Here is a 57,299-nt window from a genome sequence, read left to right as displayed (position 1 = left end):
TGGTCGACCGCGACGGCCGGCCGGGGATCGAGGTGCCGTCGGGCCGGTATGCCTTCCGCAGCGGGATCGGGTGACGGGCGCGGCTCATCGATCAGCCGGCGAGCGGAAAGGCCAGCACCGCCATGCCGACCAGCGTCATCACCACGCACACCAGGGCCGCGGGCACCAGGGTGAAGCGCTGGTGATCGGCGAGCTCGACGCCGGCAAGGCTGACGAGCAGATAGGTCGAGGGGACGAGCGGGCTGAGCATGTGCACCGGCTGGCCCATCAGCGCCGCGCGGGCGATCGCCATCGGCGCGACGCCGTAATGCGCCCCCGCCTCGGCGAGGATCGGCAGCATGCCGAAATAGAAAGCGTCGTTCGAAATGAAGAAGGTGAAGGGCAGGCTGAGCGCCGCGGTGATCGGCGCCATATAGGGGCCGAGCGCCGACGGGATCAGCCCGACCACTGTCTTGCTCATCGCCGCGACCATCCCGGTCCCCGACAGGATGCCGGTGAAGATACCCGCCGCGAAGATCAGCGACACCACCGACAGGGCATTGCCGGCATGGGCGGTGATCCGCGCCTTCTGCTCGGCGACCTGGGGATAATTGACCAGCATCGCCACCGCGAAGGCGAGCATCATCAGCACCGACAGCGGCAACAGGCCGAGCACCAGCCCGGCGAGCAGCGCGATCGTCAGCGCGGCATTGAACCACCGGAGCCTGGGCCGGCGCGCCTCCGGCCATTGCGACACCGCCATCGCCGGCGCGTCGCCCGATTGGGGCTGGCGGACGATCCCGATCCGCGCGCGCTCGCGCCGCCCCAATATCAGCGCGAGCGCGACCAGCGCGGCGAGGCCGGCGATCATGCCGGGGATCAGCGGCAGGAACAGCGCCGCCGGGTCGAGCTTGAGCGCGCTCGCCGCGCGCGCGGTCGGGCCGCCCCAGGGCGTCAGGTTCATGATGCCGCTGGTCGTCATCAGCAGGCAGCACAGGTACAGACGGTTCATGCCATAGCGGCGGTAGAGCGGCAGCATGGCGGCGATGGTGATGATATAGGCGGTCGAGCCGTCGCCATCGAGGCTGACGAGCGCGCAGAGCAGCACCGATCCGACCAGGATCCTGAGCGGATCGCCATGGACGAGGCGGAGCAGCCGGTTGACCAGCGGATCGAACAGCCCGGTATCGGTCATCGTCGAGAAGAACAGGATGGCGAACAGCAGCATGACGCCGGTCGGCGCGAGCGCGGTGATGCCGTCGATCATCATCGCGCCGACGCCGCTGGCGAAGCCGGCGATCAGCGCGAAGACGGTCGGCACGACGATCAGCGCGACGAGCGGCGTCATCCGCTTGGTCATGATGAGCGTCATGAAGGTGGCGACCATCAGGAAGCCGAGCAGGGCGAGGTTCATCGCAGGAAGGTCCGTCTTGGTGGAAGATCAGCGGGGCGCGCTATCGCCGCCAGGCTTCGGGGGGAGAGCGCCGCATCGTCGGTGCTACAGATGGCGCGGGGGCGACGGCCCGACCTTCCACGACGGGATCGGATCGGTCGCTTGTGGAACCGGCTGCGTTGCGATCGGCCGTGGGCGCAGAGAAGCATCGTGACGGGATCGGCCATGGTTCGAGATGATGCTTACGGCCGATCGGATGGGTCGACACGATGGCGCCCCGGTCTCGGGCACATCGCTGACGGTGGAGACGATCTCTCCCTTATAGGACGCGCCGTGCTTGCGATGGTCTCGTCGGTGAGATTTCCGGCCTCGCGCGATTGACCATGCCGTGGGCCCGCAGTGCCGGACGAGGGGCACGGCCTATCCGAAGGCATACGGAAGCGGCTGGCCTCAGCGCGCGCGACGGACCGCCGGCAGCACCTCGCACACCGCCGCCCCGCCCAGGCCGACCGTCGGCGCATCGGGATGTTCGCGCTTGGCGACGGCGGCGGCGAAGCGCGGATTGTCGGCGCGGCGATATTGGAAATGCGGTCGGCCGGCGGCCGGCATATCGCTGGCGAGCCGCACCGACACGATGCCGGTGCGCTCGGCCGGATCGGCATAGACACCCATCGGTGCGTCGCTGCGCGGCAGGGCCGACAGATAGCCCATGCCGTCGACGATCCGCCCGACGACGGTGTAATTGCGATCGAGCCGCCGCGCCGATTGGCCGATCGGCGTGAACAGCTCGGCGCCCGAGCCGGTGCTGGGCAGGGCATCGCGCGCGACGCCGACCATGCCATAGCAATGCGTCAGCCACGCCTGCCGCCCGTTGGTCGCGACCGGCCAGCCATCGGCGGTGATCCCGCTCGCGCTCGAATAGCTGTCCGCCTTGGCGAGGCGTACGGCGGGCTGGAAGCCGGCGATCTCGAATTCGGCGGCGGGGTGATCGGTGATCCCGGCGGGCAGCGGCTTTTTCTCGGTCGCATCGCCCCATTGCGCGACCCAATTCTCCTGCACGCGATAGACGCTCGCATCGTCCCACCAGCGCGCCCGCGCCAGCGCACGGATGTTGGCGACATGGGCCGGTGCGAAGGCGGGGGCGAGGCGGATGACGACCTGCTTGCCCGAGGCGAGCGTCATCACCAGCAGCTCGTCATCGGGGACCGCCTGCCAGTCCGCGTCGATCGGATCGGCGGGCGTGGCGGCAGCGGCTTGCAGCGGCGCGGCGGCGAGGAGCAGGCTGATCATGGCCGCAAGATTGGCGCAAGGCGACGGATCACGCAATCACTTGCGAGCCGGCCCGGGAGCGGCTAGGCGCGCTGCTCCAGGACATGCGGAGCGGTGGCCGAGTGGTCGAAGGCGCTCGCCTGGAAAGTGAGTATACGTCAAAAGCGTATCGAGGGTTCGAATCCCTCCCGCTCCGCCAAAAACCGTTGTTTTACAATGGTTTAGCAACCATCACGGCAAGCTGTCCGCCATAATGTCCACCTTCATTGACGTGCCTGTTCAGGGCCGAAGCAAGCTGAAGCGCGGGATCGCTAGCGGTTTCCAGTTCGGGTTCATTAGGATCGCGGGCGGCGCTTTCGGCGGCATCATCGCTAGCAATTCGCCGGGCCGCGAAAAGCGACCGTGCGGTAGCTTGTCCTTTGGAAAGCCATAGACGTTAGGTTCGGCCATTGCGATCGTGAAGAAGTGAATATTCGAGTGGAAGTGCGTAAGTGCGGCGACGATGCTCTTGTCGTCGGAGTTGAAGCGGTAATCGAATTGGCCGCTCGCGCTCTTCCGGCGTCCTTGCTTCAATGTTGAATGAACCGGCAGTATTTGGAGGAAATGGCCTGCTGTTTCTCCCGACAATCCATTGTTGAGAAACCACATTGCATGGAGCCCGCCGGTCAGCGGCAAGGGGGAGCCCACATGTTCATTGTATAGGGACATGCCAAGCTTAGCCGCCCAAACGTCTAGCAGTGCTTTACCGATTGCGCCGACATGCGTTTCCGCGAGTGGGATTAGCAGCCCGCCGGGCGTTCGCATGATCGTGTCACGCGAGTTTCCGTCGTTGAAGAGTTCAGCGGAGAATCCCGGCGCGCCTTGTTCAGCCGCAGCAAGGTATTTAACGGCCTCTTGAACTTGCCACGTATCCGTGTCGTCTCCGAAGCGATCGATGCGCGCGAGAAATGCGACGGCGCTATCGGCCGCGTTAGTCCCGTTATTGCATTGTTTGCAGCTTGGGAATTCGAGTCCGCTTGGCCGATCCTTCGCTCGAAAGAGCGCCTTTGACGGCATATGCTCGACGGTTTTCGCAGGGTTCGCACAATAAATGCAGCGTGGGTTTCCAGCCAAAAATTTCGGCTGCGCGGCGGCTCTTCCCTCTACCCTTATTTCGGCTCATTCTATGGATGTAGGAAGCCGACGACGCTTCAACGATACCCTAGCTAGCGGCGATTGCGATCAATGAACTAGCCCCGGCGCGGAGGAAGGAAACGCCGGGGCTAGCATTCGCTCACGCTGGCACAGTGCGCGGCGAACCTTCGGTGGTGGCAGTCACCGAAGCTTGGGAAGACGACGCCCGATCTCGGCCCGGTAGAAGGGCGCTAGGGCATAGGTAGGAAGGGCTAGCAGGGGGAAGGTGGCAAGATCGGTGCCCGACGCTCCGGCGGCGCTGACAGCGGCTTCTAGGGGCTGCGCAGGATCGGTGATGGCGACCAGGGCGGCGGGCGGCAACGTGCCTTCCTCGACGCGCCACACGACGCTTTGCAGGCGAGCCCACATTGTGTCCTGACTGGGCGGCGCGGCGGTGACGATGGGGCCTGTATCGACGCCTTCGCATTGTTCAGCCGGGACGAAGATAGGCAACGCCTCTTCGGCAAAGCCGGTCAGCGGCGGTTCGGCGACGGGACTGGTGCTGGCTTGGGCATCTTCACGCGTGAGATCCTGCCGTTGGTCAAGGCCCTGCGAGCTGGCGACCGGTTCGCGACGGCTGCGATCATCCGCAAGACCTCGCCGCTGCTTGACCGCGACGCCCTGCGAGATGCCGGCGAGGCGCAGCAGGGTCGGCTCGATCGGGCGAAAGGAGCCTGTGCGGGGCTGCTGGCGCTGGTCGACGGGCAACCCCCGGCGAGCCTGCGCGACGTGCTGCGCTATGTTGCCGAGCACCGGTTGTTCACCGTGCCGGACGTGCTGCTACCCTTCGCCACCGCCGACCCCGATCCGGCAGACGAGGACGACGCGGACGAGAACGAAGAAGAAGTCGACAACAAGAGCGAGACCGCCGCCTGGCGGCAGGCGCTTGAGGCGCCGTTCGATCAGGTCGACAAATATGACCGCTATGTCCGCGGCGTTTCGCAGTTCGACACCCATCAGGGCGTGAAGGGCTTGGAGTTTCCACGAGTAATGGTCGTCATCAGCGACGAGGAGGCTCGCGGATTCTTGTTCAACTATGACAAGCTGTTCGGTGCCAAGGGTAAGAGCAAGACCGATCTCGACAACGAGGCGGCAGGCAAGGAGACGACAATCGATCGTACACGGCGACTTTTCTATGTGACGTGCAGCCGCGCCGAGCGGAGCTTGGCAGTCGTCTATTACGCGGAGAACCCCACAGCATCGCGCGACGCGCTGCTGCAGCAGGGTTGGTTCGCAGAAGATGAAATCGAGGTTGTGGGCTGAGGCCGAGTGTCACAACCGAGCGTTTGTGACACCCGCAAAACAGCAGCTTCCGCTGCCCATGTAAAAGGCTGCCGGTCCGCAATCGGCCCATTTGCTGCCCTGCCGCGCCACCTGAATGGACGTCCGCTTTCGGGAAGCGATAAAGCGGCTGTGAGCGTCCGCATGTGGGTCGTCGCGCTACACATACCGAACGGAAAAATCCGCCCCAACACCGGGCCGAGATCGTATCCGCAGGCATTCTTTTCGGAATTATTGCTTCAATCGCACCATGACGACACCATGAGGTGCGACCGACGCCTCGAAGCGGCCAGAGCGTTTGCCGAGGCTCTTGTGCGCCCAGAGGTCGCGCACCTCCATCCGTACTTTTCGTGGCAAGCCGAGCATTGTCCAGTCGGCGGCGATGGCCGCGGCGGCGTCGCCGCGATTGAACAGCAGCAGGGCACGCCCCCCGTCTGACAGAGGTTTGGACCAAATTTCGCGGTCACCGTCTTTCCACACCCGGTGGCCTTGTATGCCAAGCCGATCCTGATCGACGGCAATGACGTCCGTGTTGAGAAGGATCGCGCGGGTCGCATTGGTCATGCCGACGATATCGTTGCCGGCGATCAGCGGCGCGGCCATGATCGCCCAGAGCGAGAAATGCGAACGATATTCGGTGTCGGTCATGCCGCCGTTCCCTACCTCCAGCATATCGGGATCGTTCCAATGACCCGGTCCGGCGTAGGGCCATAGCGGCTCGTTCATGTCGGCGATCGACGCCACACCCCAGCTATAGCCATAACGGCCAGTCCATTTATCGGTGATGTCGCCGGTCGTGCGCCACATGTTGCCGATCTTGGACGCCCATAGCCACGGCCTCGAATTCCCCCATTCGCACATCGAAAACAGGATATCGCGACCCGACGCACGGAGCGCGTCCGACATGAGCGCATAGGCTTCTTCGGCGTTGCGAACGCCTGTCGAGCACCAGTCATACTTGAGGTAGTCCACGCCCCAGCGTGCATATTGCAGGGCATCTTGATATTCGTGTCCCTGGCTACCCGGACGCCCCCCGCACGTCTTCGTGCCGGCGTCTGAGTAGATGCCGAACTTGAGCCCCTTGGCGTGGATATAGTCCGACAGCGCCTTCATCCCGCTGGGGAAGCGCGTCTTGTCCGCGGTGATGAATCCGTTCGCGTCGCGGGCGCCGTGCCAGCAATCATCGATAACGACATAGTTATACCCGGCGCCCTTCATCCCGTTAGTGGCGATCGCGTCAGCGGCCGCACGGATAGTGGTCTCGTCCACCTTGCAGGCGAACTTGTTCCAGCTGTTCCAGCCCATCGGCGGCTGCTGCGCCAGGCCGTTCGCAGTACGCCTCGGGTCCTTGGACGGTGCCAGCGTATTCGGGTCGGGATCGAGCACCTCTTGTGCCCGAAGCGGAGTGGCCGTGTGAAGCAGCAGAACCGCAGTAATGACGCGGAGCAACACCTTGTTCAGCACGCCGAACCTCTTTCGTTTCCTATGGACTGCACGTGCAGCACCTTCGCACGCAATTCCAGCCTCAACTTTGCAGGCGGCTGCTATCGGAAGGCCGGAAGGAGCAGAAGGGGCTGCGACACCGAAGTGAACGAATGGCCGAAGTTGGGAGGGCTCGGCGTCACCGAGAACGGCCGGTCGTGGGTCTTGTCGCGGGCGACTGTACTGCACGCCGGCTCCTCGTTTACCGGCCAGAGATCGTTAGGGGATAAAGCGCCAACGTGGTAATGAAGGTCATCGTCGCTTCCGCCCTGGGCACCGCGACGGCTGAGAGACCGTCAGCGCTCCCGCTTACCAACGGGAGACGGCTATGCCGCTTATTCGCCGCAATCATCTCGCTCGCGCACGGTTCGAACGGAAGATGGCCGAACTCTCGGCTACCAACATGGCGCGCATCATCCATACCGAGCTTGCCGACCTGCACTGGGCGGCCGGCCACACTCGAACCGGTAGACCGTCGGCGGACGGCGGGTCGGCTTGAGCATGGACGCGCTGCTCGAACGCTCGCCCCTCGGGAACCCTCACACGGACATCCGCGCGGCAGAGGCGTCGCCGCTGTCGCCGGATTTGCTGCGGCGGATGCACGGCTACTGGCGGGCGGCGAACTACCTCTCGGTCGGCCAAATTTACCTGCGCGCCAATCCGTTGCTGGAACGTCCTCTGACGCTGGCCGACATCAAGCCGCGGCTGCTCGGCCATTGGGGCACCACGCCGGGGCTGAACCTCCTCTACGTCCACTTCAACCGCCTGATCGTCGAGCACGACCTCGACATGATCGCGATCATCGGGCCCGGCCATGGCGGCCCCGGCATCGTCGCGCAGACCTATCTCGAAGGCTCCTACACCGAGCGCTACCCCGCAATCGAGCGCAGTCGCGGCGGCATGGAGCGGCTGTTCCGGCAGTTCTCCTGGCCGGGCGGGATCCCGAGCCATGTCGCGCCGGAGACGCCGGGATCGATCCACGAAGGCGGTGAGCTCGGCTATTCGCTCGCCCACGCATACGGCGCCGCGTTCGACAATCCCGACCTGATCGTCGCCTGCGTCATCGGCGACGGCGAAGCAGAGACAGGCGCGCTCGCGGCAAGCTGGCACAGCAACAAGTTCCTCAATCCCGCGCGTGACGGCGCGGTGCTGCCGATCCTGCACCTCAACGGCTTCAAGATCGCCAACCCGACCGTGCTCGCCCGGATCGGCGACGAGGAGCTTGCCAGCCTGCTGCGCGGATACGGTCACGAGCCGTTCTTCGTCGAAGGTGACGACCCGATGTTCGTCCATCAGCAGCTGGCGGGGGCGCTCGACACGGTGCTCGACCATATCCGCACGATCCAGCGCGAGGCCCGGTCGGCCACGCCAAGCGGGTTGCGGCCACGCTGGCCGATGATCGTGCTCCGCACGCCGAAGGGCTGGACCGGGCCGAAAATTGTCGACGGCAAGCCGGTCGAGGGCACCTGGCGCGCACATCAGGTGCCGATCGCCGATTTCGACAATCCTGAGCATCTCGTCCTGCTAGAGGCGTGGATGCGGAGTTATCGCGCCGAAGAGCTGTTCGACGCCACCGGCAAGTTCCGCGAAGAGTTCGCTTCATTGGCGCCGACCGGTCACCGCCGGATGGGCTCCAACCCGCACGCCAATGGCGGGGAGCTGATGCGCTCGCTGGCGCTGCCCAATTTCCGGTCGCACGCCGTCGCGCTCACGGCGCCCGGGGGCGTCAGGGCGCCTGCCACGGCGACGCTCGGCAGCTACCTGAAGGAGGCGATGGCGCTCAACCTGGGCGCGTCGAACATGCGGCTGTTCGGCCCCGACGAGACCGCCTCGAACCGCTTGCAGGCGGTGTACGACGTTACAGGCAAGACGTGGATGGCGGAAACGGAGCCGAACGATACCGACCTTGCTCAGGACGGCCGCGTGATGGAGGTGCTGAGCGAGCATCTCTGCCAGGGCTGGCTGGAGGGCTATCTGTTGACAGGACGCCACGGCCTGTTCTCGTGCTACGAGGCATTCGTCCATATCGTCGACTCGATGGTGAACCAGCACGCGAAGTGGCTGACGACCACGCGCACGATCCCGTGGCGCAAACCGATCGCCTCGCTCAACTACCTGCTGACGTCGCATGTCTGGCGGCAGGATCACAACGGCTCGTCACACCAGGATCCGGGTTTCCTCGACCACGTGGCGAACAAGACGGCCGAGGTCACGCGCATCTACCTGCCGCCCGACGCCAATTGTCTGTTGTCGGTCGCCGATCACTGCCTGCGCAGCCGCAATTATGTAAATGTCATCGTCGCCGGCAAGCAGCCCGAATGGCAGTGGCTGACGATCGACGAGGCGGTGCGCCACTGCACGACCGGTGCCGGCATCTGGGACTGGGCGAGCGACGACGGCGACCCCGATGTGGTGCTTGCCTGTGCCGGCGACGTGCCGACGCTGGAGACGCTCGCGGCAACGACCTTATTGCGGGAGTATGTGCCCGACATCCGCATTCGGGTGGTGAACGTCGTCGACCTCATGGTGCTGCAACCGCAGTCGGAACATCCGCACGGGATGGACGATCGTGCGTTCGACGCGATGTTCACCACCGACCGGCCGGTGATCTTCGCCTTTCACGGCTATCCTTCGCTGGTGCACCGGCTGGCCTACGCCCGTCACGGTCACCACAACTTTCACGTCCGCGGCTACAAGGGCGAGGGTACCACGACGACGCCGTTCGACATGGTCGTCATGAACGACCTTGACCGATACCGGCTCGCACTCGACGCGATCGAGCGCGTGCCGCGCCTGAAGGATCGCGTGCCCGCGGAGACTGCCCGCTACTGGGGGATGATGGAGCGCCACAAGCTCTACGTCGCCGAACAGGGTGACGACCTGCCCGAGGTGCGGGACTGGCAGTGGACACGCTGATCCTGGCGATCAACGGCGGCTCCTCGTCACTGAAATACGGTGCATTCACCGTCGGGAACGACCGGATGGAGACGGTAGTCTCTGGTGCGATCGAGACTGCGCACGATCATAGCTTCGACGGGATCGCGGCGAAGCTAGACAGGTTGCCCGATGCGATCGGCCACCGCGTCGTCCACGGCGGCTCAAAGCTGTTCCGGCCGACGCTGATCGACGACGGTGTCATTGCCGACCTCAAGGCGGCATGCGCGTTTGCGCCCCTGCATGGGCCCGCCGCGCTGGACCTGATCGCGGCGGCGCGGCGCCGCTATCCGGGCACACCGCAGGTCGCCTGTTTCGATACAGGCTTCCACGAACACCTACCGGCGATCGCCGCCGTTCTGCCCGTTCCCAAAGCGCTCCGGACGGTCGGGGTCAGACGCTACGGCTTTCACGGCCTATCCTGTCAGTCGATCGTGCGCCAGCTCGGCGCCGACCTGCCCGAGCGGCTGGTGATCGCGCACCTCGGCAGCGGGGCAAGCGTCACGGCGATCCTGGACGGCGTCTCGGTCGATACCTCGATGGGACTAACTCCCTCGGGGGGCGTCGTGATGGCCACCCGGAGCGGCGATCTCGATCCCGGCCTGCTGATGTTCCTGCTGCGCAAACACGGAATGACGGCTGGTCGGCTCGAGGAGTTGCTCGATCGTGAATCCGGCCTCCTCGGCATCTCGGACCGGAGCGGCGACCTGCAGACACTCCGTCGGCTGGCACCCGCCGCTCCCGACGCCCGGCTTGCCATCGACATCTTCTGCCGATCGGTCGCCAAGCAGATCGCGGCGATGACCGCCAGCCTGGGCGGCATCGACCTGCTCGTCTTCAGCGGTGGCATCGGCGAGCATGATGCCGAGACGCGGAACGCGATATGCGCCGATCTCGCCTGGGCCGGAGTCGCAGAGGGTGCAGATGCGGGGAACGTCAGAGTCTGCTCGGCTGATGAGGAAGAGCAGATCGCGTGGGATGCGTCGAAGCTTATGCGGGCGGACGTCGCGCGTGACACGGCGGCGTGACATCGCCTGCCGGTGGCAGCGCGCCGATTAGCAAATGGCCGAAGTCGGGAAGCCGGCAAGTCGGTCTGAATGTCGTCTTCTGGGTCAAATTGCTGCGACGTGAATCAATCGGCTTGAGCAATTTGCCCTTTAATGAATCTGGCATCAGGGGCATGCTCACATCCCGAATATTGGGCGGGCGCGAGGGCCCGCCTCACATCCATCAAGACAGCGGCGGTTGCCCGTTTGAGGCAGTAAGGCCGCCATCGACTGGCAGGTTCACGCCCGTCACGAAATGCGCATCCTCACTCGCGAGGAACGCGATTACCCCCGCAATGTCGGCGGGCTCGGCACCGCGGCCCAATGGGATGCGTTCTTCGAACTTGGTGATCAACTCGGGCTGCTCCTTCATGCCCGCGGTCAGCGCGGTGTAGGTGAGCGACGGGTTGACCGCGTTGACGCGGACGCCGTGCTTCGCCTCGTCCATCGCCAGCGCACGGGTGAAGTTGCTCACTGCGCCCTTTGCCGCGCAGTAGAAGCTATGGTTCCAGTCGCCGCCCAGCCCGGACACCGACGACACATTGACGATGCAGCCTTTCGATTGGCGCAGATGGGGGATCGCCGCGCGGCTCATGTGAACGACGCCGTAGAGGTCGGTCTCAATCACCTTGGTGAATTCGGCGAAGTCGCCTTCATCGACTTTGCCGAGATGATCGACGCCCGCGTCGTTAACCAGCACGTCTATCCGACCGAAGCGATCGATCGCAGCCTGGACGAGCGTCTCGCATGCAGCGTGATCGGACACGTCGGTCTCGCGGGTTTCGACTGTGCCGTGCAGTTCGCCCGCCAGCTTGTCGAGCGCGGCCTTGTCGATGTCGCCCAATACCAGCGTTGCGCCTTCCTCAGCGAAGCGACGCGCGACCCCTTCACCGATCCCCGAGGCGGCACCCGTGATGACGATGACCTTGTTGGAAAAGCGCGCCATTATGCATTCCCCGCCTGAGCGTCGTGGTTGCCTTGCAGCTTCATGATTGTCCTCTCACTGTCATCAGGACTGGTGTTCAGCTCAGGCTGGAATGTCCTGGATGGTAGCGGTGTTGGCGGCGGCGATGCCGTTCTCACGGTGACGGAAGTCGCTGAGCGCCTGGTAGACCTGCATGCGCGCGCGCATCACGCCGCCCAGCGGGCGATGGACCTCAAGGCTATGGGCCGGGCGGAACGTCATCACTTCGTCGAAGTAGCGGACGCGGTCGGGGCCATAGGCCGACTGCCGCGGCAATCGGATCGTGGCGACGGTACGATATGGGCTTTCGCTTGTCGGCCAATCGACGGAGGTGTCCTCGATCGGCTGCGTCTCGGCATCGGTCCACAGCTGCGCCCGAAGCTCGAACACCGCATCCTTGCCCTCGAAGTACTCGACCGAGGCATGGCGGAAGCCATCCTCATCCTGATGCGGGTCGAGCTGCCAATCGGCGAGCGCATGTTGCTCGGCTGAAACGGGAAAGGCCCCGATCTTCGCGACATGGTCGCCGTAGCGCACCGGGCACTGGCTGAAATATTCCTCGACCAGCGGGTGGCTGAAGGGGTGGCCATAGAAGTCCAGCGTCGGGCTCGGACCCGCACCGACCGCATTCAGTACCTTGTTGATGTTGCGGGCGACGGAGGCGGCCGCACTCTTCACCCCTTCGGGCATGGGCACCGTCAGCCCAATCTTCTTGGCTTGCGAGAGGAAGCCCGCGGCGGTCCCCGCCGGGAAGGTCGTACCGCTGGCGAGGACGAAGTCCTGCGTCGGCGCGTCATGGCCAGGCAGCTTCGTGCCCTCGACACCGAATACCTTGATCGACATGCCGCGATGGGTTGAGACGCGGTCGCCGAGCTTCTCACCGGGGCCTTGCGCAAAACGGACGGCGACATCGAACGTGCCTGGATCTGCGAAGAGGCCCTGTGCCAGCTCGGGCGGCAACCCGGGCGCAACGATGAGCTTGCCGATCACACAGGCCGTGCTCTTGGCATGGCTCGCCCGTACCGCATGCCCGTCGCGCTTCTCGACGGTCTGGCTCTCCTGGGTCATGCCCTGGATGATGCCGTTGATGCTGTCCTGTTCGTCGGTCTCCGGTGTTTCGATGTCGGGCGAATAGCGTAGATAGGTCATGGGATGTCCGATCACTTGGCGGGCGCGAAGGAGAACAGCTGCGTCTTGATCGACGGGGGTGTGCCGGGCGTGAACCAGTTGGTGTCCTGGATATGGCTGGCGGTGACGTACATCGTCCCGTCACGCCCTTCGGAGAAGGTGTCGGGCCAGCGCAGCCGGCGGTCGGTCAGCACCGTCTCGACGGTCGCGCCGTTCAGCCGCTTGATCGCATAGTCGGTCGGCGAGGTCAGGTAGAGGACGCCCGCCTTGCTCATCCACAGGCCGTCGGCAACGTGGGTCTGCGCGACCGTCTTCACAGCAGCTGACCTGTCGGTCTCGCTGACGTCCGACCGCAGCTTGGCGGTGTCGATCGAATAGAGCGTCTTGCCGGTCAGCGCCTGATAGTAGAGCGTCTTGCCGTCCTTGGAGATCGCGATGCCATCGGCGGCGAAGGCAGGCTGGCGGCCATCGGGGCGGACGAGCGGCTTGCCGTCGAGCGTGACCTTCACCGTCTTGTCGATCTGCGTCGAGGGGTGCCCGTCAAGCGCACGGTGGCTCTTGCCGCTCTCCAGGTCGACCACGATGATCGCGCCCCGCGTGCCGCTGTCGGTGATGTAGCCGATCTTGCCGTCGGGCGAGAAGCGGATGTCGTTGAGGTAGGTGCCCTGCAACGCCACGTCGCCGGGAACCGGGATCGTCTTCGTCACCCTGTTCGACGCCAGATCGATGCGGACGAGTTTCGGGGCGCCTTCGAGGATCTTCTCGTTACCCGGCGCGCCGGGATCCAGCACCCAAAGGTTGCCATGGCCATCGGGGACGATCGACTGCACGCAGATGAAATAATCGCCGACCGGCAGTTCGTTGGCGCGAGCGTTGCGCCAGCTGTTCCACTTCGCGTCGGGATAGGGACGTAAGGATCCGTCCTTCATCACCTCGGCAACAGAGATGGGCGCGTCGTCCGTCCAGCGAGGAAAGTTGACGAAGCGACGGCCATCCTCGGTCACCGCGACGCCGGTCGCCTGATGATCGAATTGTGCCACCTGCGTCAGCTGCGCGCTGCGTCCCTGGGCATGGGCGACTCCGGCTGCGGCAGCGGCGACCAGGCCGATGGCGGCGATCCCGGCGGCATAGGGGGCGGCTTTCTTCATGGTCAGGCTCCTGTCGATCGTATCGGTGAGCACGGCGGGGTCGCCGGTAAAGAGGGTAAGAAGGTGGCGGACGACCGCCTCCGGGTTCTCGCGCTGCGGGAAGTGACCCACGCTTGCCAGCGTGACGGCCGCGAACGGGCCGGCGAACTTCGAGGGGACGTCCTCAGCTGTAGAGGGCGGATTTACACCATCCGCATCTCCATGGAGGTAAAGCGTTGGCAGCGACAGCGTCTGAGCCGCTTTCACCTTCTCCTCCAGCCATGCACTGCCCGGGTCGGGCGCCGCTTCATCCCACCGGGAACGATAGCTATGGAGCGTCACGTCGACCCAGTCGGGATTGTCGAACGACCGCGCGATACGAGCGAACGTTGCTTCGTCAAACCAGCCAGGCGGCGACCAATTGACCCAGTGGAGATGGGCGAAGCCGCGGCGGTCTGCACGGACCGCCTCCGCCCCGCGCGCGGTCGCCATAAACCAGTGATACCATTGCCGCTGGGTCTGCTCGAAGGGCGGATTCGCCATGCCGCCGAGCCGGGGCGGGGTCGACAGCATCGCCAGCCGTTCCACCCGCTCTGGCCAGCCTACCGCAAGCGCTTCAGCGATGTTCGATCCCCAATCGTGACCGGCCACCATGAACCGGTCGATCTCCAAGCCGTCAAGCAGCGCGACCACGTCCATTGCATGGATCGCGCTATTACCGGTCCGGGGCGATGCATCGTCCCGAAACCGCGTCGCCCCAAAGCCACGAAGCGTCGGGACGATCGTACGCAGGCCAGCCTCGTTCAGGCGTCCTTTGACATGCTCCCATGTCGAGGCATCGTCCGGCCAGCCATGGAGCAACACGACTACCGTACCGTCCCGCGGGCCCTGGTCGCGATAAACGATGTCGAGCGTGTCGGTCGCAAAGTATGCCAAACCTTGGTCACCGCTCACGATCGGTCCCCGGCCGCTTCCTCTCGGGCGTCGTCGCACAAGCCCTCCTCGCGGCCGGGCACGGACATGTCGTATGCGTTGAGCAGCAGCGACACGAGGCAATAACCCCCGACGAGGTAGATCAGCTCTGCGGTCTGATCTTCGCCGAACGCGCGAACGGCGCGACCATAAGTAGAGGCGGGTAACTGGCGTCCGCCGGCCAAGGTCACAGCCACGTCATAGGCGGCCTGTTCTTCTTCGGTGAGATCGGCGGGCCGCTGGCCTGCTGCGATCGTGGCAATCTTCTCGTTCGACAGCCCGGCGGCCTCGCCGACCCGTTCGTGCGCGTAAAGTTCATAACGGGAATTCATAGCCGCGCCGGTGGCGAGGATCGCGACCTCGTGCGCTGCCTTGGGAAGGTTCGCATTGTCGATCAGCGCCTTTGTGTAGATCCAGGCGGCGCGACCGAATGCCGGAAAACGGAGCATCGGTGCGAATGGTCCGATGAGCGCGCCATCGGTCCGACGGGACACGAACCCCTTGAGGTGCTCGGCGATGTATCCGCTCATCTCATCGTGCAGCGAGCGGAGATCCTCCGGCATGTCTGCCGGAGGAAATGGAGGCGCGCGCATCAGGCGGCCTCGTCCATCTCACGCTTCAAACTGGCCATGTCGATGACATAGCGGAACCGCACGTCCTCGTTTTTGACCTTCTTGTAGGCCGCATTGACGTCCTGGATGTCGATCAACTGGACGTCGGGCGCGACGCCCTTCTCGGCGCAGAAGTCGAGCACCTCCTGCGTCTCGGCGATCGACCCGATCAGCGAGCCCGCCAGCGTCCGGCGGTGCATGATGAGTTCCTGGTTATTGTAGCCGGGGATCTGATCGAGCGCACCGACCGCGCAATAGGTCGCATTGCGCTTCAGGAGCGTGATGAACGGGTCGACTTTGTGCTTTTCCGGGATGGTCGAAAGGATGAAGTCGAAGCTGAGCTCAAGTTCCTTGTAGGCGTCCTTGTCGCCCTCGATCACGACCCGGCTGGCGCCCAGCGCCTTGCCCGGCTCGACCTTGTCCTTGTCGGTCGTGAACACCGTGACATCGGCGCCCATCGCGACCGCAAGCTTCACCGCCATGTGGCCCAGCCCACCCAGGCCGACGATGCCGACCTTGTCGCCCGCCTTCACGCCCCAGTGCTTGAGCGGCGAATAGGTGGTGACGCCGGCGCACAGGATCGGCGCCGCCGCTTCGATCGGCAAGCTTTCGGGCACCTTCAGGACGAAATCCTCCGGAACCACGATGACGTTCGAATAGCCGCCATAGGTGTTGTCCTCGGCGTAGGTGTTGACCCCGTCCTCGGTCTGCGCGGCGGGCTTCATCGGGCCGTTGTAGGTCGCCAGCCAGCTGTTATGCCCTTCGCAATGATGCTCGTCGCCCTCGCGGCAGGGCTCGCACTGCCGGCAGCTGTCGATCATGCAGCCGACCCCGACGAGGTCGCCGACCTTGTGCCGCGAAACGCTCGCACCGGCAGCCGAGACGCGGCCAATGATCTCATGGCCCGGCATGCAGGGATAGACCGTATTGCCCCAGTCGTTCTCGACCTGGTGAATGTCGGAATGGCAGACGCCGCAATAGAGGACGTCTATCTGCACCTCGTTGGCCTTCGGCTCGGGGCGATCGAACTCGAGGGGCTTCAGGCGGCTGAACGAATGCTTGGCGGCGTAGCCGAGGGCCTTGGTCATCCTGCGTATTCCTTGTTTCGATTAATCAGGCGTTTGCGCTGGTCGGCTCGTGATAGGGGCAGCCGTTCACGCGCGCCCTGAAGTCCGCGGAGTGACGGTAGGTCTCGTTGCGCGCACGGTTGACGTTGCCGAGCGGCCGATGTGCCGCGAGCCCGGTCCAGATGCTGAAGCGTGTTTCCTCATCGATCTTGCGCACCTGGGCCGGATTCCAGCTATCCTGCGCCGGTACGCGCAACACGGCGACGCGCTGGAACGGCGAGACCTCCTCGTCCCATTCGACCGTGGGGTCTTCGATCGGCTGCTTTTCGAGGTCGTTGCAAAGCTGGACCTGGAATTCCCATTCCGCATCGAGCCGGGCCATCTCGACACGCACATCCTCACGGATCGCATCCGGGCGATCTGCCGCTTCGACGGTGCGCCCGGTGAGCGCGACCTGATCGGACGCGATCGGTACGAGGCGATACTTGGCGATGTAATCGCCCCAGCGATATGGCGTGACCGAATTGTAGGTTTCGCCCAGTGGATCGGCGTTGGGCGTACCCCCCAGCGTGTCGACAGTTGGACTGGAAAGCCCGACCGCTTCCAGCGCTTTGTGTACGCCCCGCAATGTGGTCGAGAGTACCTCCTTCACGCCCTCCATGCGGTCGGTTGTCTTGGCCAGCATCTTGACGTTGCCGAGGAAGGTTTTGGCGTCCTTCGCCACGAACACCTTGCCGTTATTGGTGACGAAATCCTGTGCCGTTCCATCGGCACCCGGAAGACGCTCGCCCTGGACATTGAGAACCTTGATCGCGAGACCCCGTGGCAGGCTGATGCCGTCGCGCAAGATGTCGCCGGCATTGGTCGAGATGCGGATGAGCGCCTCATGGGTGCCGGGAGAGGCGAACGCTCCCTGCGCCAGCTCATGCGGCAGGGCATCGTCGATGACGAGTTCGCCCTTCAAGACGCCATGCGCCTTGGCATGCACGGAGCGGACCGCATGGCCGTAATCCTCCGCCGTTCGCTCCAGGATGACGTCGAACGCCTCGTTGAGCTGCTGGATGGTGTCGGCCTCGTCGGACTGCCTCTGTTCGACGTCGGGTGAATAGCGGACGGGTGAACCGGTCATGGCACGGCCTCGTGTTTTGAAAGGGGAGAAGGGCGGCAGTCGCCGCCCTTCCATATCGATCAACGCGCCAGCGCTGCTTTGAGCCGCGCTACAGCGAGGTCGTTCGCCTGCTTGGCGCCGCCAACGACATTGGCCATGCCGAAGAACTCATGGGTGACGCCCGGGAAGGTCTTCTGCTCGACCTTGTCGCCGGCCGCCCGCATCGCGGCCGCCAGCGTTTCGCCATCCGAGCGGAGCGGATCGATCTGCGCGTTGATGATCGTCGTCGGCGGCAGACCACGCAGGTTCGAGGCGACCAGGTTGAGACGCGGATCCTGCGCATCGGCCTTGCTCGTCTGATAGTAATAGCCGAACCACGGCAGCATCGCAGTGTTGAGCGGCTTGGCGTTCGCCGAGTCCCGCCGCGAGGGAAGCGTCATACTGCTGTTCGCGATCGGATAGACCGACACGATGTGCCGCGGCACCGTCAGGCCGTTGTCCCGCGCGTAGATCGCGGTCGCGACCGCAAGATTGCCGCCGGCACTCTCGCCGACCGTCGCGATCCGTGCAGGGTCGCCACCCCAGCTTGCCGCATTCTGGAGCGTCCAGCGATAGGCAGCGGCCGCATCGTCATGCTGCGCCGGGAACTTGAACTCGGGCGCATGGCGGTATTCGACCGAGACGACGATGGCGCTCAGCGCCTTCGCCATGGCCCGCGGCGCAGCATCGTAGGTGTCGACGTCGGCGATGACCCAGCCGCCGCCATGGTAGTAAACGATGACCGGCATGGCCTTGCCACCGGCGGGTGCACCGGCCGGCTTGTAGATGCGCGCGAATTGCTTGGGGTCGCTGCCGTACGGCAGGTCCTTCGTCGTTACCGACGGATCAGGCGCCGTCGACATACCCTTCCTCTGCATCGCCGCTTTGGCTCCGTCCGCAGCCGAGGGCTGCATCCGGGCTTCGGCCGGCGTGAGCGTCTCGATCGGCTTCCCGCCGAGCGACGCAAGCGCGTCCAGGACCGACTGCATGTCGGGTGCGGCTTTCGGGGGCTGCACGGATGTCGGGGGCGGAGGTGGCGGAGGAGGGGCCGTGACCGAGCGGGCTGACTGGGCGAGAGCCGGAACGCCTGCGATCGCCGTCGACGCGGCGATCAGCATGGAAATGGTTTTGAGCAAAAATCCCTCCTGTAACTATCCGTTTCTCAACCATCGAGCGCGCTTCGGCGTTTCGGTACGAAAGTAGACGCAAGCGTTTGGGCAGCGAAATTCGGGAGTATGGGCGGCGGCATGGATGATCAGGCTTCGATCGTGGATGAGACGCGCAGGTCTAACGCGTTGCCCTGGGAGGCGAATGGGCTGCTGCGTCTCTTGAATGACGCTGACCGCGCCGCCCTTGCGCCGCATCTGGAACCGGTACCGTTTCGCAATGGCGACATGATCGCACGCGCTGGCGATGCGGCCGACAGCATCTGCTTCCCGTTGACCGGTATCGCTGCAATACTTGACTCGCTCGAGGGTGACCGCCGCTACGCAGTCGCGCTGGTCGGCAGCGAAGGGTTCATCGGTTGGCAGTTGCTGCTTGGCAACGAGCGTTGGTCGCATGACGTGGTGATGAGGGCCGAACACGGCACGGCGATGCGGCTGTCGGCTGCGGCGTTGAACGAGATACTGGCCGACCGTCCGGCGATCCGAACCGTTCTGCTCCGTTTCGTCGACGTGGTCATGATTCAAATGTCTAGGACGATCGTCTCGTCGCTCGCGCATTCGATCGAGCGGCGGATGGCGCGATGGATCCTGCTCTACCACGATCGTGTGCAGGAGGACGACATCTGCATGACGCACGAGGAGTTCAGGCTCATGCTCGGCGTCCGCCGTAGCAGCGTGACCGACGCACTGCACAAGCTCGAAGAGGATGAGGCTGTCCGGTCCGTGCGCGGGCGCGTGATCGTGCGTGATCGCGAGCGGCTGCTGAGGCTCGCCGGCGACACCTACGGGTTCGCCGAGGCGGAACATCGGCGCCTACTCGGCCTCTGATCAAATTGAATCTGCCGACTGCCGCCCCCGGATGACCCCATGAGTGGCTTGAGATACCCATATCTCGCCGACTTGCCCTCACCGGTGAGATTGGACGCTTACTCGAGATGAACAAATGGCCGAAGTTGGGGCGGGGCAAATACTTCGCCAACGACCGGATATGGGTCGAGCCGGGCATGGCCGCCACCCGATCAATTATACCTGAAAGCACCAATTTAGCCGGCCGGTGACATTCAAGGACCCCTTCCGAAAGCGACCATTCCAATCGCGCCCAACGCCTCACAGGCAATTGGCCAGCAAAGTCCTTGTGACCCGCAATCGCGACGTGAACGAATGGCAAAGAACGGGGGGCGGGCAGGGTACCTGGAATGACGGTTTCTGGGTCATCGCCGCGAAGGGGAGGGCGGCAGCTTTCGCTCAATAGCGCTCGCGCTCGGGGGAGACACCTTCGTCGAATGGGCCCATCGCGTCATTCGTTGAGCAAGCCTGAACCAGCCCCAAACCGCGGGCATGCCCATTTCCAGCTCGGCCCACCTTGCCTGCGACGGCGACGACGCTACTACAAAGGTCATTCAGAGGTGACCGACGCCTTGGAGTGAGCTGCTGCCGGTTTCGTGGACACGAGGTTAAGCTACCTGCGCTTGCCGCTCGAAGTCCATGGGGCTGAGATAGCCCAGGGTCGAGTGGCGTCGCATCGGATTATAGAAGCGCTCGATGTAGTCGAACACGTCTGCCTTTGCGTGATTGCGCGTGCGGTAGGTTTTACGTCCGACCCGCTCGGTCTTGAGCGAGGAGAAGAAGCTCTCCATCGCTGCGTTGTCCCAGACGTTGCCCGACCGGCTCATCGAGCAGGTCACGCCGTTTTCGGCCATCAGCCGCTGGAACTTCTCGCTCGTATATTGGCTGCCCTGGTCTGAGTGGTGCAGCAGGGCGTCGGGCTTTCCGCGCCGCCAGATCGCCATCATCAGCGCGTCGGTGACGAGCTGGGCGGCCATGGTGTCGCTCATTGACCAGCCAACGACCCGGCGCGAGAACAGGTCGATGACGACGGCGACGTATAGCCACCCTTCCGCGGTCCAGATGTAGGTGAAGTCGGCGATCCACTTCTGGTTTGGCGCCTCGGCCGTGAACTGGCGGTCGAGGAGGTTGCCGGCGATGATGGAGCGCAGGCCATCGTCTTTCGGCAGCCCACGGCGCCGCGGACGCGCCTTCAGGCCTTGAACACGCATCAGCCGCTCGATGCGATGAAGACCACATGACAGGCCTTCGGCCAGAAGATCGTGCCAGACCCGGCGCGCACCGTACGTCCGATAGCTGGAGATGAAACTGGCGCGCACCTTGGCGCCGAACTCCTCGTCGCTCCGGGCACGGGCACTGGGTGCCCGAACCAGCCAGGCGTGAAAGCCACTGCGCGAAACACCGAGCGCTTCGCAGATCCACGATACGGGCCAGGTCCCCCGCTGCTTCGCGATGAACTCGAACCTCATATCGAGTCCCTGGCGAAGTAGGCCGCCGCTTTTTTTAAGATGTCGCGCTCCGCCTTCATTCTGGCCAACTCGCGGCGCAGCCGCTCAATCTCCTGCTGCTCCGGTCTCATCACGCCATGCCCAGGAAACGCCGACCCCGGTTCCGCCGCCTGCTCCCGCACCCATTTGCGCAGCACGTTCTCGTGCAGGTCCAAATCGCGTGCGGCCTGCGATACAGATACCCCGCGTTCCCGAACCAGCTTCACCACCTCGAGCTTGAACTCACGGCTGAACTTTCGTCGTTGCATCTCCATCCTCCGGTTCCGAAAAACACCCTATCTCGGTGTCCACGAAACCGGCAGCAGCTCAGTCGACGCTGGTCGGAAGTAGGTGTCCCTTCAGGGTGGAGCTTGCGCCACGCTTCATCCGCCAGTGTTTGACTATCATTGAAGCGCAGCATCGTAACCACCCTGTGCTCCCGTGCGGCATGTAGAATTATGGGTTTCTGAAGATCAATGTCCGGGCGTTATGCCCTTTTAGAATGCAAAACAAAGAACCTCGGCAAGTGGCTTTGCGTTATGCCACATCGTCAGTACGAACCTATCGTCCGGTGTCATCGACGACTATGCTTGTTCCTCGTCCGGATCGAAGGCGTCGTGCGCAGCCTCATCGATACGGAAGGCCTTGTCATCGGTCTGATCTGCGCGGCCGGTATCACTCTGCCCCTTGCCGTTATCGTCGTTGGCGGCTGACGTGCTGCTTTCAGCTTGCGGCGCTGTCGTCTTGTCGATCGTTTCGCCGCGGCTGTCGGAGCTAGCGCCGCTAGCAATATGCTTTTCGTCGGGCATGACGTTCTCCTGTTCCACTGCTCAACGTCTCACGCAGAGTTTCGGCAGCCTTCATTCGCGCATGTCAGATGCAATGCCGTGATTCCGGTGGAACGGTGTATCAACGAAAAGGGCGTTTCGCCCTAAAGGATGATGACGATGGCCAAAAGCCAGCGCAAATCGAACAAGGAAGTTCGCAAGCCTAAGGCAGAGAAGGTGAAGACGATCGCAGCCAACGCATCGACCAAGGACAATCCAGTTGGGATGGTGACGATTCGGAAATAGCCGATCGATACCAACGGATCTTTGTCGATCCATGTCAAGCGGCCGAGGCTCCGGCTTACAAATCGGGTACTCGGCCCCTAAATAGAAGCCATCACTGGCATCCGATCGTAGGCGCCACTGGCTGAGAGACACATGCGCTCCCGCTTACAGCTGGAAGTATCCCCATGGATCTGAGCTATCTCTATCATCGGCATCAGGTTTCGCTGGCCGCCGCCTCGACCGCGCTATCGGTCGAAGCACGTGCTTCGCACCGTGGTCTTGCCGCAGCATATTCAGCCAGCATTGCTCAATCTCGAGCTGCCACCGGTGCGGTCACTCTGGTCGGTTCGCGCGTAAGTTGAGTGCGCCTATCACCCAGCAGGCCCGCAACGATGGCGCGAACAACCCCGATCAGAGGAAGACGCGAGTATTCCGGCCTGCACGGACGGCGATGTCACGAGAGGCAGCCGCACGGCAGCTACGGCTGACTGCAGTCGCTTGGAGCACGTTGCGGACGCCAGAACGCGTCAAGTCTTTCCTAAACAGCGACCACGCCACGCTATCCGCGCGGCCGATCGACATCGCGATTGCAAGCGATACCGGTCTGGCGCGTGTAGAACATTTATTGGACGTCATACGCGCCCAAGAGGTTGGTGTGGCTTGAATACACATCGGACGGAATATGGGCATACGGAGGCAATTTGATGTCACGAGCCATGAATGTCACTGCAACTGAGATAGAAGTGAGAGCGGCAGCTGCCGAGCACGGCACACCTATCAGCGCGATCGAGACGATCTTATCTGGCGGCACGCGGGTCGTTTTTATGAACGGCGACGATGCCGCGCGAATGCGTCGCCACTTCAAAGATAAGATGATCGTGGGTGCGGTTTCACGTACGAGATGGGTCAGGAACAGATGATTACTGCCTTCGGGGCCGGTTGCTTTTCTTTGACCAAGTAATAGAAACGCACCGTGGTCGCCCTGACAAGATCGCTTAAAACTCATGCCTCATCGGCGCTAAACTCAGGCCGACGTAGCAACTCTAAGCAAGCGGCACGGGGCGGCCGAAACAGTGGAGACGATTGCGGATGTTCTGCGGCGCACTTGAGAAAACGTCTGTTCGTTGATTGTTCGCTTAAGGCTTTGGGTAAACGTACCACGGCAAGAAGCGGGAATCGGCCTGACGGCCTCGAACGGCCGTTTTCGGATCGTCGCGGCAATAGGGTAGGGCGGCTCTCGCTCAACACTTGCCATTCCGCTTCCGCCCAATAACCTTCATTCATTTGGGTTATGCGCATACCCTTAGCCTCGGGGCGTCGCCGCTCTGTGCAGCGTGCTAACCTTTTGGCCTCTGACAGCTTCTAGTTCTCATCTAATACTAATTTCCTGTGTCCGCTTATCAAATTTTACAAAAACAAATTTACAAGTAAAATATTAGGAAATATCGGCGTCAAGATGTATACTTTTAGCTTTAGTTCATGGCAGCCAGCGCCTCTTCGTGATACGAGTTCATGCGCTTCATTGCACTATCGCTAAGTTTTATGACCTCGCCATCGACTTCTATCATGCCCTCGGCGCGTAGATGGCTAATCCAACGATCGCCTATCCGTTTATTTTTTGATGTTAAATTTACAGCATTGTCTATATACATAACCTGGTTGCGCAGCCCAGCGATGTACATGTGGAGCATCATATCCCAAGCGTATTCATCAAAAATATCGGCCGGAAAGTGGCCATAGCGGAGCGCCCTCAACGCCACTTGTGACTTGGCAAGGTCAAGGCACCCATCAAATATGGCCATCATACGCTCCAGAGCAGGCGAATACGGTAACAACTAGGCAGCCTGAGGCCCATAACACTCCGGTCGCGTCAGCGGCCTACTGCCACAAGGAATCGCGCATGACGAGTCATTCGGACCACGATCGTTTATTGGCTAGCCTAAATGACGCATTGGCTGCGGCTGTGCGCATCGATAACACGTTAGCTGCAGCGATGATCGAGGAATGCATCGCCGCGGTGCATAGGGAGGTGCCCCGTAGGGCTGATCATTGAACGGCAATGCACCTTACCGGATCACCGGTTGGGGGTTACAGGTCGGGCCAAAAGCGAACCGTCCGCTTTCCTCCCAATAGGCGGCCCTCCGCCCCTCAGCATTGCCGCGAGTGGCCCGCTGTCGCGAGATGAACGGATGGCAAAAAGCCAGAAGCGGACTCGCGACCTCGAATGGCCGGTTCTGGGTCACTGCCCGCAGAGGGCGTTCTAGAGATGATCGCCCAAGCTTGGCGACTAGGCTGGCAATCTGACTAAATCGAAAGCGGCCATTGGTTCAGGCCGACGATCCCGTGCTATGAACCAAGCCGCATTTGCCGGAGACCGTGGCCGTTATGTTACCGATGATATTGGTTTTACTGAGCGCGGCATCTGTGAACAGTCCGATGGTGCCGGGGGTAGCAGCCTTTTTGAAGGATCATCACCTCACTCGGTACAGCGTCGCGTTGGTTGATCTGAATGGCGATAACCGTGCCGAAGCACTGGTTTACGCAATGTCCACCTCCGCCGGGGGTCAGCAATCCGACCTCTGCGGGAGCGGAGGTTGCGATCTTTATGTTCTATCCCTGACGCCAGCCGGCTATCGGCAAGTCTCGGATATATCCGTATCACGTGCGCCGATCCGAGTCCTGCCGACCATCACGCACGGATGGCGCGATCTAAGTGTCACCGTCGCGGGTGGCGGGATCATCAAAGGTCACGAAGCGAGATTGCGATTTGATGGTCGGAGCTATCCGACGAACCCTACGGTTTCACCAGCTCTTCCACTGAAGATAACCACTGGGAAGGTGTTGATCGCGAACGACCCGCCCTTGCCCTGATTTCGGTAGCTCCATTGGATTGGAAGAAAGGCGGTGCCACGGCGTGTCGGCTATCGCCCTCGGCGTTTCGGTAAGCAGACGTTCCGCTTCCCTCCCATTCACGACATCCATCACGGTCGATCATGCGGCAAGGCCATTCAGCGCGGAGATGAACGAATGTCTAAAGATGGGGAGCGGGGGAGGGGGCGCGAATGTCCGGCTTTGGGTCCGACCCGCTAGTAGGTGCAGCTGTGTTGTTTGTGGCTGGCGAAGCCCCATTTTGCTCGTGGTTGCCTCCCCGGTGCCCGCGTCCCGTCGTTCACCTCCAAGCGGAAGGCGGGACGCGTTATAGCGACCATGCCATGGCACTAGCAAAAGCAGCATCGTCGAGGCTCCATAGCAATCTGCTCCGCGCTGTCTGATCCAAACAGCCCGCGGGACTCACCGGATCTGGTGGTGAAGCGGGGCGGGGGGCGCCCAGGTGCTCTGCCACGTACATGAACAAGCGGCAGGTATTGACCCCGGTGAAAAGGCCAGTGAATGGCCGCATATGAGTCTTTCCGTTTGACGGGAGAAATACTGCGATAATTGTTAATTACCAGCCTGTATACGTTGGCGTGCATCCACCAAATACGAGCATTTTCCCGTCTGGTGAATGCACGTCAAGCATATTTTACTTAGCGGCTATTGCTTCGATTTCCACAAGAAATGCTGGTCCCGCCAGCGCTGCAACCTGTACCGTCGAGCGTGCGACGGTCGTTGGATTGTCGGTGGTCCCAAAATAAGTTTTGAAGCCGTCGTTCATGCCGGCGAAGTCCATTTTGCCGCCGAGCTTGGGATCGCCGGCGACGAACACGGTGAGCTTGATGATATCGCTCATCGCAAAGCCATGTTCGGCAAGGATCGTCTTGATCTTGGCCAAGACGCTGAGCGTCTGCGTCTTGGTGTCGCCGAGGTCGGCCATGGTGAGCTGGGCGGGCGGTATCTTCCTGGCGGGATCGAGCGGCGCGGCCAGTTGCCCGCTAAGATAGAGGGTGGTCGCGCCCGGCTTGACCGTCACGGACTGGAGGATCAGGCCGGCCGGCGTGCTGGCGTGTTTGCCGACCGTCTGCGCCGTCCCCGGCCGGGGCAGGAGGGCGGCCGCGAGCGCGGCCCCCAGGATGAGCGTCTTCAAAGTCATTCTCCCATGATCCTCTGTCAGAACGATATGTTGAGGCGTGCGTAATAATAGCCGCCATTGATGCCGTAGGGGCTGAAGGTCAGCGGCGCGTCGAGCACGTTACCGCCGTTGACCAGCGTCGCATTGGTAGTGCCGGGCACGAGCGGCACGATCGGCGGTCGCTTGTTGAAGACGTTGTTGGCGCCCAACGCGATGCCGAGTTGGGGCGTGATATCGTAGTTGAGCTCGATGTCGCCGATGAAGGCGGTGCCGATTGTCTGTTCGTAGAAGGTGCCGCCATCGGGCGTCAGCTTGGCGGAGCTCTTGCCGTAGACCGTGCCGCGGAGCGTCGCCGAAAACTTGTCGATTGTGTAAAGCACCGAGGTGATCACCTTGACCTTGGGGGAGGCGGTCTCGATGTTGCTCTGCGCACCGGCATCGAACAGTGGAATGACCGCGCCGGTAATGGGGTTGGTCAAGGTGGCCGGGGCGGCGATCAGCCGGGTGAGCTTGGTCTCGTTGTAATTGCCCGATATCGTCCAGTTCGCCTTGCCATAGTCGCCGAAGTCGGTGGCGTAGCTCACCACCAGATCGACGCCGCGGGTGCGGGTGTCGGCGCCGTTGGTGAAGATGTTGATGCCGGTCTGGCTGACGGTGGGATCTAGCACGTTGCCGTTGGCGATGATCGCCTGGGTGACGATCGGGAAGTTGATCGCGCCCCCGCTGCCATAGATCGAACCGGTGCCGAGGATGCGGTCGCGGATCTTCACCTGATAGGCATCGAGCGTGATGGTCAGCCGGTCGATCGGGCGGATGACCGTGCCGAGCGAATAATTGGTCGACTTTTCCGGCTTGAGGTTCTGGAAGCCGATCAGCTTGGCGGCTGCCGAATTGGCGGGCAACTGCACGAAGGCGGCGGTCGGGGAGACGTTCGTCGCCGAATAATAGGATTCGGCGAGCGTCGGCGCGCGGAAACCGGTCGAGAGGGTGCCGCGAAGCGCAAAGGCGGGCGAGAAGTCGTAGCGGCCGGTGCCCTTGTAGATGAACTTGCTGCCGAAATCGGAATAATGTTCGTAGCGGCCGGCGACGTCGATCTTGAGATGCTCGACGGGGCTGGCGGCGACATCGACATAGGCTGCGGCGGCTTCGCGGCCATGGGTGCCGGCGTCCGACGGTCTGAAGCCGGGATAGGATTGGCCGCCTTCCTTGTAGATGGAAGCCGGATCGCCCGCGCCGATCTGATAGACGTTCTTGCGATATTCGCCCCCGAAGGCGAGATTGATCGGGGTGGCGAGGCCCGCGTCGATCTCATGCGTGATATCGGCGTTGACGGTGAACTCGGTCGATTTGAAGAAGCCGTCGTAGAAGCTGGTGGGCGTGAAGCCGGTGTCGGCGTAGAGCGAGGCGTTGGCGGAATCGACGGTGTAGATCGCGTTCTTGTCCTGCCCGAAGGTCGTCGACAGGTCGTAATGGAAACCGTCGACCATGCCGCGCACGCCGCCGGTGAACGCCATATCGTCTTCACGGATCTTCTCGCGCGGGCTGAAGCCGTTGGCCGGGCTGTCGCCATCGGGATCGAAATAGGTCGTCACGCCATTGACGGTGCGCGAGACGCGCGTCGGCACGCGGACATTCTCATAGGCGCTGGCGATCCGCCGCGAATAGGTGCCGAAACTATAAATCTCGGCACCGCCGAAATCATAGGCGGTGTTATATTGAAGGTTGGTCAGCCGCGATTGCGCATCGCCGTTGATCCTGTTGACATAGGGAAAGCCGGCCATCCCCGGATACAGCGCCTGCTGCGTCGCGCTGAGCGACGGGCTGGTCGTGCTGCCGAGCAGATTGCCATTGGCATCCGTCACGCGGCGATCGAGACCGCCGACCTGGGTGAAATCGTGGAAGCGGTGGAAGCCGGTGATGTTGAGGAAGCCGGAGTCACCGATCTTTGTCGCGAGGTGGATCGTCCCGGCATAGGTATCGCCGCCGGTCTGGTAATTCTTGCCGGCGGTGATGTAGCCGTCGCCGCCCTCCTTGTCGTCCTTGAGGATGACGTTGATCACCCCGGCGATCGCATCCGAGCCATATTGTGCGGCGGCGCCGTCTTCGAGCACTTCGATCCGCTTGATCGACGAGGGGCTGATCAGGTCGAGGTCGGCGGTGGCGGCGCCCTGATAGGGTCCGCCGAGGACGGCGAGGTTCGACGTTCCGTGCCGGCGTTTGCCGTTGACCAGCACGAGCGTGTGGTTGGGGCTGAGCCCGCGCAGCCGCGCCGACAGCGTCAGATTGGCGGTATCGCCGCCGAACGCCTGCGCGGTGAACGACGGGACCAGCTGGGTGAGTACCTGGTTGAGATTGGGCTGGCCGACATGGCTCAGCGTATCCGCGTCGAGCACCTTGATCGGCGCGGCGCTTTCCGCGGCGGTGATGCCGGTGGCGCGCGTGCCGGTGACGATGATGTCATTGTCCTGCGGCGGTTCGCCGTCGGCGAGCGGCGACGGTGTCGGTTCGACCGGTGTCGCGATCGGCGTCAGGGTTTGACCGTTTGCCGCCGTCGTCTGAGCGATGAAGAGCATGGCCGCGATCGCGGCACGTGACGTTCCGATATAGAAACTCATGGTCGGCCCCCAGATGTTGTCAGGTCAGCCTCGCCATCTTCTCCCAAGCCTCTCGGATTTGTGCACAATCTACCGTTCCGGAAGTCGTGACCCCCGATTTGTTATAATGTCGTGATTCAATAAATGACTATTTACGCGTGAGTTACGTTTGCAATTGTTTGTTCGGTTTTCGATAGTGGCAACGCATTTTACTGGCCAGATGGTGACTGGCCGTCACAGCGACTTGATCATGGCGACGAAGGGCACGGCGATGTCGCCACATATCTGCGTTTGTCTCATCGTCGCGCGATAGCCGTGCGCAGCGTAGAAAGGTTCGCCGGGCAGGGTCGCCATCAACGTCGCGTGGCCGAAGCCGGCAGCGGCCGCCGCGGCTTCGCAGGTGGAGAGCAGCGCCCGCCCGACGCCGCGTCGCGCCTGCTCCTCCGCGACGAAGAAGGCGCGGATGCGGGCGGCGTCCGTTGCCGGATCGAGCAAGGCGCTGGATCGCCGGGCGAAGCGGTCACCCCCGAACAGCGTCGCCCGCCGGCTCCAGCCTCCGCAGCCGGCGAGCGCGCCGTGCCATTCCGCGACGAAATAGCTCCCGTCGGCGACCAGCTCGCTGTCGACGCCGAAGACGTGCGCGATCGCCGCTTCGATTTGATCGGTCTCATAATGATCCCGACTGAGCGCGCGGGCCGAGCGTGCGATCAGCGCCTCCAAGGCGGGGATGTCGGCCGGCGTCGCCGCGCGCAGCGTCAGCGCCGTGGCACCGGGCGTCATACGGCACGGCGACGCGCCGGGCTGACAAGCGCCTCCGCTGAGACGCGGCGGGCGAGCGCGAGCACCTGCGCCCGGGCGGATTGGATACCGCCCTCTTGCCAGCCGGGTGTCTGACTGAGCGCTGCGCTGGCGAAATAGATCCGTCCCTCCGGCGCTTGGAGCAGGCGGAAGGCGGCGGTGTCGATGTGGCCCTCCTGACGGCCGTTGGCGCTGCCCGCGTTCCAGTCGGGCCATGGCCCCAGGCTGTAGGGGATTTTGTGCCAGTTGACGGCAAGGCCATTGACCAGGTCGGCACCATGGCCGGGATGGAGCTTGTCGACGACGCCGCGGGAGAAGGCGATCTGCTCTGCGATCGAACGCTTCTGGAATTCCGCCGCAGTGGGCCCCGACGAATAGCAGCCGAGGATCATGCCGCGCTCGCTGTGTAGCCCCGCGGAGGGATACCAGATCAGCGTCGTCGGTCCGCCGACGAACGAAATACCGCCGTAGATCTGCTCGCGTTCCCAGAAGCGCGGACTTTCGAAGGCGACCTTGTTCGAATAATCATATTGGACGTTGGCGATCGTCGTCTTGAGCTTAGCCGACAGGTTGGTGTCGATCTTGGCCAGCACCGGAAAGGGGATGGTGCAGATCAGATAATCGGCGACCACCGTCTCGACGGCGCCGCTCGCGGGGTCGCGATACACGACCTCGACATCGCCGCTGCGCTGGCGGATGCGCGTGACCTCGGCGCCGCGCAGCGCCGGTCGTCGCAGCGCATTGTCCATCGCCGCGTGGATGCGGTCCATGCCGCCGACCGGCTCGAACATCGTCGCCTGCATGTAGAGATTGTCTTCGAACAGGGTCATCGGCAGCCGCTGATTGGCGAGCAGCTGATCGATCGGCATGGCCGTCGACGCCGTGGCGAAGGCTACGCCCGCGCCCGGCGCTGTGCCGAAGCCCGATCGCTCGGTGCCTGCGAACGCGCCGTCCTCGCCGAGATCGCCATAGGCCTTGATGAACGGCAGCAGCTTTTCCCGATCGACGGCGCTGAGTTCCGCATCGAGCGCCCCCTTGCGGATCGCCTTGGCGAGCAGTTCGGCGATCCGACCGCGCATGTCGTTGATCGCGGTCCGCATGCGGATCTTGGAGCCGTCGTCCGCCATGATATAGGCGGAGCGGCTCGAATTGACCTCGACTTCGAGGGGAACGCCGAATTTCCTGGCATAGCCGAGCAGGCCCTGATGGAAACTGGGAATACGTGCCGGCCCGGCGTTGAAATAGACGCCGTCCGAGAATTTGGCGGTTTGCGTCTCTTCCCCGTTCATCTCGATCGTGTCGCCGTTGCGCACGGTCCACGCCCTTCCGCCGACACGTTTGCGAGCCTCGAGCAACGTGACAAGGAAGCCGGCCTGTTCGAGCTCATAGGCGCTGGTCAGTCCGGCGATACCGGCGCCAAGGATGATGACGTGCCGACCGCGCCCTAGCGTCGGCGTCATGCCACTCATGTCCTGTGCCTCGGCAATGCCGGCAAGTCCCAAAGCCTGCATCGCGCCGAGTGTCGCACCCAACCCCCCGACCATACCGAGACGGGTCAGAATCCTTCTGCGTGTCACCATGAAGAGCGTCCCCTTGCGCGCAGGCCTACTGCGCACCCCGCCCCGTCGGCGGCAGACACCCCAGACATCCAGCTCCGATGGCTCGCAACGCTTGTTCGCATTCGCGGCTCTACGCGAAACTAACTGGCACTCAATGATGCCTGACCGGTACGAATCGAAGTAAACCAAAGATTTTCTTGCGCTGCAACATGTTTGTCATCTTGCACGCCAAAACCGGCTCTGGCGGTTTCCTGATGTGAAGGATCCGGCATAGCCTCCGGCGGATCACGGCTCTCATGCAGAGCAGAGGCTCCGTCAGACCAAATGCACCGGCTGGTAATTGAAAGCGGGTATGGGCGTCGACATCGAGCGCGTGAATGTCGACCTCTTCAAGGGCGAGAGCCACACGCCCGAGTTCCTCGAGCTGAACCCGCACGGGCTGTCGCCCGTGATGGTCGACGGCGACTTCGTCCTCTACGAGTCCGCGGCGATCAACCTCTATTTCGCCGAGAAGGCGGGGAGTGATCTGGCCGGTGCCACGACACGCGAGCGGTACGAGATCCTACAGTGGATGTTCTGGTCGGGCGAGCAGTGGCGGGTCTTCGCGACGCTCACGTTCGACGAACGGATCGGCAAGCGCTTCAGCCGCCCTGGAACGTGTAGCCGATGTCGCCATGCAAGAACCATGGAGCGACGTCCTGGCGCGGCGCATTGGCGGCGAGGCTTGTGGAGATGCGTCCGCGCGGAATGATCCCCTCCACTTCATAGTCGACGCCGCCTGCAATGGGTTCGGCAATGACGCGCAGGGCGCCCGTGTTGAGCGACCGGTCGCGGGTCGGTCTGCCTGGCCGGTCGCGTTCGCCACGATGGAAGAGCGAAGTTTCGACGGTCGCACGCCCGATTGTCTTCGAGCGGCTCAGCAATCCGCCCCACAGGAAAAGGTAGAAACCCTCGCGATCCAGTGCGTCGCTGTTCCGTCGCAGCGAGGGCACGTCTTCGGGGCGGCGCTGTTGCGGCAGCACGTAGACGGCGGTCGACCTCCACCCACCGCGCTAGGCGAGATCGGCGCGGACGCCGGTTTAGCCGTTGGTGGTATTTCGATAGTCGTCGGCCGCGACCAGCCGGCGGGAGCCGAGATTGAGTAGGAACCGCCCAGCCTGGATCGTCGCGTTCGTGTCGCGCCCGAATGGGGCGGTCGGCTTCCATTCGACATAGTAGGCTTGGATGAGCTCGAACCTATTCACCTCGCCGGTCAAAAGCGGCGTCCCTGCATTGTCGCCGGAGACGCGGCTGTCCCACAGCTCGCCCACCACCTTGACGGGGCCGTCCTCGTACCGACCGATGCGACGAGGCGGGCGAGCTTATCGGGTGTTATTGCGTTCGGAGCAGGCATGATGCGTCCCTTGCGTGATCGTGCTGGACGCGATGCTCTGGCTGACGCCTCGTGGGGAGATCGCAATCCCCATGCGCTTCATCAGCCATGCCCATCTTGCGATGTCAATCATCACTCCCGCGTCCCGATGCTCGTTAGGGCCGAGTTTCGAGAAGCTTTTTATGCCCGTTATTCGATCCTTTTTGAAAAAGCTGGCGGGGCAGCCGGCAGGGCGAGGCTCAGTACCTCCTTCGCTGCCAACGTGAATGAATGGCAGAAGGTGAGGAGCCGAAAAAGGGGCCGCGAATGTCCGTTTTCGGGTCACTTTGTCCAAACCGTCAGTTTTGTCTCATGCTGTTATCCATGCCGGTTATGCGATCCACAATCATCCGAATGGCATCTTCATCAAGCGGCTCGGTGTCGATTGAATTGTGGATGCCGATGCCCTCGACCAGCGCGTCCAGCGCCCTTGCCGTCAACGGATCAAAGAAGCGCTCGAGCGCCGCGCGACTGTTGCTCATCCACCGCCGCATCACCGCGGCGACGGGCGGATGGCGTGCGGCAAAGGCATAGAGTTCATAACTAAGCAGCAAGGTGCGCGGTGTGGCCCATATCGATCCCGCGATGATGGCGACGATCGCCGCCTTGGCGCTGTCCCGATCGCCTGCCATTGCCATCCGCTTCGCAAATTCCTCCGACGATTGCTCGGCCAATTGCAGAAATGCCGCTGCGATAAGGTCGTCCAGTGTCGCGAAATAATAGGTGACGGACCCTAGCGGCACGGCTGCAGCCGCCGCGATGCGACGATGCGTGGTGCCCGTCACGCCGTATTCGGCGACGACATCCAGCGTCGCTTCGATGATCCGCTGTCGACGTTCAGGATCGTTCCGCTTTGTCCCGCCGCTCACGGCACCCCCTTTGCAAAGCATATGTACATATGTACATTTGTACATATCTTTCGTCAGCGGGCGTCGCTCGCTGCCGTAACCTATAGGGAGGACGGGGGGCATGCAGGAAGCAATAGTATCGCGGCGCACGGTCATGGGTGGTGCGACGGCGCTGGCGGTCCCGTCGATCGCACGCGGCAGCGGTAGCTTGGTACATACCGTGCTGGGGCGAGGCGACGGCGTCTGGCTGAACGCGCCCCGTCGCTGGAACGTCGATGCGAGCGGAGAAATGACACTGGTCACCGATCGGGCCACCGATTTCTGGCGCGAAACCCATTATGGCTTCACGCGGGATTCCGGTCATTTCCTCGGTTTCGCCACTCCAGCCGCGTTCACGGCGCAGCTGCGCATTCGCGGGGAGTATCGACAGCTTTATGATCAGGCAGGCATCATGATCCGGATCGACGAGCGTCGCTGGATCAAGGCCGGAATCGAACTGTCCGATGGCCGCGCGATGTTGAGCAGCGTCCTGACCGATGGTCGCTCGGACTGGGCGACCAGCCCTTACGCACACGATCCACGCGATTTTTGGATGCGGGCCACGGTCGCCAACGGTGTGCTGCGCTTGCAGGTCTCGGCGGATGGCATGACGTGGCCTCTTGTTCGATTGGCACCGTTTCCCGTGGTGTCTTCCTATCGCGTCGGCCCCATGGCCTGCACGCCCGAGCGCGAGGGGCTGGGTGTACGGTTTTCCGATCTGCGGATTACCCCGCCGCTCGGCAAAGACCTGCATGATCTGAGCTGAGTGTGATGAGCGAGAAGACCAAGATGCTGGCGGGCGAGCTTTACACCGCCGACGATCCCGAACTGACCGCCGACGCGGCGCGCACGGCGGCGTGGATAGCTCGGTACAACGGCATGGCTGACGCCTCAGCGGCCGATCGCGATCAATTGCTACGCGAGGCAATGGGGGACGTCGGAGAACAGGTTACCGTCCGAGCGCCATTCTACTGCGACTATGGTTATAACATCTATCTCGGCACGGGAGCGTTCCTAAACTTCGGCTGCGTCGTGCTCGACGTCGTGCGCGTCGATATCGGTGCCGGTACGCAGATCGGGCCGGGCGTGCAGATCCTGACCGCCGACCATCCCCGCGACCCCGCTCTGCGGGCGCGGCGGCTGGAATTCGGACGGCCAGTCCGGATCGGCGCGAACGTTTGGATCGGCGGTGGCGCATTGATCTTGCCCGGCGTGACGATCGGTGACGATGCGATTGTCGGCGCCGGCAGCGTGGTCACCCGTGATGTCGCAGTTGGAGAGACAGTCGTGGGTAACCCCGCACGAGCAGCACGACGATGATCCCGCAGTGTCCACCGGATGCCGTGGTTATCCGCGACGGCAAGGCTCATTTCGAGGTTCTCGATGGGCTGCGCGGCACCGCAGCGCTGCTAGTGGTAGCGTTCCATATCCAGGGCATCACGGTGCTGTTCGACGCGCCGCGACTGCTGCTGCCGCATGCGTATCTGGCAGTCGATTTCTTCTTCGCGCTGTCGGGCTTCGTCGTCGGCTATGCCTATGACGATCGATGGGGAACGATGTCGACACGCCAGTTCCTGGTCCGCCGGTTGATCCGGCTGCATCCCCTCGTCGTGCTGGGCGCGGTGCTCGGGCTGCTCAGCTATGTGGCGGACCCGTTCGCGGGCAATCGGCAAAATGCGCCGGGAATACGCATCGCATTTGCGTTCGTCATGGCGTTGTTCGCTTTGCCATCCGCGCCGCTGGCCAACCGCTTGGGGGACAGCCATCCGCTGAATGCCCCCGCCTGGACGCTGTTGCAGGAATATATCGGCAACCTGGCCTATGCGCTGGTGCTCCGGCGGCTCGAAACGCGTGCGCTGGCGATAACGGCGCTTATCGCCGGACTGATGTCCGCGGCGATGGCGCTGTCGCTGGGGTCTTACGATACCGGTTGGGGGCTCGCCAATTTTTGGGGCGCGCCCGTGCGGCTTGCTTATCCGTTCATCACCGGTCTGCTGATCTTCCGCCTACATGACCGGCTGCCGCGATGGCGTATCGGCTTCGTGCCGCTCAGTCTGAGCCTCGGCGTCATCTTCGCCGCCCCCGTGTTGCCCAGCTACGGTGGCCTCAAGTTGAACGGCCTGTATCAGACAGTGTGCGTGCTGCTGTTGTTTCCAGCAATCATCGTGTTGGGGCGGCATTCGGGCGGCGGTCGGGTGGTGAGCCGCCTGTGTCGTGCGGCAGGACAGCTATCCTACCCACTGTACATCACGCATTACCCCTTCGTGTACCTATACATGAATTGGATCGCTGCCGGTGGCACGACGACATGGGTGACGGTGTCGGTTGCGGCGGCCCTCTATGCTTTCACGATAGCCTTCGCCTTTGCCGCTTACCGCTGGTGGGACCTGCCGCTTCGTCTGGCCTTGCAGCGGCGACGGGTCGAGCAAAGACGCCGCTACTGACATGTCACCGTTGGCCAGAGCGGTTCCGGCGAATGCCCCGATGCTGATGTCCATGGCATCCCACCCGAATGAATGGCCGGAGTTGAGGACGAATCGGGAGGTGACCGCGGGCCTCGTCACCAAGGCAAGGTCGTGTCGAAGCGATCGACATAGCGAAGCCCGGGTTTGCCCCGATTGGCGTCGATCATATCGACGACCAATGGAATGCTCTCCTCGATCGAAAGGGAGGCGTCGCTGCCGCCCATGTCCGTCCGCACCCACCCCGGTGCGACGAGGAGGAGCGTGTGGCCGTCGCGCGCCTGCTTGGCGGCATACCCCTTCATCAGCATGTTGAGCGCGGCCTTGCTGGATGCGTAAAGCTGCCAGCCGCCGTTCGCATTGGCGATGCTGCCGAGTTCGGACGTCATGACTGCAATGGTCCCGCCCTCCGGAACCAGGTCACGCAGCACCTCAGCCGCGCGGATCGGCGAGAAGGCATTGGTCAGCATCATGTCGAGGAAGTCGCCCTCGCTGGCGGTGGCGGGGCTCGCTTCGATCGCACGGGCGATGCCAGCGTTGATGAAAAGCACATCGAGGCGGCGATCGCGCAGCCGGTCATGCAGGGCGCGCACGCCGTCCCCATCGTTGATGTCGACCGTCTCGACGTTGATCTTTCCGGGATGTCGCTCGCTCAGGCGGTCGAGCGCGTCCGACCTTCCGCGTGCGGTGGCGATGACGTGCCACCCCCGCCCAAGCCATTCTTCGGTAAGCGCAAAGCCCAGGCCTCGCGAGGCGCCGAGGACGAGAACGGTCTGTCGGGTCATGATCTTCTCCAATATTGTGTTGCGGTCAGAACGCGGCCTTGCCGATCGAGGCTCCGCCATCGACGTGCAGCGTCTGGCCGGTGATGAACCCGGCATCGTCCGACAGCAGGAAGGCGATCGCTGCGGCGATCTCGTTCGGCTGGCCGAAACGGAGCATGGGCACGTTCGCCAGATACCGGCGTTCGCCTTCGCTGCCCGGCGGATTGTTGGCACGGAAGAGGTCGGTTTCGGTCGGGCCCGGCGACACGGCGTTGACGGTGATGCCTGTTGTCGCCAGCTCCAGCGCCCAGCTGCGGGTGAAGCTCGCGAGCGCGGCCTTGGCGGCGGCATAGGCGGTCCGATCGACCGCACCGAGGACGGTGAGGCTGGTGATGTTGACGATGCGGCCCCAGCCACGGGCGCTCATGCCGGGCAGCAGCGCCTGCACCGCCTGAACCGCCGGATGGAGGTTGACGCGAAGCACCTCATCGAGCGCTGGCAGCGCGATCTCGCCCAATCGCTGGGGCGCGACCAGCCCGACATTGTTGACGATCCCGTCGAACGCGAAGCGCGTCGTCAGGTCGGTAAGGGCCGCCCCGGTCGCCTCGGCATCCGCAAGATCGACCTGGCGGAATGTGCCGGGGAGGTTCGGCGCGACGCCACGCGCAAGACCGACGACATGATCGCCGGCGCGCACCAGGCGGTGGGCGAGCGCCAGGCCGATGCCTTTGCTGGCGCCGGTGACGAGGAAGGTGCGGGACATGGAATGCTCCGTCGGGAAGGCCCGGTCGCGATCGCGACCGGGCCGATCGGTCAGGCGGCGACACTGGCGGCGCGGCGAAGTGCCGGCAGCATGTCTTCGGGCTCTGGGCGGCGCGTATAGTCGGGGTTCACCTCGGCATAGAGGATGATGCCATCCTGCCCGATCACGAAGCGGCCCGGCATCGGCAGCGTCCAGCTCGGATCGCCGTTGAACGAGGGCAGATCGTTCTTCAGCGCCTTGTAAAGCTCGACCAGATAGTCCGGCAGTTCGAAGCGCAGCCCGAAGCTGGCCGCGACATCGTTGTGCGTGTCCGAGAGGATCGGAAAGCCGAGCGCGTTCTGACGTACCGACTTGCGGCTGTTGACGGCGGTCTGGGGCGAGATGGCCACGAGCTTTGCGCCCAATGCTTCGAAGTCCGGCAATGCGGCCTGCAAGGCCTGCAGCTCCATATTGCAATAGGGGCACCACACGCCGCGATAGAAGCTGACGACGAGCGGCCCCTGGGCGAGCAGCTTCGCCGAGGAGACGGGCTTGCCATCGGGATCATCGAGCGTGAAGGCCGGTGCCCGGTCGCCCGCCTTCAACGCGCGCCCCGCTGCGCCACTGGCGATCAGTTCGGCCGTGGCGCGGTGCATCGTCTCGATGACCGATGGCGGGACGTTGTACGGCGGTTTGCCGGCTTCGAAGTCGGTCTTGAAGGCGTCGAGCTGGGCTTGCAGGGTCATGGGTCTTCTCCTTCGATTTGAAGGTCAGGCAGAGGGGGCGAGAGCGTTGACGCGGGCGACCGCGCGCTGGACGGCGGGGCGGGCGTCGATCGCGGCGAACCAGCGGGCGACATGCGGCGCATCGTCGAAGTCGATCCCGGCGAACTCACGCCGCCACAGCCAGCCGTAGTGGGCGATGTCGGCGATGCTGAATTCGCTACCGGCGACGAAGCGGCGCTCGGACAGTACACCGTTCAGGACCGTCACGACCCGACGAGCTTCCGTGGTGAAGCGGTCGATCGCGATCGGCTGCGGCTTTGCGGCAAAGCGCTGGAAGAAGCCGGACTGGCCGAAGGCGGGGCTGAGCGCGGAGGCATGGAAGAAGAGCTGCTCGAAGACACGCGCCCGGTCCTCGCCGCTTTCGGGCAGCAGGTGGCCCGTCCTCTCGGCGAGATAGACGAGGATCGCCGCGGACTCGGTGAGCACGAAGCGTTCGCTATCGGCCGCCGTGTCGACCAGCACCGGCACCTTGGCATTGGGATTGAGCGCGACGAACGCAGCATCCTTCTGCTCGCCCTTGAGAACGTTGACGCCGTGCAGTGTGTAGTCGAGCCGCAGTTCCTCCAGACCGATCAGTACCTTGATGCTGTTAGGGGTGGCGAAGGCGTAGACGTCGATCATGGCGGGCTCCTCGGCGGTGTGAGGAACAGATGCCGCGCTCCCGCTCGACACGGCAGCAGGCCATGAGCGATAACGCTCATTCCGAGGAGGAATGACGTGGATCGATATCAAGCGATGGCGACGCTCGTGCGGGTCGTGGAAACCGGCTCCTTTTCCGCGGCGGCACGCCAGCTCAATGTCGGCCAGCCCGCCGTATCCAAGACGATCGCGCAGCTGGAGGGGCGTCTGCAAGTCAGCCTTCTGATCCGCTCCACCCACGGGTTGACGCCGACGGAGGCGGGGCTGCGATTCTACGAACGGGCCAAAGCGGCCTTGCGCGAGGCGGACGAGGCGGAGCTCGCTGCCCGCGGCGCTGGGGCAGGGCTATCCGGTTGCCTGCGGGTGTCGGCCGCGACGACTTTCGCCCGGCTCTACATCTTGCCGCTGCTGCCGCGATTTCTCGACGATCATCCCGATCTCGAGATCGACGTCATCCTAGACGATCGGGTGATCGACCTGATCGCAGAAGGTATCGATGTCTCGTTGCGGATGGGCAATTTACCGGATTCTGCGGCCGTCGCACGCAAGCTGGCGACCGGCGGGCGGTCGGTGTTCGCAACGCCCAACTATCTGGCGCGAGCTGGCGAGCCGGAGAGCCCAGCCGATCTCGCCGTCCACGAGACCATCATCTACAGCCAGCTGACCGACGTCTGGTCCTTCACGCGGGAGGGTACCGAGGCGTCGGTGACCGTTCATGGCCGGATTCGCGTCAATGCGGCGGAGGGCCTTCGCGCGGCGGTGCTCGCCGACATGGGGCTGACGATCGGGTCAGACTGGATGTTCGGTCCCGAACTGGCCGATGGCCGGATCAGGCGTCTGCTGACCGACTGGTCGCTGCCGCCGATCGATCTCTGGGCCGTATTCCCGGCTGGGCGCATGGCGAGCGCGAAGGCCCGCGCGTTCGCAAGCTTCGTCGCAGCCGCACTCGACGAGGTCTATTCCCAACCGGCATAAGCCTTATCGCCACACGCCGTCGTCCGCTTCCGCGCTCGTTGGCCTAGCTGATCGTCATGCCGACCAACCCGGTCGCGCCAGGATCAAGGATCAGCACCATGGCCAAGTTCGACACCTATCGCGATGCCTTTCCGAATGCCCACCTGACCCGGAAGGACAACGGTGTGCTGGAAGTCGCGCTGCACACCGATGGCGGCAAGCTCGTCTTCAATGGGCACACTCATGAGCAGTTCGTGGAGCTGTTCCACCAGATCGGCGAGGACCGGGATACCCGCGCGGTGATCCTGACCGGATCAGGCAATGCCTTCATGGATGCGATCGAGCCGGACGGCTTCGACTTCTTCACGCCGCAGGGGTACGATAAGATCCTGCGCGAGGGGCGCAAGGTGCTGTCGAACATCCTCGATATCGAGGTGCCGATGATCGCCGCACTGAACGGCCCGGTGCTGCTCCACAGCGAATATGCGCTGCTTGCCAACATCGTCCTGGTCACCCCCGACACCGTTTTTCAGGATAAGCCGCATTTCGACTTCGGCATCGTACCCGGCGACGGCGTTCACATCCTGTGGCCGCATGTGATCGGTTCGGTACGTGGTCGCTACTTCCTGCTGACGCGGCAGATTCTTGATGCGCAGACAGCCAAGGAATACGGCGCCGTCAACGAGATCGTCCCGGCCGACCGCCTGCTCGCCCGCGCGCATGAGATCGCCGACGGTATCGCTGCCTTGCCGCCGCTGACCGGCCGCTACACCCGCATGGCGCTCACCCATCGGCTCCGTCGCCTGGTTGAGGAAGGCACCGCCTATGGCCTTGCGCTTGAGGGTATCAGTGCAGCTCAAGTCGCGAGGGAAGTGGCCGCATAGCGCTCTTTATTGGGTGCCACGCATAATCGCCGGGTGGCACCACCTATGCCTGAATGAGTGGCCGTTTTCGAGAAGGTGACGGTCGGACCCCGATGACTGGATTTTGGTCAGGCCGCAAGATCGGGCGCTTTTACCGACCAACCATCCCAGTGCATCACGACATCGCGCGCGGTTTGAAATTTGGCGGGGTAAGTGCCGATCGCCCCGAGCTGGTCTGCATGCCGCTGCAGCTGTCCAGCCACTTTGTGCGTACCTTGCTGACGTCGCTTGGCAGAAGATAACGATGCCACAAGCGTGCGACGCAATGTCCGGCAAAGAGGCGCTCAAGAACATCATGCATACGGGCTAAAGAAATGTCGGCGTGCCGCTTGACGTCCCCCCTGTTTTTTCATCCATGTTGAGTGAGAGTTTTCCGGCCCTTTGAAGCCTGCGGGCGAGGAGCTGGACATGAAGAAGACGAGGCACACGGAAGAGCAGATCGCGTTCGCGCTGAAGCAGGCGGAGACGGGTACGTCGGTTGCGGAGGTGATCCGCCGGATGGGGATCTCGGAGCAGACGTTCTACTGTTGGAAGAAGGTGTACGGCGGGTTGGGGGTGGGCGAGCTGCGGCGGTTGAAGCTGCTCGAGGAGGAGAACCGCAAGCTCAAGCAGCTGGTCGCGGACCTGAGCCTGGACAAGCATATTCTGCAGGACGTTCTGGCAAAAAAGCCCTGACGCCTAGACGACGGCGCGAGCTCGTCGCGCACGTCCAGGCGTCTCACGGCGTCAACGAGCGACGCAGCTGCCTGGCGTTAGGCGTCGACCGGTCGTCGGTGCGCTACGTGTCGCATCGGCCGGATCAGGCACCGCTGATGCTGCGCATCCGTGATCTGGCCGCGACGTGAACGCGGTACGGCTACTTCCGCATCTACATTCTGCTGCGCAGGGAAGGATGGATCGTGAACCACAAGAGGGTCTACCGGCTCTACCGGGATGATGGACTGAGCCTGCGGCTCAAGAAGCCTCGCCGCAACGTCAGCGCCGCCAACCGCGACCGGCAACCCGCGGCTGCGGCGGCCAACGAGATGTGGTCGATGGATTTTATCTCGGACGCGCTGTTCGACGGTCGGCGGCTGCGGGCGCTGACGGTGGTGGACGCGTTCACGCGCGAGGCGCTGGCGATCGACGTCGACCAGGGCATCAAGAGTGAGCAGGTAGTCGAGGTGATGGCGCGGATCTCGTCGATCCGCGATGCGCCCCGAACCATCCGGGTGGACAATGGGCCGGAGTTCATCTCGAAGGCGCTCGACCGATGGGCCTATGAGAACGGCGTCATGCTGGACTTCAGCCGTCCAGGCAAACCGACGGACAATGCCTTCGTGGAATCGTTCAACGGTCGCCTGCGAGACGAGTGCCTGAACACGCACTGGTTCCTGTCCCTGGAGGACGCGCGGGCCAAGATCGAGGCCTGGCGGCGGGACTACAACGAGAGCCGCCCTCACACATCGCTTGGCTGGCTGACGCCGGTAGAATATGCTGCTGCCACGGCCAAGATCGCGGCCGAATGAACGCCGGAAACTCACCCTCGACCCGGATGAGAAACCGGGGGACCCTCAACACCCGGTCGGTCTCTGGTTGCTGCTGGATGAAAGACTGGGGTCAGGTCACCGCCGGTCGCCAATTCGGGGCTTGCGGTGGCTCTCGAGACAGAACGGCCGCAGATGCTCCATAAGTTCGTCAGACAGCCAAACAGCTCGCCCAAACCGATTGCCTCATGGAGCCTGAAATCAGATCGCTTCCCTCACATCATCGGGGCTCGACCCGAGCGTCTGCAGGTGGGCCGAAGCTGTCGCGCAGCAAGTGCACCGCCGCCCTAAGCCGAACGCGTGGCCCCTCGATCACACCCGAAGCTCGTCGAGCGTGAGAGGGTGTCCCAAGCGCCGAGTTCCACCTTCATTGCCTCCAACTTCTGTTCGACCAAGTCGAGCGCGTCATCGCCCAGGAACAGCCGGACTGGCGGATTTGCTGACTCGACCAGTGCGAGCAGGGCCTGCGCGGCCTTTGCCGGATCGCCGGGCTGGTTGCCGCTCTTGGCGTGCCTCGCGGCACGGATCGGATCCATCACCGCGTCATAATCGCCGATGGTGCGTGGCGTGCGATCCATGGACCGGCCGGCCCAATCGGTGCGGAACTGGCCCGGCGCGAGCGCCGTCACCCGGATGCCGAAACTCGCTAGTTCCTTGCCGAGCGCTTCCGAAATGCCCTCCAGGGCAAACTTGCTGCCGCAGTAGAAGCTGATCCCCGGCATGGTGATGAAGCCACCCATGGACGTGACGTTGATGATGCGGCCGCGACGCCTTTCGCGCATCCCGGGCAGCACCGCCTTCATCATCGCGACCGGACCGAACACGTTCGCCGAGAATTGCCGATGCAGATCGTCGATGGACGATTCCTCCAGCACGCCCTCATGGCCATATCCGGCGTTGTTCACCAGCACGTCGATGATGCCGACCTGTCGCTCGGCAGCCGTCACAGCTACCGGAATGGCATCGAAGTCGGTCACGTCGAGCACCAGCGGATGCGCGCGGTCGGGTGCGAGTGCGGCAAAGGCTTCGGCATCGGCAGCCCGGCGCACGGTGCCGATCACCCGATGGCCGGCGTGCAGCGCGCCTTCGGCGAATGCCCTGCCGAGGCCGGAGCTGACACCGGTGATGAGGAAAGTCTTAAAAGTGGGGGTCGTCATGACTACACTCCGCAAACTCACAATACCTATATCATGATATAGATGCGGACATGGCGAACAGCAAGATCGATCCTCCTTCCCCCGGCTCCAGAGGCGAGCCGCTGCGTCAGCGCGTGATCGACGCGGCCGAACGGCTGCTCCGCGACGGCAAGGCCGACTTCTCGATGCGCGACCTCGCAGCGGAGGCCGGGGTCAGTTTCGCGACTCCGTTCAATCAGTTCGGATGCAAGGCGGCGATCATGCAGACGCTCTCCCAGCGTCGGATCGACACGATGGAAATCCGCTTCGCCGCTGCGCCGCGGCTGACGGATACGGCCGCGCGCGTCATGCTGGCCATCGATACGGCGGCGGCGGTGATGCTGGAGGAACCTGCGATCAACCGCGCGGTGATGGGCATGCTCGGCACCGCCAGTTCGTCGCCCGGACAGGTCTGGGCGCGCTCGACGGCGCTCTGGACGCTCGCGCTCGGCGCGGGAGACGGGTTGATCCCGGCCCGGCGGGAAGAGGCGTTACGATGTTTGCCGGGGCAACTCGCCTTCGCCTTTCGTGGGGTGCTGTCGTTCTGGACGGCGGGCGAATTGCCCGACGGGGCACTCGCGTCCACCGCGCGAGACCTCGCTGGCACCTTGCTGCTTGGCTTTACCGAGCAGCAGCCGTCTTGAAACTCTGGCTTATGAAGCCGCCAGAGCGGCCATACGAGCGTCTACCAAATCACGCAGGGTCGCAGGCGCCGGACAAGCGTCGTCGTCACCTGAAGCTGTCTTCATAAGCCGAGCCGCGCCAACCGAACCACGGATGTCTTCATCCGCCGAACAGCTGCGCCAGTTTGACGTCGATGCGCACGCCCAGCACGATGGCACTTGGAATGTTGGTCGTGCGCTTGGACGCATAAATTGGGTCGGGGTTGATGACATATTGTACGTTTGGCAGAACACGCAGACCGGGCACGGTGGCCCAGCCGTAGTTGATTTCGCCAACGATCTCGTCGTGGTGCGGCGCGCCGGTGCCGCCCGCCTTGGCGCGCAGGTCGCGCAAATAGTCGATCTGCTGGTCGCTGAAATGGGTGTTGGAGACGATGAACCCGATCGTGTCATTGTCCTGGCCCCTGAACGTCCCGGTCTTGACGAACCCGGCGGAGGCAAACCAGTCGAGCTGCTGGACGTTGCCGACGTTCCAATAGCCGCGCGCGAACACGGCGAGGTTGCGCTTGCTCGCTCCGGCGGCGCGCGCGATCGTCTGGTCGACCATCGCATAGAGGCCGACGCGGTTGCCGCCAAGCGCGACACGCGGCAGGCCGGAGAGGGCCGATGAACCGCCGTTGCGATCGTAATAGAGGCTGCTGCCGCCGTCGGTGTTGAGATAGACACCGAGCTTGTAGCGGCGCGGCAGCCGTTCCTGCGCGAAGCTCGTCTGATAGCCTGCCTCGCCGGCGATCAGCACGCCGGTGCCCTTGCCGAGCGAGAAATCGAGCCCGCCCTTGCCGGTGGCATTGAGCGCATTGTTGTATTCGAACACGCCGATCTGGACGTAGCGGCGCTGATCTATCGCGTAGCGCGCCTTTGCTGCCCAGGAGGAGTTGGGAAAGGCGGTGATGCCGATGTCGCTGATCCCGCCATAAGCGGTGAGGCAACTGGTGTTGGTCATGAACACGCAGTTGAGCGGCGAATTGTTGAAATAGCTGTTCACGGCCGCACGACCGACCATCAGGTTGAGCCTGCCGAAATCATGCTCGATATTGAGCTGCGTCAGGCGCGGCCCCGATACCGGCCGCCAGGTCTGCTGGAAGCTGATCGAATTGCCGATCACGTCGCGGCCGAGGCTATCGCCGGTGAACCATGCGCCCTGCACGTGGACGCGCGTGTCGGACCAGCCGAGCAGCCTGTCGAGATCGAGATCGGCCGCGCCGCTGACCCAGTGCGATTCGCGCACGCCCTGGCGGACGCCGCCGACCGGATTGCCCGCGACGTTGTCGACCACATCCAGCGCGAGCGTGACGCCGTCCGCCTTGAGGCCGCGCAGCGTCTTACCGATCGCATTGTCGCGCTGCCACCGGGTGAAGCCGCGTGGCGCCGCGCTCTGCTCGGCGGGCGCCGCGTCGGTCCGCCCCGACGAGAAGGCGGTCGCCGGATCGCGCGCCGTCTCGCGTTCGCCCTCGCCGGTCAGTGGCGGCGCATTGCTCGTCGGCGCTACCGGATCGGTCCGCTGCGGCGCGGTCGGGGCGGTCGTTTGCGGCATGATCGCCTGGGCGGCGAGCAGGAGCGCGAGGGTGGCGGACATACGTCTCTCCTTCACCGGTCGCGATGTCGCGCGACCGGTCTATGTCATTGGCGGGGGCAGGGCAGGGTCAGGCGGCGGCGATGCCCCATCGCCGCCGGGCCGCGTCGGTGCCGACCGCGGCGGCGAGCGTGCGCTCGTCGAGCTTGCCTTCCCATTTGGCGATGACGATCGTCGCGACGGTATTGCCGACGAGGTTCACGAAGGTCAGCCCTTCGGCGAGGATGCGGTGGATGCCGAGGATCAGCGCGATGCTCGCCACCGGGATCGTCCCGGTCGTGTTGAGCGTCGCCGCCAGCACGACGAACGCCGCCCCGGCGATCCCCGCCGCGCCCTTGGACGTGAGCAACAGCACCGCGATCAGCCCGAGTTCGTGCCAGACGGTCAGGTGCGTGTTGGTCGCCTGCGCCAGGAACACCGCGACGGTGGTGAGGTACAGGCAGGTGCCGTCGAGATTGAACGAATAGCCCGCCGGGATGACGAAGCCGACGACGCTCTCCTCGCAGCCGAGCTTGCGCAGCTTCTGGATCAGTCGCGGCAGCACCGTCTCGGTCGACGTCGTGGCGGCGACGATGACGATCTCGTCCCAGATATAGCCGAGCAGCCGCCACAGGCTGACGCCGCAATACCAGGCGACACCGCCGAGTACCGTCGCGGTGAACACGCCGCAGACCACGAAGAACTCGACGATCAGCTCGCCCAGTGACAGCAGCGAGGCGGTGCCGAACTGGCCGACGGTAAAGGCGATCGCCCCGAACGCGCCGAGCGGCGCGAAATACATGATATAGCCGATGATGCGGAAGAAGCCCTGCGACGCGCTCTCGATCACGTCGAGCACGGGCTTGGCGCGCTCGCCGATCGCGGCGATAGCGATGCCGAACAGCACCGACACGAACAGCACTTGCAGGACGTGCCCCTCGGTCAGCGCGCCGGCGAAGGTGGTGGGGATGATCGCCATCAGATAGCCGGTCACCGACTGGTCATGCGCCGATGCGACGTAGCTTTTGATCGATGCGGTATCGATCGCGGCGGCGTTGATGTTCATGCCGACGCCCGGTCGCCACAGATCGACGGCGACGAGGCCGAAGATCAGCGCGAGGATGGTGATCGCCTCGAAATAGAGGATCGATTTGAGCGCGACCCGGCCGACCGCGGTCATGTCGTTCATGCCCGCCACGCCGTGCACCACGGTCACGAAGATGATCGGCCCGATCATCATCCGGATCAGCTTGATGAAGGCGTCGCCGAACGGCTTCATCGCCACGGCGGTGCCCGGTGCGAAATGGCCGAGCAGGATGCCGATCAGCGTGCCGACCAGCACCTGGAACCACAATTGCCCGGCGATGCCGAAGCGGCGCGCCTTCTTCTCCGTCTCTCCTATCGTCGTCATGATCGTTATACTTTTCTCTGCTGGGGCGACGGTCAGGCGAAGAGCGTGCCGTCGAACAATTTGCGCGCGGTGCGGATCATCCCGGCGCCGGTGACGACGCCGTCGGCGTCGGTCTCGATCACGCAAGGGGTGATGCCGCTCGGATGCTCGACACCGAGCGTCCTGGTCGCGCCGGCGCCGACCGTCGCAAGTGCCGCGGCGGGGCTGCCGGCCACCAGGCAGGCGGTGGCGACGCTGACCGCGCCGAGCACGCCGATCGAGGCGTGGCAGCGGTGCGGAATGAACGAGCGGACGCAGATCGCGCCCCCGGCGCGCGGCGCGGCGACCAGCATCATCTTCGGCACCGATTGCGCACTGACGTCGCCCAGGTCCATCAGCGGCCCGGCGGCAAGGCGGATCGCCTCGATCCGGGCCTTCAGGCTTGTGTCACCGTCGAGCGTGTCGCGATCCTCATAGCCGGTGATGCCGACGTCGGCGGCGCGTAGCACGACGCAGGGCATCCCATTGTCGATCAGCGTGGTTTCCACGCCTTTGATCACGTCGACCGGTCGCCCGGTGGGCAGCAGCGCGCCGCAGCTCGATCCGGCGATGTCGGCGAAGGACAACGCCACCGGCGCGGCCGTGCCGGGGACGCCGTCGATCGCGGTGGTGCCTGCATAAGTGACGGCGCCACCGGGCGTCTGCACCACTGCGGTCGCGGCCTTGCCGGTATTGACCATATGGATGGCGACACGCGTCTCGCCGTCGGACGCGGTGACAAGGCCGCGTTCGATCGCGAACGGGCCGACGCCGGCGAGCATATTGCCGCAATTCTGCTTGTCGGTGACGATCGCCGCGTCGACGAAGACCTGGAGGAACAGATAGTCGACGTCGATTCCGGGCCGGTTCGACCGCGCGACGACCGCCACCTTGGAGGTCAGCGGGTCGGCGCCGCCCATGCCGTCGATCTGGCGCGGATCGGGTGAACCGAAGGCGCGCAGCAGGAAGGCGTCGCGGGCGTCGATGGCGCTGGGCAGGTTGTCGGCAAGGAAGAACCCGCCCTTCGACGTGCCACCGCGCATCCACATGGCGGGGATGCCATCACTCATAGCGCAGGCCCTTCGCGGCGAGCGCATCGCGCATCGCATAGATGTCGAGGCCGAGTTCACCCGCGGCGAGGCGTGTGCGTTTCGCCTCCTCGCTGGACTCGCGCGCCTGCGCTCTGGTCAATATCGCGTCTGCATCGTCGCGGCGGACGACGCAGACGCCGTCGTCGTCGGCGACGATCACGTCGCCTGCACGCACCAGCTCGCCGGCGCAGACCAGATCGACATTGACCGAGCCGAGCGTCGCCTTGACCGTCCCCTGCGCGCTGATCGCTCGCGACCAGACCGGAAAGCCCATGGCGGTGAGATCACGAATATCACGCACGCCGGCGTCGATGATCAGTCCGCGACAGCCGCGCGCCATTGCCGAGGTGGCGAGCAGGTCGCCGAAATAGCCGTCCTCGCACGGGCTGGTCGGCGCGACGACGAGCAGATCGCCCTCGCGCAACTGCTCGATCGCGACATGCATCATCCAATTGTCGCCGGGTGGCACCGACACGGTGACCGCCGACCCGGCGATGCGTGCGCCGGGATAGATCGGCCGCAACCGGCTGGCGAGCAGGCCGGTGCGGCCCTGCGCCTCATGCACCGTGGCGACCCCGGCAGCACCGAGCCCGGCGATCGTCGCCGGATTCGTTCGTTCGATCTGTGTGACGACGCGCGCCATGTTCATCCTCGATCCCGTGTAACTTTGTCGTGGCTTAGAAGGGATATGGCGGGCGGCGGACAACGTCGATTTGTGCACGAGGCATAAGCTGGTGCTAAGTGTGTGCGATGAACGAGCCACTCGACTTCAACCTGCGCCATCTCGACGCGGTCGCCGCGGCGGCGCGGCTCGGCGGCATCAGCGCCGCGTCGCAGGCGCTCAATCTCTCACAACCGGCGCTGACCCAGGCGATCGCCAAGACGGAGGCGCGGCTCGACCAATCACTGTTCGATCGTCAACCGGGCGGCGCGGTGCCGACCGAGGCGGGGCGGCGGCTCGCCTTCCGTATCGAGCGCGCGCTCGGCTATCTGACACGCGGTGGCCAGAGCGTGCGGCGCGGCGCGCGGCTGCCGCCGCTGCCGCATATCGAGCGACGCGTCACGCTCGGTCAGTTGCGTGCGCTGATCGCGGTCGACGAGGCGGGCAGCTTCGCGCTCGCGGCGATGCGCACCGGCCTGTCGCAGCCCGCGCTGCACCGCGCCGCGCGCGATCTCGAGCAGCAGCTCGGCGTGCCGTTGCTGATGCGCCAGGGCCGGACCGTGCAACCGACGCCTGCCGCCGGCCGCTTTCTGCGCTTCGCGCGTCTGGCGCGCGCCGAGTTGCAGGCGGGGCTGGACGAGATCGCGGCGCTGCGGTCGACGGGGGCGGGGCGGATCGTCGTCGGCACGATGCCGCTGGCGCGCGCGGTGCTGCTGCCGCAGGCGCTCGCCCGCTTCGCGCGCACCTATCCCGCCGCGTCGGTCGAGGTGGTCGAGGCGCCGTATCTCGAGCTGCTCGCCCGGCTGCGCGAGGGCGAGATGGACCTGCTGGTCGGTGCGATGCGCGATCCCGTGCCGGTCGGCGATGTGGTGCAGGAGCCGCTGTATACCGACGATCCGGTGATCGTCGCGCGGGCCGGTCACCCGCTTGCCGGCACCGATCCGCCCTTCGCCGCGCTAGAGGGTTATCCCTGGGTCATCGCCGCGGCGGGCACGCCGACGCGACAGCGCTGGGAGCAGATGTTCGCCGACCACGGCCTGACACCGCCGCGGCTGCGCGTCGAATGCGGTTCGGTGCTGGTGATCCGGGGATTGATGCTCGAGGACGACTGGCTGACGCTGATGGCGCGCGACCAGTTCCTGTTCGAGCGCCGGGCCGGCCTGCTCGTCGAGATCCCCGGTGCGGGCATCGCACTCCGCCGCCGGATCGGACTGACGATGCGCGGCGACTGGCACCCGACCGCGTTGCAGGCGGCCTTCGTCGAGACGTTTCGCGTCACCTGTGCCGACTGGACTTCCGCAAAAGCAATGGCCGATCAGCCGTTCCGATATGCCTGAGCCGCCGCGCGGCAGTAGCGTCGCCGGCATGATCATCGACTGTCACGGCCATTACACCACCGCGCCGGCACCCCACACCGACTGGCGCGAGGCACAGAAAGCGGCGTTCCGCACCGGGGGCGACATCGATCCCGCCTATCCCGCCATCTCCGACGACGCGATCCGCGAGACGATCGAGACCAACCAGTTGCGCCTGCTGCGCGAACGCGGCGCCGACATGACGATCTTCTCGCCACGCGCCTCCGCGATGGCGCCGCACGTCGGCGATGCGGCGGTCAACCGGATCTGGGCACAGCGGTCCAACGACCTGATCAAGCGCGTCGTCGATCTCTTCCCCGAGACCTTCGTGGGAGTCTGCCAGCTGCCGCAGACCGCGGATCTGTCGATCGACCAGTCGATCGCCGAGCTCGAACGCTGCGTCACCGAGCTCGGCTTCGTCGGCTGCAACCTCAACCCCGATCCGTCGGGCGGCCGGTTCGCCGCGCCGCCGCTGTACGACCGCGCCTGGTACCCCTTCTTCGAAGCGATGGTCGAACTCGACGTGCCCGCGATGATTCACGTCTCGGGCAGCTGCAATCCGGCGATGCACGCGACCGGCGCTTATTACATCGCCGCCGACACGATCGCCTTCATGCAGTTCATCGAGGGCGACCTGTTCCGCGACTTCCCGACGTTGCGCTTCATCATCCCACATGGCGGCGGCGCGGTGCCCTATCATTGGGGGCGATACCGCGGGCTCGCCGACATGCTGAAGCGGCCGCCGCTCGCCGACCATGTTATGCGTAACGTCTATTTCGACACCTGCGTCTACCATCAGCCCGGCATCGATCTGCTGTTCGAGGTGATCGACGTCGACAATATCCTGTTCGGGTCGGAGATGGTCGGCGCGGTGCGCGGCATCGACCCGCAGACCGGCCAGTATTTCGACGACACCAAACGCTATATCGACGCGCTCGCCATCCCCGACGCCGACAAGCGCAAGGTGTTCGAGGGCAATGCGCGGCGCGTCTACCCGCGGCTCGACGCGCAACTGGCGGCGAGGGGGCTGTGATGGCGGCGTTCACATCCGATCCGGGCTGGCTGTGCTGGGACCCGGCACCGAGCAAGCCGCGCTTCGTGCCGCCGCCGGGCGCGGTCGACGCGCATTGCCATGTCTTCGGGCCGGGCGATGTCTTTCCTTATGCGCCCGAGCGGAAATACACGCCATGCGACGCTAGCAAGGCGGAGCTGTTCGCATTGCGGGATCATCTCGGCTTCGCCCGGAACGTCATCGTCCAGGCGACCTGCCACGGCGCTGACAATCGCGCGCTGGTCGATGCGCTGCGTAGCGCCGACGGCCGCGCGCGCGGTGTAGCGACGGTGCGCGACACGGTGAGCGATGCCGAACTGGCCGAGCTCGATGCGGCCGGCGTGCGCGGCGTGCGCTTCAACTTCGTCCGCCGCCTCGCCGACCCCAAGCCTGACGCCTATTACCGTGCGATCATCGACCGGATCGCGCCGCTCGGCTGGCACGTCGTCCTCTATTTCGAAGCGGCCGATCTGGAAGAGCGCTGGGACTTCTTCACCAGACTGCCGACCACCGTCGTCGTCGATCATATGGGTCGGCCGGACGTCACCCGGCCGGTCGATGGCCCGGAGTTCGGGCGCTTCCTCCGCCTGATGGAGGAGCATCCGAATGTCGTCAGCAAGGTGACTTGTCCGGAACGGCTGTCGAAGAGCGGTCCGCCGCACTATGCCGACGTGGTTCCTTTCGCCCGGACTCTGGTGGAGCGCTTTCCAGGTCGCGTGCTGTGGGGCACGGATTGGCCGCACCCGAATATGACGAGCCATATGCCGGACGACGGCAACTTGCTCGATATGGTGCCGCTGATTGCGCCTACGCCGGCGCTAAGGCAGAGCCTACTCGTCGATAATCCAATTCGCCTGTATTGGGCTGGCGGCTAAGTGTAGAGCTTGGCAACGTACGAAAACCGACCGTTTTAAAAATTTTATGCTGGATTATGCCGTCTCCCAGAGTTTTTTACCTCCAGAGAAGCGCGGGATCTTCGTATAGGTGATGGCGGGCAGGCAGCTTATCCATGTTTCAGCACTGCCATCGATGATCGGCCGCGTTGTGCAATAGGTAGCAACGTCAGAACAGTGCCATATCCTTGGTGGGCCCGCTATTGCCTCGATTATGGCCGCAGGGAGATCTCGGCCTAACGGTGATCGGATCCAGTTGAACAAATGACCGCTTTCGGGCCGAGGCAAAGTGTGCCCGGATGGCCGCAATCGGGTCGTCGTCACCGCAGGGCAGGGCGGCGGCTCTCGCCGAATTGCAGACGCTCGCTTCGCTCACCTGAAAACTTCCCCCATCGCGTGTGCTTGAGGGTCGAAGCTGTCCGGAAATACGGTAGCATCGTCATATTCTGCGCCAGTGAGGTCGGCTCCGTCCAATTGTGCACCAGCCAGCGAGGCTCCTTGCAATTGCGTTGCCCCTCCCACACTATCGTGGGCGAGATTGGCACCGCGGAGGTCTGACTGGTCGAAATTGACCTCCTTTAGATCCGCCCCGCATAGAAGCGCGTCGCGTAGATCAGCGCGTGTGCAATCCGTACGAAACATGATGGCCCAGTAGAGGTCCGCGTTCTGCAGATTCGTAAAGCGTAAGTTAGCGTCGCTTAGGTCAAATCCTGCGAGGTCCGCACGTCGCAAGTCACGACCGGATAGGTCGATACTGTCGAGATCCCCAGCTAAGCGCTCGTCGTGCGTATCCAGAAGCGCATGGCCTTCGGTAGTGTAAACTATCATGACACAGGCATAGCCGATCATTAGCTGCTGTCTGCTTTCCTCCCACATCAAAACATTCGACGCCAAAGGATCAGGTGCCTGGCGCGGCCATGCTGCGGATATGAACGAATGACTGGAGTTGGGGAGTGGGGAAGAGACCACGAATGACCGCAAATGGGTCGTCGCTGCGGTTGAGCCACCTTCACCGTCATTTCCGACTCGCTCTTCGATCGCGATTGTCTTGAACCGGTCAGCCGGTACAGATCTCGCTCGTCCTTCCAAGAATATCGCGAACGCGCCGTGCCAGATCGGCCATCGTGAAGGGCTTAGTCAGCACCTCCATCCCGGGATCCATGTGGCCATTGCCGACGGCGGCATTCTCGGCGTACCCGGTGATGAATAGCACCTTGAGGCCCGGACGGAGTACCCGTGCGGCATCGGCAACCTGACGACCGTTCATGCCGTTCGGCAGTCCGACGTCGGTGATGAGAAGATCGATCTTGGCATTCGTCTCCAGCACATTAAGGCCCGCCGCTCCATCGCCAGCTTCGATCACGCTGTATCCAGCTTCGTTGAGCACCTCGTCGATGAGGTGGCGAATGGTCGGCTCATCATCGACAACCAGGATCGACTCCCGGCCTTCGGTATCTGCGGGGGCGCTCCCGCCGCTGCTATCAATGTCTACGGCATCGCCGAGGTACCGGGGCAGATAGATGCACATCGTCGTGCCGTGTCCGACCTCGGAATAGATGCGCACCTGCCCACCGGACTGCTTGGCGAAGCCGTAGATCATCGAGAGGCCGAGGCCAGTTCCCTGACCGATCGGCTTGGTCGTGAAGAAGGGGTCGAAGGCACGCTCGATCGTTTCGGGCGTCATGCCGGTGCCAGTGTCGGTCACGCAGATGGAGAGATACTGGCCTGGGGCGATGTCGCGTTCGCGGCCGGCGCGCCCATCCAACCACTTGTTGGCCGTCTCGATCGTCAATCTGCCTCCCTCTGGCATTGCGTCCCGGGCATTGATGCACAAATTTAGCAGAGCGTTCTCCAACTGACTCGCATCTACCATGGCTGGCCACGCACCGGCGGCACCGACCACCTCCATCTGTATCTCGGGGCCGACCGTGCGGCGGATCATATCCTCTATTCCCGCAATGAGGCGATTGACGTCGATCGGTTTGGGATCAAGCGTCTGCCGACGTGAAAACGCCAGCAGGCGCTGCGTCAACGAGGCGGCCCGATTGCCCGCTCCTTGCGCGGATGAAATAAATCGATCGAGCCCGTCCAACTTTCCACGCGCGATGCGTAGTTGGAGCAGTTCGAGATTTCCCATGATGCCGGTCAGCAGGTTGTTGAAGTCGTGTGCCAACCCCCCGGTCAGCTGACCTACCGCCTCCATCTTCTGCGACTGGCGCAAGGCTTCCTGCGCCTCTTGGAGTTCACGTTGCGCACGGACCCGAGCAGTGATGTCCTGCGCGTGATGGAAGGCGCCGAAGATCCGCCCCCGTTCGTCCCGCAACGGAGAATAAGCAACCTCCCAATGCGGCTTTTCTAGATCGGGGTCCCCGAACTCCTCGATGACGGTAAAGGTCTCGCCTTGTAACGCGCGCAGCATGAAGCTGCGGATGGTCGCCGCTTGATCGGGCAGGAACAGGCTGGGAAAATCGTCACCGATCCGCACCCTGTAGCCGTAGATGCGGTAGAAATCGTCGCTGTGCGCCTGATTGAAGCCGATCAGACGGCAATCCTTGTCGAACGCACATACGGGTGCCTGATCCGACTGCACAATGTTTTGGTACAGCAGGAGCGCTGCGGTGCGCTCGCGCACCTGTTCCTCAAGCGTGTCCGCCAGCTCGCGCAGCTCCCTTTCAGCCACGACTTGCGCAGTCGTCTCGCCGGTGACGCACAACAGGCCGGCAATGGCTCCGCCGTCGTCGAACACGGGCGAGTAAGTGAATGTCCACCAGCTCTGTTCGGACGTTCCGTCGCGGCTGAGGTCGAGCGCCATGTTGGTCATGGTCCGAGGTTCGCCTGCAAGTGTCGCCGACACCAGCGGGCCAATGTCATCCCATATGCTCGCCCAAACCTCTCTGAAGGGGCGACCAAGGGCATCATCGACGCGGTAGCCCAGAAAGGGGCGATAAGCGTCGTTATAGAAGCACAGCAGATCGGGCCCCCAGGCGAGAAACATTGGAGTCAGACAGGCCAGCATCAGCGCGATGGTCGAGCGCAGTGACGATTGCCACTCTGCCATCGGGCCGAGAGCAGTGGATGACCAGTCGTATTCGGCAATCTCCTTGCCGGTCACACTGCTGGAATGGGCTAAGCTCGCGTGCGGGTTCGGAGATGCCATAGCCTTGCTTATGGCAGACGATGGAATTGTGCATCCTCTTGCAGGCTCTGTCGGGAGGGCAGCGGTAAAAAAATGTTGGTCGACTTTTCGTCGCCTCTCATGGCGATGTATCGAAACCCCATCTTTTTCGGGACAGCTAACGATCGTCCGGCCCACGCTGATGCTGGCTTCACGACCTCTCACTCCGAGCCTGAATCAACGTCTGAAGTTCAGAAGCGGCGAAGACGGCGCGAACGGCCGCAAATGGGTCTTTCTACCAACGAAACGGAGCGCTTCCTAGAACCGGAACGCTCACTGCCCACTCGCGCCTTACCAGCTTCGTGCAGGTTGGATCCGGCTCGACCGTCTCGGGCGAAAAGTCGAGCAGTTTAGCGGCCATGGCAATCGGCCAACGCATGCGCAGGACACGGGGAAAGCCTCTTGAGGTGGCTATGATCTGTGTGACCGATTTGTCGGGTCGCCCGCGCACCTCTCTCTCTCTCTCTCTCTCTCTCTAGATGCTCCCGTCCTAAGGTATCGAGGCCAGAGGGCGGCTGGGCGCGCACAGGTTCGCACTAGTTCGCACTGGTTCGCAGTGCGAACCTTATTAGCCTCGCGAATCTGACTCTCGGCCTTCGCGCGCTTACGTATAGCCGTGTCCAAAATCCTGTATTTGTCAGCGATTTTGCGAACCGATACATCGCGTGCCAAGTATTAAAGTCAAATACGCGACCAGTAAACACTATTTTCGCGGGCTTCCTTCGCGGCATCCAAGATTGGAGGTTCGCACCCGCCCGCTTTCCAGAGGAATTTTTTCTCCGCGTGAGAGCCTATGGGGTCCTTAGCGTCGGCCCCCGGCGGAGGTCGGACCTACCCCCCCCGGGGGGGGTAGATCGACCGCCGGAGGCTCAACCATCCGTAAACGTCGCTACGATAGGGATGGGATAGATAGACGTAACTCCGTAGATGGAACGATGACGTGAAACTGCTTCCCCCAAGTTTTCCCAAGATCGGCCGGGAATGGAAGCGGCTAGATGTGAACGTCCTAAAAGGTTTTCTGCCTTTGCTGATTTCGGCTATCTTGTACGATCTTTGGGGTGCGGTCACCACTGGGGTGATCGCAGAGCATAAACGAGGCCATTCAGGCGGTTACTCATTCGACCGAGAGCCTGGTGGTTTCTTGGTCGAGTTTACGAAAGACGTCTTGTTCCTGTCGTTGTTGCTTTACGCGCTGCGCCTTGTTTTTAGGAGAGGCCGCGTACTAGCAGAGCAGCGGCGAGCCTCGAAGACACAGCCTGAAGCGGATTCGGAATCGACGTCGAATTAAGGCAGCATGTGGAGCCTTATTGCCGCCGATGCTCCTGCCGCTGCTTGCGACTGTTATGGCACGGTGCGCAGAGACACCAGAGGTTCGCCGGCGACCAGAAGAGCGCCTTGTTACCGCGGTGCGGCTCGCGGTGATCAGCGACCAGCTTCGACGTGTCGGCGGAGGCGAAGCCGCAGCCTGGCCACTGACAGGTGAATAGGTCCCGCGCGAGGATCGACATGCGCAGCGCGCGCCAGCGCGCCGTCTTGTAGAGTTTCCGCCATGGCGAGTGTAGAGCGCGATCTTCGTCGCGGGTGCGCTCGACAGGCGCAAGGCCGCCCAAGCCCGACCACAGCGCGGTCAGGCGGGACGGCAAGGCTCTGAGCTTGCCCATAGCACCACCTTTGCGCTGAGCGTTCGACGCCTATCGAATGTCTACTAAAAAGCGTGACGATTAGTATCGAATGAGCCGAAATCGACAAGAGCCACTAACCCTCGCGGGCGCCGCTCTATGAGTTACCTGTTTATAGTCACTACAGTGCGCAGATGTCAACTGCGATTTCATTAACCTCGTTGAATGAGCTGTTGCTTGCAAACGGCGTCTTAAGTTGTCCACCGAGCGCGGTTGCGGTCGCTTTCTTCTAACATGTAGCAGGCGACATTCGGGGAGCCGATGATGAGCAGCCCCCACCGGGTGGTCCGGGTTTATCGTTAGTGCATTGTTGTCTCGGCCGCCATTGCCGGGCGTAGGTGGAGCGAAGCGGAACCGGAGGCCGGTAATGGCGGTGTT

The 57,299-nt window shown here is 63.5% G+C and carries 51 protein-coding genes, 1 tRNA gene and 2 pseudogenes; 18 read left to right on the top strand and 36 right to left on the bottom strand.

Translation table 11 applies throughout. The features are described from left to right. Positions 1–91: 91 nt before the first annotated feature. Together BW41_RS12405 and BW41_RS12400 are read right to left on the bottom strand one after the other, a co-directional pair. Positions 92–1,393: a CitMHS family transporter gene (locus BW41_RS12405; protein WP_037534823.1), complete on the bottom strand. Its 1,302-nt coding sequence runs from the start codon at positions 1,391–1,393 to the stop codon at positions 92–94. A 429-nt stretch (positions 1,394–1,822) separates the two neighbouring features. Further along, positions 1,823–2,662, bottom strand: a complete 840-nt coding sequence (locus BW41_RS12400) for a peptidylprolyl isomerase (RefSeq protein WP_037534822.1) — start codon at positions 2,660–2,662, stop codon at positions 1,823–1,825. 87 nt (positions 2,663–2,749) lie between these two features. On the opposite strand from BW41_RS12400, the gene BW41_RS12395 reads away from it, so the two are divergent. After that, a tRNA-Ser gene (locus BW41_RS12395) sits at positions 2,750–2,840 on the top strand. A gap of 80 nt (positions 2,841–2,920) precedes the next feature. Here the strand turns inward: BW41_RS12395 and BW41_RS20995 are convergent. After that, on the bottom strand, positions 2,921–3,754 hold the full coding sequence (locus BW41_RS20995) for a hypothetical protein (RefSeq protein WP_152542300.1): 834 nt from the start codon (positions 3,752–3,754) through the stop codon (positions 2,921–2,923). Between the two features lie 201 nt (positions 3,755–3,955). Beyond that, positions 3,956–4,267, bottom strand: coding sequence for a hypothetical protein (locus tag BW41_RS12390; RefSeq protein WP_152542298.1), 312 nt, complete (start codon positions 4,265–4,267; stop codon positions 3,956–3,958). Between the two features lie 54 nt (positions 4,268–4,321). On the opposite strand from BW41_RS12390, the gene BW41_RS12385 reads away from it, so the two are divergent. After that, a complete protein-coding gene (locus BW41_RS12385) occupies positions 4,322–5,077 on the top strand; it encodes a hypothetical protein (RefSeq protein WP_051583474.1) in 756 nt (251 codons plus the stop codon). Between the two features lie 249 nt (positions 5,078–5,326). Here the strand turns inward: BW41_RS12385 and BW41_RS12380 are convergent, their stop codons facing one another. Further along, positions 5,327–6,559 carry a glycoside hydrolase family 27 protein gene (locus BW41_RS12380; protein WP_235199749.1) on the bottom strand — a complete coding sequence of 411 codons (1,233 nt, stop codon included), beginning with the start codon at positions 6,557–6,559 and terminating at the stop codon, positions 5,327–5,329. A 519-nt stretch (positions 6,560–7,078) separates the two neighbouring features. Between BW41_RS12380 and BW41_RS12375 the strand changes: the two genes are divergently transcribed. Next, positions 7,079–9,493, top strand: a complete 2,415-nt coding sequence (locus BW41_RS12375) for a phosphoketolase family protein (protein ID WP_037534820.1) — start codon at positions 7,079–7,081, stop codon at positions 9,491–9,493. Further along, positions 9,481–10,539 carry an acetate/propionate family kinase gene (locus tag BW41_RS12370; RefSeq protein ID WP_037534819.1) on the top strand — a complete coding sequence of 353 codons (1,059 nt, stop codon included), beginning with the start codon at positions 9,481–9,483 and terminating at the stop codon, positions 10,537–10,539. The genes BW41_RS12375 and BW41_RS12370 overlap by 13 nt, the downstream gene beginning before the upstream one ends. 202 nt (positions 10,540–10,741) lie before the next feature. Here the strand turns inward: BW41_RS12370 and BW41_RS12365 are convergent, their stop codons facing one another. From BW41_RS12365 to BW41_RS12330, 7 genes are all read right to left on the bottom strand, one after another. Further along, positions 10,742–11,503, bottom strand: coding sequence for an SDR family NAD(P)-dependent oxidoreductase (locus tag BW41_RS12365; protein ID WP_037534818.1), 762 nt, complete (start codon positions 11,501–11,503; stop codon positions 10,742–10,744). Between the two features lie 81 nt (positions 11,504–11,584). After that, on the bottom strand, positions 11,585–12,670 hold the full coding sequence (locus BW41_RS12360; protein ID WP_037534817.1) for a catalase family protein: 1,086 nt from the start codon (positions 12,668–12,670) through the stop codon (positions 11,585–11,587). Between the two features lie 11 nt (positions 12,671–12,681). After that, on the bottom strand, positions 12,682–14,769 hold the full coding sequence (locus BW41_RS20585) for an L-dopachrome tautomerase-related protein (RefSeq protein ID WP_235199748.1): 2,088 nt from the start codon (positions 14,767–14,769) through the stop codon (positions 12,682–12,684). Next, complete coding sequence (locus tag BW41_RS12345) at positions 14,727–15,311, bottom strand: carboxymuconolactone decarboxylase family protein (protein WP_200870426.1); 585 nt, start codon at positions 15,309–15,311, stop codon at positions 14,727–14,729. Before BW41_RS12345 ends, BW41_RS20585 begins: the two co-directional genes overlap by 43 nt. Positions 15,312–15,340: 29 nt before the next feature. Next, the gene (locus BW41_RS12340; protein WP_037534816.1) at positions 15,341–16,447 is read right to left on the bottom strand and encodes an NAD(P)-dependent alcohol dehydrogenase; all 1,107 of its coding nucleotides are present in this window, start codon (positions 16,445–16,447) and stop codon (positions 15,341–15,343) included. 25 nt (positions 16,448–16,472) lie between these two features. Then, a complete protein-coding gene (locus BW41_RS12335; protein ID WP_037534815.1) occupies positions 16,473–17,555 on the bottom strand; it encodes a catalase family protein in 1,083 nt (360 codons plus the stop codon). Positions 17,556–17,614: 59 nt separating this feature from the next. Continuing rightward, the gene (locus BW41_RS12330; protein WP_235199747.1) at positions 17,615–18,709 is read right to left on the bottom strand and encodes an alpha/beta hydrolase; all 1,095 of its coding nucleotides are present in this window, start codon (positions 18,707–18,709) and stop codon (positions 17,615–17,617) included. Between the two features lie 111 nt (positions 18,710–18,820). Between BW41_RS12330 and BW41_RS12325 the strand changes: the two genes are divergently transcribed. Beyond that, on the top strand, positions 18,821–19,567 hold the full coding sequence (locus BW41_RS12325; protein WP_161773133.1) for a Crp/Fnr family transcriptional regulator: 747 nt from the start codon (positions 18,821–18,823) through the stop codon (positions 19,565–19,567). A 626-nt stretch (positions 19,568–20,193) separates the two neighbouring features. Here the strand turns inward: BW41_RS12325 and BW41_RS12320 are convergent. The 3 genes from BW41_RS12320 to BW41_RS12310 all read right to left on the bottom strand — a co-directional run bounded on the left by BW41_RS12320 (position 20,194) and on the right by BW41_RS12310 (position 21,881). Continuing rightward, a protein-coding gene (locus tag BW41_RS12320; protein ID WP_152542304.1) for an IS3 family transposase occupies positions 20,194–21,341 on the bottom strand; the annotation gives its coding sequence in 2 pieces (ribosomal slippage) (positions 20,194–21,080 and positions 21,080–21,341; 1,149 coding nt in all). A 228-nt stretch (positions 21,342–21,569) separates the two neighbouring features. Beyond that, positions 21,570–21,650: a DUF7684 family protein gene (locus tag BW41_RS22060; protein ID WP_443027646.1), complete on the bottom strand. Its 81-nt coding sequence runs from the start codon at positions 21,648–21,650 to the stop codon at positions 21,570–21,572. Between the two features lie 6 nt (positions 21,651–21,656). After that, entirely contained in the window at positions 21,657–21,881 is a 225-nt protein-coding gene (locus tag BW41_RS12310) for a hypothetical protein (RefSeq protein WP_152542297.1), read from the bottom strand. Positions 21,882–22,019: 138 nt separating this feature from the next. Here BW41_RS12310 and BW41_RS21970 point away from each other — a divergent pair, with 138 nt between their 5' ends. Then, entirely contained in the window at positions 22,020–22,145 is a 126-nt protein-coding gene (locus BW41_RS21970) for a hypothetical protein (protein ID WP_268747117.1), read from the top strand. Between the two features lie 601 nt (positions 22,146–22,746). Here the strand turns inward: BW41_RS21970 and BW41_RS21255 are convergent. From BW41_RS21255 to BW41_RS12280, 6 genes are all read right to left on the bottom strand, one after another. Further along, the gene (locus BW41_RS21255; protein ID WP_153810803.1) at positions 22,747–23,130 is read right to left on the bottom strand and encodes a hypothetical protein; all 384 of its coding nucleotides are present in this window, start codon (positions 23,128–23,130) and stop codon (positions 22,747–22,749) included. Positions 23,131–23,596: 466 nt separating this feature from the next. After that, positions 23,597–23,926: a hypothetical protein gene (locus tag BW41_RS12300; protein WP_152542295.1), complete on the bottom strand. Its 330-nt coding sequence runs from the start codon at positions 23,924–23,926 to the stop codon at positions 23,597–23,599. A gap of 1,721 nt (positions 23,927–25,647) precedes the next feature. Continuing rightward, entirely contained in the window at positions 25,648–26,154 is a 507-nt protein-coding gene (locus BW41_RS12295) for a Rid family hydrolase (RefSeq protein WP_037534809.1), read from the bottom strand. A gap of 17 nt (positions 26,155–26,171) precedes the next feature. Beyond that, positions 26,172–28,748 (bottom strand): TonB-dependent receptor plug domain-containing protein, encoded by a 2,577-nt coding sequence (locus BW41_RS12290; protein WP_152542294.1) that lies wholly within the window; start codon positions 28,746–28,748, stop codon positions 26,172–26,174. A 213-nt stretch (positions 28,749–28,961) separates the two neighbouring features. Further along, positions 28,962–29,507, bottom strand: coding sequence for a GNAT family N-acetyltransferase (locus BW41_RS12285; protein WP_037534807.1), 546 nt, complete (start codon positions 29,505–29,507; stop codon positions 28,962–28,964). Next, on the bottom strand, positions 29,504–30,985 hold the full coding sequence (locus BW41_RS12280) for a flavin monoamine oxidase family protein (RefSeq protein ID WP_051583471.1): 1,482 nt from the start codon (positions 30,983–30,985) through the stop codon (positions 29,504–29,506). The genes BW41_RS12285 and BW41_RS12280 overlap by 4 nt, the downstream gene beginning before the upstream one ends. 451 nt (positions 30,986–31,436) lie before the next feature. On the opposite strand from BW41_RS12280, the gene BW41_RS12275 reads away from it, so the two are divergent. Then, positions 31,437–31,835 carry a glutathione S-transferase family protein gene (locus BW41_RS12275; RefSeq protein WP_200870425.1) on the top strand — a complete coding sequence of 133 codons (399 nt, stop codon included), beginning with the start codon at positions 31,437–31,439 and terminating at the stop codon, positions 31,833–31,835. 328 nt (positions 31,836–32,163) lie between these two features. Here the strand turns inward: BW41_RS12275 and BW41_RS20130 are convergent, their stop codons facing one another. Together BW41_RS20130 and BW41_RS12265 are read right to left on the bottom strand one after the other, a co-directional pair. Further along, positions 32,164–32,394 carry an alginate export family protein gene (locus BW41_RS20130; RefSeq protein ID WP_051583470.1) on the bottom strand — a complete coding sequence of 77 codons (231 nt, stop codon included), beginning with the start codon at positions 32,392–32,394 and terminating at the stop codon, positions 32,164–32,166. Positions 32,395–32,794: 400 nt separating this feature from the next. Then, positions 32,795–33,364: a TetR/AcrR family transcriptional regulator gene (locus BW41_RS12265; protein WP_037534805.1), complete on the bottom strand. Its 570-nt coding sequence runs from the start codon at positions 33,362–33,364 to the stop codon at positions 32,795–32,797. 100 nt (positions 33,365–33,464) lie between these two features. Here BW41_RS12265 and BW41_RS12260 point away from each other — a divergent pair, with 100 nt between their 5' ends. Genes BW41_RS12260 through BW41_RS12250 form a run of 3 tightly spaced genes read left to right on the top strand, consistent with a single transcriptional unit; the run spans position 33,465 to position 35,826 of the window. Continuing rightward, on the top strand, positions 33,465–34,148 hold the full coding sequence (locus BW41_RS12260; RefSeq protein ID WP_037534804.1) for a DUF1349 domain-containing protein: 684 nt from the start codon (positions 33,465–33,467) through the stop codon (positions 34,146–34,148). A gap of 5 nt (positions 34,149–34,153) precedes the next feature. After that, on the top strand, positions 34,154–34,702 hold the full coding sequence (locus tag BW41_RS12255; RefSeq protein ID WP_200870424.1) for a sugar O-acetyltransferase: 549 nt from the start codon (positions 34,154–34,156) through the stop codon (positions 34,700–34,702). Then, complete coding sequence (locus tag BW41_RS12250; protein ID WP_051583468.1) at positions 34,699–35,826, top strand: acyltransferase family protein; 1,128 nt, start codon at positions 34,699–34,701, stop codon at positions 35,824–35,826. Before BW41_RS12255 ends, BW41_RS12250 begins: the two co-directional genes overlap by 4 nt. 116 nt (positions 35,827–35,942) lie before the next feature. Here BW41_RS12250 and BW41_RS12245 read toward each other — a convergent pair whose 3' ends face one another. Genes BW41_RS12245 through BW41_RS12230 form a run of 4 tightly spaced genes read right to left on the bottom strand, consistent with a single transcriptional unit; the run spans position 35,943 to position 38,756 of the window. Continuing rightward, positions 35,943–36,629, bottom strand: a complete 687-nt coding sequence (locus tag BW41_RS12245) for an SDR family NAD(P)-dependent oxidoreductase (protein WP_200870423.1) — start codon at positions 36,627–36,629, stop codon at positions 35,943–35,945. A 25-nt stretch (positions 36,630–36,654) separates the two neighbouring features. Next, on the bottom strand, positions 36,655–37,371 hold the full coding sequence (locus tag BW41_RS12240; protein ID WP_037534802.1) for an SDR family oxidoreductase: 717 nt from the start codon (positions 37,369–37,371) through the stop codon (positions 36,655–36,657). A 50-nt stretch (positions 37,372–37,421) separates the two neighbouring features. Beyond that, the gene (locus tag BW41_RS12235; RefSeq protein WP_037534801.1) at positions 37,422–38,096 is read right to left on the bottom strand and encodes a peroxiredoxin-like family protein; all 675 of its coding nucleotides are present in this window, start codon (positions 38,094–38,096) and stop codon (positions 37,422–37,424) included. 24 nt (positions 38,097–38,120) lie between these two features. After that, positions 38,121–38,756, bottom strand: coding sequence for a glutathione S-transferase family protein (locus BW41_RS12230; protein WP_037534800.1), 636 nt, complete (start codon positions 38,754–38,756; stop codon positions 38,121–38,123). Positions 38,757–38,852: 96 nt separating this feature from the next. On the opposite strand from BW41_RS12230, the gene BW41_RS12225 reads away from it, so the two are divergent. From BW41_RS12225 to BW41_RS20575, 3 genes and pseudogenes are all read left to right on the top strand, one after another. Then, entirely contained in the window at positions 38,853–39,749 is an 897-nt protein-coding gene (locus BW41_RS12225) for a LysR family transcriptional regulator (protein WP_037534799.1), read from the top strand. Positions 39,750–39,847: 98 nt separating this feature from the next. Then, positions 39,848–40,612, top strand: a complete 765-nt coding sequence (locus BW41_RS12220) for an enoyl-CoA hydratase/isomerase family protein (RefSeq protein ID WP_037534798.1) — start codon at positions 39,848–39,850, stop codon at positions 40,610–40,612. Positions 40,613–41,059: 447 nt separating this feature from the next. Then, a pseudogene (locus tag BW41_RS20575) lies at positions 41,060–42,159 on the top strand (IS3 family transposase). A 305-nt stretch (positions 42,160–42,464) separates the two neighbouring features. Here BW41_RS20575 and BW41_RS12205 read toward each other — a convergent pair. Continuing rightward, entirely contained in the window at positions 42,465–43,334 is an 870-nt protein-coding gene (locus tag BW41_RS12205; RefSeq protein ID WP_037534796.1) for an oxidoreductase, read from the bottom strand. A gap of 50 nt (positions 43,335–43,384) precedes the next feature. Here BW41_RS12205 and BW41_RS12200 point away from each other — a divergent pair, with 50 nt between their 5' ends. Beyond that, positions 43,385–43,996, top strand: a complete 612-nt coding sequence (locus BW41_RS12200) for a TetR/AcrR family transcriptional regulator (protein ID WP_037534795.1) — start codon at positions 43,385–43,387, stop codon at positions 43,994–43,996. Between the two features lie 139 nt (positions 43,997–44,135). On the opposite strand, the gene BW41_RS12195 is transcribed toward BW41_RS12200, so the two are convergent. The 4 genes from BW41_RS12195 to BW41_RS12180 form a co-directional block, all read right to left on the bottom strand. Beyond that, on the bottom strand, positions 44,136–45,611 hold the full coding sequence (locus BW41_RS12195; RefSeq protein WP_037534794.1) for a carbohydrate porin: 1,476 nt from the start codon (positions 45,609–45,611) through the stop codon (positions 44,136–44,138). 67 nt (positions 45,612–45,678) lie between these two features. After that, entirely contained in the window at positions 45,679–46,998 is a 1,320-nt protein-coding gene (dctA, locus tag BW41_RS12190) for a C4-dicarboxylate transporter DctA (RefSeq protein ID WP_037534793.1), read from the bottom strand. A gap of 32 nt (positions 46,999–47,030) precedes the next feature. Next, positions 47,031–48,086, bottom strand: a complete 1,056-nt coding sequence (locus BW41_RS12185; RefSeq protein WP_037534792.1) for a 4-oxalomesaconate tautomerase — start codon at positions 48,084–48,086, stop codon at positions 47,031–47,033. Further along, entirely contained in the window at positions 48,079–48,750 is a 672-nt protein-coding gene (locus BW41_RS12180; RefSeq protein WP_037534827.1) for a 4-carboxy-4-hydroxy-2-oxoadipate aldolase/oxaloacetate decarboxylase, read from the bottom strand. Before BW41_RS12180 ends, BW41_RS12185 begins: the two co-directional genes overlap by 8 nt. A gap of 107 nt (positions 48,751–48,857) precedes the next feature. Between BW41_RS12180 and BW41_RS12175 the strand changes: the two genes are divergently transcribed. Genes BW41_RS12175 through BW41_RS12165 form a run of 3 tightly spaced genes read left to right on the top strand, consistent with a single transcriptional unit; the run spans position 48,858 to position 52,049 of the window. Continuing rightward, the gene (locus BW41_RS12175) at positions 48,858–50,105 is read left to right on the top strand and encodes a LysR family transcriptional regulator (protein ID WP_037534791.1); all 1,248 of its coding nucleotides are present in this window, start codon (positions 48,858–48,860) and stop codon (positions 50,103–50,105) included. Between the two features lie 28 nt (positions 50,106–50,133). Further along, positions 50,134–51,156, top strand: coding sequence for an amidohydrolase family protein (locus BW41_RS12170; protein ID WP_037534826.1), 1,023 nt, complete (start codon positions 50,134–50,136; stop codon positions 51,154–51,156). Next, entirely contained in the window at positions 51,156–52,049 is an 894-nt protein-coding gene (locus tag BW41_RS12165) for an amidohydrolase family protein (RefSeq protein WP_037534790.1), read from the top strand. Before BW41_RS12170 ends, BW41_RS12165 begins: the two co-directional genes overlap by 1 nt. Positions 52,050–52,439: 390 nt before the next feature. Here the strand turns inward: BW41_RS12165 and BW41_RS20125 are convergent, their stop codons facing one another. Both BW41_RS20125 and BW41_RS12155 read right to left on the bottom strand, forming a co-directional pair. Continuing rightward, a complete protein-coding gene (locus BW41_RS20125; protein ID WP_161773132.1) occupies positions 52,440–52,916 on the bottom strand; it encodes a pentapeptide repeat-containing protein in 477 nt (158 codons plus the stop codon). A 208-nt stretch (positions 52,917–53,124) separates the two neighbouring features. Beyond that, positions 53,125–55,224, bottom strand: coding sequence for a hybrid sensor histidine kinase/response regulator (locus tag BW41_RS12155; RefSeq protein ID WP_081793068.1), 2,100 nt, complete (start codon positions 55,222–55,224; stop codon positions 53,125–53,127). Between the two features lie 958 nt (positions 55,225–56,182). On the opposite strand from BW41_RS12155, the gene BW41_RS20985 reads away from it, so the two are divergent. Then, entirely contained in the window at positions 56,183–56,530 is a 348-nt protein-coding gene (locus tag BW41_RS20985; RefSeq protein WP_152542288.1) for a hypothetical protein, read from the top strand. A gap of 16 nt (positions 56,531–56,546) precedes the next feature. Here BW41_RS20985 and BW41_RS12150 read toward each other — a convergent pair whose 3' ends face one another. Next, on the bottom strand, positions 56,547–56,903 hold the full coding sequence (locus BW41_RS12150) for an HNH endonuclease (protein ID WP_037534789.1): 357 nt from the start codon (positions 56,901–56,903) through the stop codon (positions 56,547–56,549). A gap of 317 nt (positions 56,904–57,220) precedes the next feature. Next, positions 57,221–57,299, bottom strand: a pseudogene (locus BW41_RS20570) (integrase catalytic subunit); the annotation flags it as partial.

Origin of the sequence: Sphingomonas sp. RIT328, from assembly GCF_000632225.1 — a bacterium.
Lineage (GTDB): Bacteria > Pseudomonadota > Alphaproteobacteria > Sphingomonadales > Sphingomonadaceae > Sphingomonas > Sphingomonas kyungheensis.
The sequence above is the reverse complement of the archived record's forward strand: the minus strand, read 5'-3'. Positions and strand labels throughout refer to the sequence as shown.

Bases quoted from the DNA above. Each gene is read 5' to 3' on its own strand.
- dctA (WP_037534793.1), bottom strand. From the start codon at position 46,998: ATGACGACGATAGGAGAGACGGAGAAGAAGGCGCGCCGCTTCGGCATC.
- BW41_RS12180 (WP_037534827.1), bottom strand. From the start codon at position 48,750: ATGGCGCGCGTCGTCACACAGATCGAACGAACGAATCCGGCGACGATC.
- BW41_RS12240 (WP_037534802.1), bottom strand. From the start codon at position 37,371: ATGTCCCGCACCTTCCTCGTCACCGGCGCCAGCAAAGGCATCGGCCTG.
- BW41_RS12340 (WP_037534816.1), bottom strand. From the start codon at position 16,447: ATGACCAAGGCCCTCGGCTACGCCGCCAAGCATTCGTTCAGCCGCCTG.
- BW41_RS12280 (WP_051583471.1), bottom strand. From the start codon at position 30,985: ATGACGCCGACGCTAGGGCGCGGTCGGCACGTCATCATCCTTGGCGCC.
- BW41_RS12165 (WP_037534790.1), top strand. From the start codon at position 51,156: ATGGCGGCGTTCACATCCGATCCGGGCTGGCTGTGCTGGGACCCGGCA.
- BW41_RS12290 (WP_152542294.1), bottom strand. From the start codon at position 28,748: ATGAGTTTCTATATCGGAACGTCACGTGCCGCGATCGCGGCCATGCTC.
- BW41_RS12155 (WP_081793068.1), bottom strand. From the start codon at position 55,224: ATGGCATCTCCGAACCCGCACGCGAGCTTAGCCCATTCCAGCAGTGTG.
- BW41_RS12205 (WP_037534796.1), bottom strand. From the start codon at position 43,334: ATGACGACCCCCACTTTTAAGACTTTCCTCATCACCGGTGTCAGCTCC.
- BW41_RS12325 (WP_161773133.1), top strand. From the start codon at position 18,821: ATGGATGATCAGGCTTCGATCGTGGATGAGACGCGCAGGTCTAACGCG.
- BW41_RS12275 (WP_200870425.1), top strand. From the start codon at position 31,437: ATGGGCGTCGACATCGAGCGCGTGAATGTCGACCTCTTCAAGGGCGAG.
- BW41_RS12335 (WP_037534815.1), bottom strand. From the start codon at position 17,555: ATGACCGGTTCACCCGTCCGCTATTCACCCGACGTCGAACAGAGGCAG.
- BW41_RS12245 (WP_200870423.1), bottom strand. From the start codon at position 36,629: ATGACCCGACAGACCGTTCTCGTCCTCGGCGCCTCGCGAGGCCTGGGC.
- BW41_RS20125 (WP_161773132.1), bottom strand. From the start codon at position 52,916: ATGATCGGCTATGCCTGTGTCATGATAGTTTACACTACCGAAGGCCAT.
- BW41_RS12220 (WP_037534798.1), top strand. From the start codon at position 39,848: ATGGCCAAGTTCGACACCTATCGCGATGCCTTTCCGAATGCCCACCTG.
- BW41_RS12295 (WP_037534809.1), bottom strand. From the start codon at position 26,154: ATGACTTTGAAGACGCTCATCCTGGGGGCCGCGCTCGCGGCCGCCCTC.
- BW41_RS12300 (WP_152542295.1), bottom strand. From the start codon at position 23,926: ATGGCCATATTTGATGGGTGCCTTGACCTTGCCAAGTCACAAGTGGCG.
- BW41_RS12255 (WP_200870424.1), top strand. From the start codon at position 34,154: ATGAGCGAGAAGACCAAGATGCTGGCGGGCGAGCTTTACACCGCCGAC.
- BW41_RS12405 (WP_037534823.1), bottom strand. From the start codon at position 1,393: ATGAACCTCGCCCTGCTCGGCTTCCTGATGGTCGCCACCTTCATGACG.
- BW41_RS22060 (WP_443027646.1), bottom strand. From the start codon at position 21,650: ATGACACCGGACGATAGGTTCGTACTGACGATGTGGCATAACGCAAAG.
- BW41_RS12365 (WP_037534818.1), bottom strand. From the start codon at position 11,503: ATGGCGCGCTTTTCCAACAAGGTCATCGTCATCACGGGTGCCGCCTCG.
- BW41_RS12375 (WP_037534820.1), top strand. From the start codon at position 7,079: ATGGACGCGCTGCTCGAACGCTCGCCCCTCGGGAACCCTCACACGGAC.
- BW41_RS12170 (WP_037534826.1), top strand. From the start codon at position 50,134: ATGATCATCGACTGTCACGGCCATTACACCACCGCGCCGGCACCCCAC.
- BW41_RS12195 (WP_037534794.1), bottom strand. From the start codon at position 45,611: ATGTCCGCCACCCTCGCGCTCCTGCTCGCCGCCCAGGCGATCATGCCG.
- BW41_RS12345 (WP_200870426.1), bottom strand. From the start codon at position 15,311: ATGCCGGAGGATCTCCGCTCGCTGCACGATGAGATGAGCGGATACATC.
- BW41_RS21970 (WP_268747117.1), top strand. From the start codon at position 22,020: ATGGCCAAAAGCCAGCGCAAATCGAACAAGGAAGTTCGCAAGCCTAAG.
- BW41_RS12185 (WP_037534792.1), bottom strand. From the start codon at position 48,086: ATGAGTGATGGCATCCCCGCCATGTGGATGCGCGGTGGCACGTCGAAG.
- BW41_RS12230 (WP_037534800.1), bottom strand. From the start codon at position 38,756: ATGATCGACGTCTACGCCTTCGCCACCCCTAACAGCATCAAGGTACTG.
- BW41_RS12200 (WP_037534795.1), top strand. From the start codon at position 43,385: ATGGCGAACAGCAAGATCGATCCTCCTTCCCCCGGCTCCAGAGGCGAG.
- BW41_RS12260 (WP_037534804.1), top strand. From the start codon at position 33,465: ATGCAGGAAGCAATAGTATCGCGGCGCACGGTCATGGGTGGTGCGACG.
- BW41_RS12400 (WP_037534822.1), bottom strand. From the start codon at position 2,662: ATGATCAGCCTGCTCCTCGCCGCCGCGCCGCTGCAAGCCGCTGCCGCC.
- BW41_RS12285 (WP_037534807.1), bottom strand. From the start codon at position 29,507: ATGACGCCCGGTGCCACGGCGCTGACGCTGCGCGCGGCGACGCCGGCC.
- BW41_RS21255 (WP_153810803.1), bottom strand. From the start codon at position 23,130: ATGAGTTTTAAGCGATCTTGTCAGGGCGACCACGGTGCGTTTCTATTA.
- BW41_RS12235 (WP_037534801.1), bottom strand. From the start codon at position 38,096: ATGACCCTGCAAGCCCAGCTCGACGCCTTCAAGACCGACTTCGAAGCC.
- BW41_RS12250 (WP_051583468.1), top strand. From the start codon at position 34,699: ATGATCCCGCAGTGTCCACCGGATGCCGTGGTTATCCGCGACGGCAAG.
- BW41_RS12360 (WP_037534817.1), bottom strand. From the start codon at position 12,670: ATGACCTATCTACGCTATTCGCCCGACATCGAAACACCGGAGACCGAC.
- BW41_RS12150 (WP_037534789.1), bottom strand. From the start codon at position 56,903: ATGGGCAAGCTCAGAGCCTTGCCGTCCCGCCTGACCGCGCTGTGGTCG.
- BW41_RS12175 (WP_037534791.1), top strand. From the start codon at position 48,858: ATGAACGAGCCACTCGACTTCAACCTGCGCCATCTCGACGCGGTCGCC.
- BW41_RS12310 (WP_152542297.1), bottom strand. From the start codon at position 21,881: ATGCCCGACGAAAAGCATATTGCTAGCGGCGCTAGCTCCGACAGCCGC.